Annotated in this window: 59 protein-coding genes (1 of these 59 cut by a window edge); 50 read left to right on the top strand and 9 right to left on the bottom strand. The window is 60.6% G+C overall.

Features of this window, described 5'->3' with window-relative positions; all coding sequences use genetic code 11:
- Positions 1-1,196 carry the 5' portion of an ROK family transcriptional regulator gene (locus tag GTP45_RS19820; protein WP_161015606.1) on the bottom strand. It extends 82 nt beyond the left edge of the window, so the window shows 1,196 of its 1,278 coding nt (coding positions 1-1,196); the start codon lies at positions 1,194-1,196; its stop codon lies beyond the left edge, outside the window.
- Positions 1,197-1,552: 356 nt separating this feature from the next.
- On the opposite strand from GTP45_RS19820, the gene GTP45_RS19815 reads away from it, so the two are divergent.
- From GTP45_RS19815 to GTP45_RS19655, 34 genes are all read left to right on the top strand, one after another.
- Positions 1,553-4,528, top strand: a complete 2,976-nt coding sequence (locus tag GTP45_RS19815; protein WP_166454686.1) for a TonB-dependent receptor — start codon at positions 1,553-1,555, stop codon at positions 4,526-4,528.
- Positions 4,529-4,604: 76 nt separating this feature from the next.
- Entirely contained in the window at positions 4,605-5,642 is a 1,038-nt protein-coding gene (locus GTP45_RS19810) for a cupin-like domain-containing protein (RefSeq protein WP_161015604.1), read from the top strand.
- A gap of 127 nt (positions 5,643-5,769) precedes the next feature.
- Positions 5,770-6,615 (top strand): DUF817 domain-containing protein, encoded by an 846-nt coding sequence (locus GTP45_RS19805; protein ID WP_161015603.1) that lies wholly within the window; start codon positions 5,770-5,772, stop codon positions 6,613-6,615.
- Between the two features lie 78 nt (positions 6,616-6,693).
- Positions 6,694-7,056, top strand: a complete 363-nt coding sequence (locus GTP45_RS28070) for an antitoxin PaaA2 family protein (RefSeq protein WP_166454684.1) — start codon at positions 6,694-6,696, stop codon at positions 7,054-7,056.
- Between the two features lie 286 nt (positions 7,057-7,342).
- Positions 7,343-7,999, top strand: a complete 657-nt coding sequence (gene rplC / locus GTP45_RS19800; protein WP_161015602.1) for a 50S ribosomal protein L3 — start codon at positions 7,343-7,345, stop codon at positions 7,997-7,999.
- Positions 8,000-8,002: 3 nt separating this feature from the next.
- Positions 8,003-8,623: a 50S ribosomal protein L4 gene (rplD, locus tag GTP45_RS19795; RefSeq protein ID WP_072786810.1), complete on the top strand. Its 621-nt coding sequence runs from the start codon at positions 8,003-8,005 to the stop codon at positions 8,621-8,623.
- The gene (rplW, locus tag GTP45_RS19790; RefSeq protein ID WP_161015601.1) at positions 8,620-8,934 is read left to right on the top strand and encodes a 50S ribosomal protein L23; all 315 of its coding nucleotides are present in this window, start codon (positions 8,620-8,622) and stop codon (positions 8,932-8,934) included. Before rplD ends, rplW begins: the two co-directional genes overlap by 4 nt.
- Complete coding sequence (gene rplB, locus GTP45_RS19785; protein WP_161015600.1) at positions 8,934-9,764, top strand: 50S ribosomal protein L2; 831 nt, start codon at positions 8,934-8,936, stop codon at positions 9,762-9,764. The genes rplW and rplB overlap by 1 nt, the downstream gene beginning before the upstream one ends.
- Before the next feature lie 9 nt (positions 9,765-9,773).
- Complete coding sequence (gene rpsS, locus GTP45_RS19780; protein WP_155436392.1) at positions 9,774-10,049, top strand: 30S ribosomal protein S19; 276 nt, start codon at positions 9,774-9,776, stop codon at positions 10,047-10,049.
- A complete protein-coding gene (gene rplV / locus GTP45_RS19775) occupies positions 10,046-10,378 on the top strand; it encodes a 50S ribosomal protein L22 (protein WP_174864456.1) in 333 nt (110 codons plus the stop codon). The genes rpsS and rplV overlap by 4 nt, the downstream gene beginning before the upstream one ends.
- A gap of 9 nt (positions 10,379-10,387) precedes the next feature.
- A complete protein-coding gene (rpsC, locus tag GTP45_RS19770) occupies positions 10,388-11,161 on the top strand; it encodes a 30S ribosomal protein S3 (protein WP_155467995.1) in 774 nt (257 codons plus the stop codon).
- Between the two features lie 2 nt (positions 11,162-11,163).
- The gene (rplP, locus tag GTP45_RS19765) at positions 11,164-11,583 is read left to right on the top strand and encodes a 50S ribosomal protein L16 (RefSeq protein WP_135205161.1); all 420 of its coding nucleotides are present in this window, start codon (positions 11,164-11,166) and stop codon (positions 11,581-11,583) included.
- Positions 11,584-11,595: 12 nt separating this feature from the next.
- Entirely contained in the window at positions 11,596-11,787 is a 192-nt protein-coding gene (rpmC, locus tag GTP45_RS19760) for a 50S ribosomal protein L29 (RefSeq protein WP_090192442.1), read from the top strand.
- Positions 11,784-12,050 carry a 30S ribosomal protein S17 gene (rpsQ, locus tag GTP45_RS19755; protein WP_072786815.1) on the top strand — a complete coding sequence of 89 codons (267 nt, stop codon included), beginning with the start codon at positions 11,784-11,786 and terminating at the stop codon, positions 12,048-12,050. The genes rpmC and rpsQ overlap by 4 nt, the downstream gene beginning before the upstream one ends.
- A gap of 278 nt (positions 12,051-12,328) precedes the next feature.
- Positions 12,329-12,697 carry a 50S ribosomal protein L14 gene (rplN, locus tag GTP45_RS19750; RefSeq protein ID WP_050409761.1) on the top strand — a complete coding sequence of 123 codons (369 nt, stop codon included), beginning with the start codon at positions 12,329-12,331 and terminating at the stop codon, positions 12,695-12,697.
- Positions 12,698-12,707: 10 nt separating this feature from the next.
- A complete protein-coding gene (gene rplX / locus GTP45_RS19745) occupies positions 12,708-13,022 on the top strand; it encodes a 50S ribosomal protein L24 (protein WP_092280168.1) in 315 nt (104 codons plus the stop codon).
- A 6-nt stretch (positions 13,023-13,028) separates the two neighbouring features.
- Positions 13,029-13,568 (top strand): 50S ribosomal protein L5, encoded by a 540-nt coding sequence (gene rplE / locus GTP45_RS19740; protein ID WP_072786817.1) that lies wholly within the window; start codon positions 13,029-13,031, stop codon positions 13,566-13,568.
- 6 nt (positions 13,569-13,574) lie between these two features.
- Positions 13,575-13,880, top strand: a complete 306-nt coding sequence (rpsN, locus tag GTP45_RS19735) for a 30S ribosomal protein S14 (RefSeq protein ID WP_055937643.1) — start codon at positions 13,575-13,577, stop codon at positions 13,878-13,880.
- 14 nt (positions 13,881-13,894) lie between these two features.
- Positions 13,895-14,290, top strand: coding sequence for a 30S ribosomal protein S8 (gene rpsH / locus GTP45_RS19730; RefSeq protein WP_161015599.1), 396 nt, complete (start codon positions 13,895-13,897; stop codon positions 14,288-14,290).
- A 10-nt stretch (positions 14,291-14,300) separates the two neighbouring features.
- On the top strand, positions 14,301-14,834 hold the full coding sequence (rplF, locus tag GTP45_RS19725; RefSeq protein WP_161015598.1) for a 50S ribosomal protein L6: 534 nt from the start codon (positions 14,301-14,303) through the stop codon (positions 14,832-14,834).
- 13 nt (positions 14,835-14,847) lie between these two features.
- On the top strand, positions 14,848-15,210 hold the full coding sequence (gene rplR, locus GTP45_RS19720) for a 50S ribosomal protein L18 (RefSeq protein ID WP_154379308.1): 363 nt from the start codon (positions 14,848-14,850) through the stop codon (positions 15,208-15,210).
- 9 nt (positions 15,211-15,219) lie between these two features.
- On the top strand, positions 15,220-15,738 hold the full coding sequence (gene rpsE, locus GTP45_RS19715) for a 30S ribosomal protein S5 (RefSeq protein WP_072786822.1): 519 nt from the start codon (positions 15,220-15,222) through the stop codon (positions 15,736-15,738).
- 10 nt (positions 15,739-15,748) lie between these two features.
- The gene (rpmD, locus tag GTP45_RS19710) at positions 15,749-15,931 is read left to right on the top strand and encodes a 50S ribosomal protein L30 (protein ID WP_161004841.1); all 183 of its coding nucleotides are present in this window, start codon (positions 15,749-15,751) and stop codon (positions 15,929-15,931) included.
- Between the two features lie 25 nt (positions 15,932-15,956).
- Positions 15,957-16,388, top strand: a complete 432-nt coding sequence (gene rplO / locus GTP45_RS19705; protein WP_092280158.1) for a 50S ribosomal protein L15 — start codon at positions 15,957-15,959, stop codon at positions 16,386-16,388.
- Between the two features lie 31 nt (positions 16,389-16,419).
- The gene (secY, locus tag GTP45_RS19700) at positions 16,420-17,754 is read left to right on the top strand and encodes a preprotein translocase subunit SecY (RefSeq protein WP_092280156.1); all 1,335 of its coding nucleotides are present in this window, start codon (positions 16,420-16,422) and stop codon (positions 17,752-17,754) included.
- A gap of 21 nt (positions 17,755-17,775) precedes the next feature.
- Complete coding sequence (gene infA, locus GTP45_RS19695; protein WP_005663428.1) at positions 17,776-17,994, top strand: translation initiation factor IF-1; 219 nt, start codon at positions 17,776-17,778, stop codon at positions 17,992-17,994.
- 34 nt (positions 17,995-18,028) lie between these two features.
- Positions 18,029-18,142, top strand: coding sequence for a 50S ribosomal protein L36 (rpmJ, locus tag GTP45_RS19690; protein ID WP_005663407.1), 114 nt, complete (start codon positions 18,029-18,031; stop codon positions 18,140-18,142).
- Between the two features lie 27 nt (positions 18,143-18,169).
- Complete coding sequence (gene rpsM, locus GTP45_RS19685; protein ID WP_072786826.1) at positions 18,170-18,535, top strand: 30S ribosomal protein S13; 366 nt, start codon at positions 18,170-18,172, stop codon at positions 18,533-18,535.
- A gap of 14 nt (positions 18,536-18,549) precedes the next feature.
- The gene (rpsK, locus tag GTP45_RS19680; protein ID WP_072786827.1) at positions 18,550-18,954 is read left to right on the top strand and encodes a 30S ribosomal protein S11; all 405 of its coding nucleotides are present in this window, start codon (positions 18,550-18,552) and stop codon (positions 18,952-18,954) included.
- A gap of 192 nt (positions 18,955-19,146) precedes the next feature.
- Positions 19,147-19,770 carry a 30S ribosomal protein S4 gene (gene rpsD, locus GTP45_RS19675; RefSeq protein ID WP_161015597.1) on the top strand — a complete coding sequence of 208 codons (624 nt, stop codon included), beginning with the start codon at positions 19,147-19,149 and terminating at the stop codon, positions 19,768-19,770.
- Between the two features lie 111 nt (positions 19,771-19,881).
- Entirely contained in the window at positions 19,882-20,859 is a 978-nt protein-coding gene (locus GTP45_RS19670) for a DNA-directed RNA polymerase subunit alpha (protein ID WP_026637581.1), read from the top strand.
- A 166-nt stretch (positions 20,860-21,025) separates the two neighbouring features.
- Entirely contained in the window at positions 21,026-21,421 is a 396-nt protein-coding gene (rplQ, locus tag GTP45_RS19665) for a 50S ribosomal protein L17 (RefSeq protein ID WP_110846398.1), read from the top strand.
- A gap of 135 nt (positions 21,422-21,556) precedes the next feature.
- Entirely contained in the window at positions 21,557-23,764 is a 2,208-nt protein-coding gene (locus GTP45_RS19660; protein ID WP_161015596.1) for a TonB-dependent siderophore receptor, read from the top strand.
- Positions 23,765-23,776: 12 nt separating this feature from the next.
- The gene (locus GTP45_RS19655) at positions 23,777-25,006 is read left to right on the top strand and encodes a PepSY-associated TM helix domain-containing protein (protein ID WP_161015595.1); all 1,230 of its coding nucleotides are present in this window, start codon (positions 23,777-23,779) and stop codon (positions 25,004-25,006) included.
- Between the two features lie 34 nt (positions 25,007-25,040).
- Here the strand turns inward: GTP45_RS19655 and GTP45_RS19650 are convergent, their stop codons facing one another.
- Positions 25,041-26,696 carry a M20/M25/M40 family metallo-hydrolase gene (locus GTP45_RS19650; RefSeq protein ID WP_161015594.1) on the bottom strand — a complete coding sequence of 552 codons (1,656 nt, stop codon included), beginning with the start codon at positions 26,694-26,696 and terminating at the stop codon, positions 25,041-25,043.
- A gap of 231 nt (positions 26,697-26,927) precedes the next feature.
- On the opposite strand from GTP45_RS19650, the gene GTP45_RS19645 reads away from it, so the two are divergent.
- Positions 26,928-27,095 carry a Flp family type IVb pilin gene (locus GTP45_RS19645; RefSeq protein ID WP_161015593.1) on the top strand — a complete coding sequence of 56 codons (168 nt, stop codon included), beginning with the start codon at positions 26,928-26,930 and terminating at the stop codon, positions 27,093-27,095.
- A gap of 280 nt (positions 27,096-27,375) precedes the next feature.
- Positions 27,376-29,313, top strand: coding sequence for a protein-disulfide reductase DsbD (dsbD, locus tag GTP45_RS19640; RefSeq protein ID WP_161015592.1), 1,938 nt, complete (start codon positions 27,376-27,378; stop codon positions 29,311-29,313).
- On the opposite strand, the gene GTP45_RS19635 is transcribed toward dsbD, so the two are convergent.
- On the bottom strand, positions 29,314-29,832 hold the full coding sequence (locus GTP45_RS19635) for a Spy/CpxP family protein refolding chaperone (protein ID WP_161015591.1): 519 nt from the start codon (positions 29,830-29,832) through the stop codon (positions 29,314-29,316). It lies immediately after the preceding gene.
- 191 nt (positions 29,833-30,023) lie between these two features.
- Here GTP45_RS19635 and GTP45_RS19630 point away from each other — a divergent pair, with 191 nt between their 5' ends.
- The 6 genes from GTP45_RS19630 (at position 30,024) to GTP45_RS19605 (ending at position 39,486) form a co-directional block, all read left to right on the top strand.
- Positions 30,024-30,752, top strand: a complete 729-nt coding sequence (locus GTP45_RS19630; RefSeq protein ID WP_161015590.1) for a response regulator — start codon at positions 30,024-30,026, stop codon at positions 30,750-30,752.
- Positions 30,749-32,104 (top strand): ATP-binding protein, encoded by a 1,356-nt coding sequence (locus GTP45_RS19625; protein WP_371874484.1) that lies wholly within the window; start codon positions 30,749-30,751, stop codon positions 32,102-32,104. The genes GTP45_RS19630 and GTP45_RS19625 overlap by 4 nt, the downstream gene beginning before the upstream one ends.
- A gap of 126 nt (positions 32,105-32,230) precedes the next feature.
- A complete protein-coding gene (locus GTP45_RS19620) occupies positions 32,231-33,370 on the top strand; it encodes an efflux RND transporter periplasmic adaptor subunit (RefSeq protein WP_161015589.1) in 1,140 nt (379 codons plus the stop codon).
- A gap of 3 nt (positions 33,371-33,373) precedes the next feature.
- Positions 33,374-36,523 (top strand): efflux RND transporter permease subunit, encoded by a 3,150-nt coding sequence (locus GTP45_RS19615; protein WP_161015588.1) that lies wholly within the window; start codon positions 33,374-33,376, stop codon positions 36,521-36,523.
- A 70-nt stretch (positions 36,524-36,593) separates the two neighbouring features.
- Entirely contained in the window at positions 36,594-38,453 is a 1,860-nt protein-coding gene (locus GTP45_RS19610; protein ID WP_161015587.1) for an FAD/NAD(P)-binding protein, read from the top strand.
- Between the two features lie 136 nt (positions 38,454-38,589).
- Positions 38,590-39,486 carry a hypothetical protein gene (locus GTP45_RS19605; RefSeq protein WP_161015586.1) on the top strand — a complete coding sequence of 299 codons (897 nt, stop codon included), beginning with the start codon at positions 38,590-38,592 and terminating at the stop codon, positions 39,484-39,486.
- A gap of 12 nt (positions 39,487-39,498) precedes the next feature.
- Here GTP45_RS19605 and hemB read toward each other — a convergent pair whose 3' ends face one another.
- Together hemB and yihA are read right to left on the bottom strand one after the other, a co-directional pair.
- Positions 39,499-40,500, bottom strand: coding sequence for a porphobilinogen synthase (gene hemB, locus GTP45_RS19600; protein WP_161015585.1), 1,002 nt, complete (start codon positions 40,498-40,500; stop codon positions 39,499-39,501).
- Positions 40,493-41,188 carry a ribosome biogenesis GTP-binding protein YihA/YsxC gene (gene yihA, locus GTP45_RS19595; protein WP_161015584.1) on the bottom strand — a complete coding sequence of 232 codons (696 nt, stop codon included), beginning with the start codon at positions 41,186-41,188 and terminating at the stop codon, positions 40,493-40,495. The genes hemB and yihA overlap by 8 nt, the downstream gene beginning before the upstream one ends.
- Before the next feature lie 149 nt (positions 41,189-41,337).
- On the opposite strand from yihA, the gene GTP45_RS19590 reads away from it, so the two are divergent.
- The 5 genes from GTP45_RS19590 (at position 41,338) to msrQ (ending at position 47,031) form a co-directional block, all read left to right on the top strand.
- On the top strand, positions 41,338-42,012 hold the full coding sequence (locus tag GTP45_RS19590; RefSeq protein ID WP_161015583.1) for a c-type cytochrome: 675 nt from the start codon (positions 41,338-41,340) through the stop codon (positions 42,010-42,012).
- Between the two features lie 113 nt (positions 42,013-42,125).
- Positions 42,126-44,204, top strand: a complete 2,079-nt coding sequence (locus tag GTP45_RS19585; protein ID WP_161015582.1) for a cytochrome c biogenesis protein ResB — start codon at positions 42,126-42,128, stop codon at positions 44,202-44,204.
- 13 nt (positions 44,205-44,217) lie between these two features.
- Positions 44,218-45,381, top strand: a complete 1,164-nt coding sequence (gene ccsB, locus GTP45_RS19580) for a c-type cytochrome biogenesis protein CcsB (protein ID WP_161015581.1) — start codon at positions 44,218-44,220, stop codon at positions 45,379-45,381.
- A 70-nt stretch (positions 45,382-45,451) separates the two neighbouring features.
- Positions 45,452-46,426 carry a protein-methionine-sulfoxide reductase catalytic subunit MsrP gene (gene msrP, locus GTP45_RS19575; protein WP_161015580.1) on the top strand — a complete coding sequence of 325 codons (975 nt, stop codon included), beginning with the start codon at positions 45,452-45,454 and terminating at the stop codon, positions 46,424-46,426.
- Complete coding sequence (gene msrQ, locus GTP45_RS19570) at positions 46,426-47,031, top strand: protein-methionine-sulfoxide reductase heme-binding subunit MsrQ (RefSeq protein ID WP_161015579.1); 606 nt, start codon at positions 46,426-46,428, stop codon at positions 47,029-47,031. The genes msrP and msrQ overlap by 1 nt, the downstream gene beginning before the upstream one ends.
- On the opposite strand, the gene gspK is transcribed toward msrQ, so the two are convergent.
- The 4 genes from gspK to GTP45_RS19550 all read right to left on the bottom strand — a co-directional run bounded on the left by gspK (position 47,028) and on the right by GTP45_RS19550 (position 50,460).
- Positions 47,028-47,957, bottom strand: a complete 930-nt coding sequence (gene gspK / locus GTP45_RS19565) for a type II secretion system minor pseudopilin GspK (protein WP_229258554.1) — start codon at positions 47,955-47,957, stop codon at positions 47,028-47,030. The genes msrQ and gspK overlap by 4 nt on opposite strands.
- A complete protein-coding gene (locus GTP45_RS19560) occupies positions 47,957-48,562 on the bottom strand; it encodes a type II secretion system protein GspJ (protein WP_308494615.1) in 606 nt (201 codons plus the stop codon). Before GTP45_RS19560 ends, gspK begins: the two co-directional genes overlap by 1 nt.
- 8 nt (positions 48,563-48,570) lie before the next feature.
- Positions 48,571-49,020 (bottom strand): DUF2059 domain-containing protein, encoded by a 450-nt coding sequence (locus tag GTP45_RS19555; RefSeq protein ID WP_161015576.1) that lies wholly within the window; start codon positions 49,018-49,020, stop codon positions 48,571-48,573.
- Positions 49,021-49,197: 177 nt separating this feature from the next.
- Entirely contained in the window at positions 49,198-50,460 is a 1,263-nt protein-coding gene (locus tag GTP45_RS19550) for a glycerophosphodiester phosphodiesterase family protein (RefSeq protein ID WP_161015575.1), read from the bottom strand.
- A gap of 309 nt (positions 50,461-50,769) precedes the next feature.
- Between GTP45_RS19550 and GTP45_RS19545 the strand changes: the two genes are divergently transcribed.
- The 3 genes from GTP45_RS19545 to GTP45_RS19535 form a co-directional block, all read left to right on the top strand.
- Positions 50,770-53,532 carry a TonB-dependent receptor gene (locus GTP45_RS19545; protein WP_217363377.1) on the top strand — a complete coding sequence of 921 codons (2,763 nt, stop codon included), beginning with the start codon at positions 50,770-50,772 and terminating at the stop codon, positions 53,530-53,532.
- A gap of 57 nt (positions 53,533-53,589) precedes the next feature.
- Positions 53,590-54,579 carry a glycerophosphodiester phosphodiesterase family protein gene (locus GTP45_RS19540; protein ID WP_161015574.1) on the top strand — a complete coding sequence of 330 codons (990 nt, stop codon included), beginning with the start codon at positions 53,590-53,592 and terminating at the stop codon, positions 54,577-54,579.
- Positions 54,580-54,641: 62 nt separating this feature from the next.
- Positions 54,642-55,258 (top strand): MFS transporter (locus GTP45_RS19535; protein WP_161015573.1); only part of this gene is annotated, 617 nt, incomplete at its 3' end.

Raw genomic sequence — 55,258 nt, 5'->3', positions numbered from 1 at the left:
CTCGGCTCGGTGAAGGGACGCATCAGGTAGTGGCGCGCCATGGCGGCGCCGCCGATGGCAATCGCGTTGTTGCCAAAGTGCGGGGTGCGGATGGTGGGCGCCGCCAGCCCGGTGGCGCTGGCGCAGTCGTGCAGCACGCCGCGGCCGGGCCCGATGAAGCGCTCGCCCAGCCGCAGCGCGGCGCCGCCGACCACGATGCACATCGGGTCGAACGCCACCCACAGATTGTTGAGCAGCACGCCGAGATTGCGCCCGGCCGCTGCCACGGCGCGCGCGGCGCCGTCGTCGCCGGCTTCCGCTTCGGTGAATAATTGTTCCAGCTGCTCGGGCGAGGCCGGCTGCTGCTTGCCGTACACCTCGTCCAGCAGCGCTTGCAAGCCGATCAGCGCGTCGGCGCAGCCGCGCCGGCCGCATGAGCAGGGCGGGCCGCCCTGCTGCAAGATGGTGTGGCCAACCTCGCCGGCAAAGCCGTACAAGCCGGTCAGCAGGCGGCCGTTGACGATGATGCCGGCGCCGACGCCGTAGCCGATACTCAGGTAGATCAGCGGGTCGGCGTCGATCTGGCCGGAGAACTCCAGCTCGGCCAGCGCCGCCACGTTCGCTTCATTCTGGATGAACAGCGGCAGCTCGGCCAGCGGCGTGCCGGCAAACTGCGCGCGCAACTGGCTGGCCACGTCGACGTTGCGCCAGCCCAGGTGGGGCGCGTAGTGCAGCACGCCGGTGGCGTCGTCCACCACGCCGTGCAGGCCGACGCCGATGCCGAGCACGGTGCGCCCGGCCAGCGCCGCGCAGGTGGCCAGCTCGGCCAGGCCTTGCGCCATCAAGCCGATGCAGCCGGCCGTGTCGGCCGCGTCGAGGTAGGGCAGTTCCTGCTCGGCCAGCACTTCACCGAGCAAATTGGTGGCCACGATGCGCGCCATGCCGATGCCCATGTCGGCGCCCAGCAGGGCCAGCCGTTGGCCGTCCAGCTGCAGCGGGGTGGCGCGGCGGCCCAGGGCGCCGGTGGCCAGGATGTCGGCCTCGGTCAGCCAGCCTTCGTCCAGCAGTTCGCGCACCAGCAGGCTGACGGTGGACTTGGTGAGGCCCACGGTCTCGGCCAGCGCCGCGCGCGACAGTCCCGGCGCGCTGCACAACTGGCGCACCAGGGCCATGCGATTGATTTGCTTGAGTAACTGCTGGTCGCCAGCGACGATCATGGTGCGGATTCCAAAATGGGGCGTCTGCGGATCATACACCAAGCTTGTCACAACGACTATCAATCTCCCCGCACGGACATAATGGCCCGCTTTGGTGCGTACTTACAACAGCCGATGCGCAGAATCGGTGCGTAATTTGTTCGATCAATTGACGAATGAGCAGGATTCTCCTATCCTGAACTTGTCTAATAGTCATAAGAACGAGACCGGACAGCTTCCCCAAGGCGGGCATCACACCGCCGTCCGCTGTTCTGCGGCGCCTTACAGAACTACCCAGCAGTCAGTTTGAGTAGGATCAGCCCCGGCAAAGCAGCGCCGGAATAAACATAAAACAAGGAGATGAAGTGCGTACTTCGATGAAAACGTTTTCAAAGGCGCCACGACAGCGCCGCCTGATGAGCTTGGCCGTGGCCGGCGCTTGCGCCGCGTTCAGTGTAGCCCAAGCACAAGATAGCAACCCAGCCGGCGACAGCACCACCGGGCCTTCCGTGGTGGTGACCGGCATCCGCGCCAGTATGCAGTCGACGCTGAACATGAAGCGTAATTCCGATGGTATCGTCGACGGCATCGTGGCCGAAGACATGGGTAAATTCCCGGATACCAACCTGGCCGAATCGCTGCAACGGATTTCCGGCGTCTCGATCGACCGCAACAACGGCGAAGGCCAGAAAGTGACCGTGCGCGGCCTGGGCCCGGACTTCAACCTGGTGCTGCTGAATGGCCGCCAGATGCCGACCTCGGATCTGGGCGACCGCGAAGGCCGCTCGTTCGACTTCTCCAACCTGGCCTCGGAAGCGATCTCGCAGCTGCAGGTGTACAAGACCGGCCGCGCCGACAACCCAAGCGGCGGCATCGGCGCCACCATCAACGTCATCAGCGCCCGGCCGTTCGACAATCCGGGCCTGCACTCGAGCGTTGGCGTCAAGGCGGTGAAAGACACCTCCAACGACCACGTGGTGGACGCCTTCAAGGGCAAGAGCGTGACGCCGGAAGTATCGGGCATCTACTCCAACACCAGCGCCGACGGCCGCTTTGGCGTGGCAGTCAGCGGCAGCTACCAGTCGCGCGACTCGGGCGTCAACCGCGCCGGCCTGTTCAACGGCTACCGCGGCCCTTACCTGGGCTCGGCCGTGGTCGATGGCCAGACGCTGCCGCAGCCAGGCCAGCCAGGCTCGCAGAACATCACCAACCGCCCGGCGCCCGATGCGCTGTACTCGGTTCCGCAAAACTTCGGCTACAACAGCTCGGCGATCCAGCGTCAGCGTACCAACGGCCAGCTGACCTTGCAGTTCCGCCCGGTCAAGGAATTGACCACCACGGTCGACTACACCTATTCCGAACAGAAGATCCAGACCAAGCGTAGCGAGTTGAGCGTGTGGTTCGCGCAGACCCCGACCTCGACCAGCGTGTGGCCGAGCGGCCACGTGGTCAGCCCGATCAGCTACCAGGAAGTCTACCCGACGCCGCAGGATATCTCGGTGGTGGGCGGCGATTTCGCCACCAAGACCAAGAACAAGTCGTTGGGCTTCAACGCCGTGTGGAAAGCCACGCCGGATCTGAAAGTGGAGTTCGACGCCCACCACTCGACCGCCGAGTCGGGTTCCGACAGCCCGTTCGGCTCCGAGAACTCGCTGTCCAACGCCAGCTTCAGCCGCGGCACCACCAAGATCGACTTCAGCACCGAGCTGCCGATTCTGACCATGCCAGCCGCCAACCTGGCCGCCGCGCCGATCCAGGCGGCCGGTTCGTGGTTCCACGAGGCCTACGTGAAGTCGACCGTCAAGCAGGCCCAGGCCAAGGCCAGCCTGAAGCTGATGGAGGCGTCCGACCTGAACTTCGGCGTCAGCTACACCGACAGCACCAACCGCTCGACCTACGCCAACGTGCAGAACAACACCTGGGGCGGCGCCACCAAGCCGTCGGACTACCCGGCCAGCCTGTGGACGGCCAACCCGATGTCGTCGTTCTTCGACAAGCTGGGCGGTTCCGGCTCGCCTAACCTGTTTGCCACCCTGTACAGCTTCGACTTCGCCACCGTGCGCCAGGCCACGGCCAACGCCGTCGGCAACCAGGCCGCCTACCTGCCGAACAAGGGCAAGCCGGACACCGACCGTTCGATCCAGGAAAAAGTCACCTCGGTCTACGCCTCGCTGGGCACCGACTGGGATACCGCGATTCCGGTGCACACCTCGGCCGGCGTGCGCGTGGAACGCACCAAGGTCACCTCGATCGCCCAGGTACTGCCGGGCACGGCCGTGGTGTGGGTGGCGCAAAATGAGCTGCCGCTGACCTTTGGCGGCCAGGCCTTCACCAACACCGACGCCTCGTACACCAACGTGCTGCCGGCGCTGAATATCGACGCCGACATCCGCAGCGACATGAAGCTGCGCGCCAGCGCCGGCGCGACCATCGGCCGCGCCCGCTTCGACCAGCTGCAAGGCGGCCTGACGCTGGGCACCATCGCTGACGTGTTCGCCGGCGGCAGCGCCGCCGTGGGCAATCCGGCGCTGAAACCGGTCAAGGCCAAGAACCTGGATCTGTCGTGGGAATGGTATTACGACAAGCAGAGCGTGCTGTCGCTGGCCTACTTCCGCAAGAAGATGGACAACTACGCGGGCCAGACGCTGGTGTCGCAGTCGCTGTACGACCTGCACACCCCGATCGGCGGCGCCTACTACAAGCAGGCGCTGGCCAGCGGCTGTACCGCCGCCAACACCAACTGCATCCGCAACTACATTCTGAGCAACTTCGACGGCCAGCCGGGCGTGAAGAAGACCGGCGTGAAGGGCGACGGCAATCTGGACGGCACCATCACTGGCCTGGCGAGCGATCCGCTGCTGATGTTCAACACCACCACCTACGCCAACCAGAAGTCGGCCAACGTCAGCGGCGCCGAGGCCAACGTGCAGCATATGTTTGGCCAGAGCGGCTTTGGCGTGCAGGCGAACTACACCTACGTGCACTCGCCGCTGAAGTACAACAACGCCGACGTGAACGACCAGTTCGCGATCCTGGGCCTGAGCAACTCGGCCAACCTGGTTGGTATCTTCGAGAACAAGGACTGGTCGGTGCGCCTGGCTTACAACTGGCGCGATTCCTTCCTGGCCGCCACGGTGGACGGCAATGGCCGCGCCGCACCGGTGTACACCGATGCGTATGGCCAGGTCGACCTCAGCGTGGGCTACAATTTCAACAAGAACCTGAGCTTCCAGGCCGAGGCGATCAACCTCACCGACCGCACTACGCGCCAGCACGGCCGTACCGAGGCGGCCACCCTGAATGTGACGCAAGCTGGTCCGCGTTACATGCTGGGCCTGCGCTACAAGTTCTGAGCCGGGGTTGAAAAGGTAGTTGAGTAAGTCCGCAGGCCGTCGCCCGGTGCGACGGCCTGTTTTCTTGAGAGAATTCATGTCCGCCAGTCTCACCGCTATTGCCGAGATCGATTGCACGCGCAGCGCCGAGCTGTGTGGCGACGGTAGCCGGCCCTTGCCCGATGAGGTGCTGTGCTCGCCTGTGCCGCTGGTGCTGCGCGGGCTGGTGGCGCACTGGCCGCTGGTGCAGGCGGCGCGCCGCTCGGCGCGCGCGGCCGACAGCTATTTGCGCCGTTTTTACCGCGACGCCACGGTGCTGGGCAGCCACCGCCCGCCGGGCAGCGACGGCCGCATTTTTTACAACGATGAACTGAACGGTTTCAATTTCAACAGCCAGATGGTGCGCTTCGACCAGGTGCTCGACGCGCTGGCCGCGCACCTCGATGCGCCGGCGCCGCCGACCATGTATGTCGGCTCGACCACCATCGACACCTGCCTGCCGGGCCTGCGCGCCGAGAACGATGTGAACCTGGGCGCGCGCGACCCGCTGGCCAGCCTGTGGATCGGCAACCGCACCCGCATCCCGGCCCACTATGATGTGCCGGACAACCTGGCCTGCGTGGCGGCCGGCCGCCGCCGCTTCACCCTGTTCCCGCCGGAGCAGCTGAAGAACCTGTATGTCGGGCCGCTCGACGTGACGCCGGCCGGTCAGTCGGTCAGCATGGTCGATCTGCACCAGCCCGATCTGGAACGCTATCCGCGCTTTGCCGAAGCGCTGGCGCAGGCCCAGTCGGCCGAGCTGGAGGCGGGCGACGCGGTGTTCATCCCCAGCATGTGGTGGCACCACGTGGAAGGGCTGGAGCCGTTCAATATCTTGATTAACTACTGGTGGCGGCAGTCGCCGGCGTGGATGGACACGCCGCACAATGCCTTGCTGCTGGGTCTGATGACCATGCGCGATTTGCCGCCGGCGCAGCGCGCGGCGTGGCAGGAAATCTTCCGCCACTACGTGTTCGACAGCGACGGCAGCGAGGCGGCCCATATCCCGCCGGCCGCGCGCGGGGTGCTGGCGCCACTGGACGAAGCGGGCGCGCGCATGCTGCGCGCCCAGTTGCTGAACCGGCTCAACCGCTAGGGGCCGGCGGTAAAGACTCTGCTGTACTGAGAGGGGGAGGGGCGGGTCGTGCCGCCCCGACACTTGCACAGGCCGCGCCGTCCCGGCGGCCTGTTTTTTTTGCCTCGGTAACGGTAGAGTAAGCGCCATGCTTGCCACTTTCGATCACCACCTATTAAATGCCGCCGCCCGCCCGGGCCTGCGCGGTGCGGCCCGCTTTGTTGCGGAATTTTGGTACTTTGGTATCAAGGAAGCGCGCGCCTGCCTGTTTGTTGCGCTGTTCTTTGGCGCCGTGTTCCTGGTACCGCGCACCGGCCTGCTGGGACTGCCGCGCTACGACGTGCTGCTGGTGGCGGCGCTGGGCATACAGGCGTGGATGGTGTGGGCCAAGCTGGAAACATGGGATGAACTGAAGGCGGTGAGCCTGTTCCACGTAGTGGGCTTTGCGCTGGAAGTGTTCAAGACCTCGGGCGCGATCCAGTCGTGGAGCTATCCTGATTTTGGCTACACCAAGCTGTTGGGCGTGCCGCTGTTTTCCGGTTTTATGTACGCGGCGGTGGGCAGCTACATCATCCAGGCGTGGCGGCTGTTTGATTTGCGCATTCGCCACCATCCGCCGCACTGGATGGCGGCGCTGATTGCCATCCTGATCTACGCCAACTTCTTCACCCATCACTATATCGGCGACTATCGCTGGTATCTGGCCGCCTGCGCGCTGGGGCTGTACGCGCGCACCACGGTGGTGTTCCGCCCGCTGGATCGCGACCGTAGCATGCCCTTGCTGCTGGCGTTTGTGCTGATCGGCTTATTCATCTGGCTGGCCGAGAACATCAGCACCTTCTGGGGCATCTGGCGCTACCCGAACCAGCTCGGCGCCTGGTCGGCCGTCCATGTCAGCAAATGGAGCTCATGGTCGCTGCTGGTGATTATGACCTTCACCATAGTGGCAAACCTGAAACACATCAAAGCCCGCATCCACGTGCCGGAAAAATAATCGCATAGCCGTTTGCGCCGCCTCAAACTAGCAGTTTAGGTTCGTGCTAGATTGGTTTTCTTACCCGGTGGAGGCAATATGAAAACGCAAACCATAGAACCTGAAGCGCTGGCTAAATTAGCCCGTGCAAAACACGAGTTCAGCGTATCCGCCCAGCCCGATGACTTGGGCTGGGTTGTGTGCGTACATGACATGCAAGGCGACCGCCTGCTGCTCGACTTGGAAAGCAAGGCTGCGGCAGTATTCGATGCGCTAGAGGCGGTCGAGCAACGCTTGCGGGCCTTGGGAATCGAGCAATTTGATATTAAGCAGATGGAAAAAGAAGAGGGATATGACGAGTGGCTCATAGGTGAAGTGCAGGAAGCGCTCGATGACCCATCGCCGCTGGTGCCGCACGAAGAAGCAATGCGCCGAATTCGGGCGGCTATCAAGGCAAAATAGTGACACACCTCGCGCATCTGCCGCGTCTTGCGCGTTAAGCATTCGGCAAGAAAACGGCCGGCGTGAGCGGCCGCCAGCCCGCATGGCGGCTGGTTTTGGTGCCTTTCTTCCCCCTGCGTCCGCAGACGCGTCAAAAAGCTGACATACCTCGTACTAAGTTGTTGCGTCAAGCCCCAAATCAAGATACACTAGCCGGCTTCGGTATGGATTCGTCTTTTTATTGGTCCGTACTATTTTTGTAGTTCAACATATCCCCGCCCAATCGTAGGTGGGAATTGGAGAAAAAATGAGCCTTGGCCTCCTCGGTCGCAAGGTTGGCATGATGCGTATCTTCACTGATGACGGGGACTCGATCCCAGTCACCGTGGTTGACGTATCGAACAACCGTGTTGCGCAAATCAAAACTCCTGAAACTGACGGCTACACCGCAGTTCAGGTCGCATTCGGTCAACGTCGCGCTTCCCGCGTGACCAAAGCCGTTGCTGGTCACCACGCTAAAGCCGGTGTTGAAGCTGGTACTCTGCTGAAAGAGTTCCGCGTTGACGCTGCTAAAGCTGCCGAACTGAAAGCTGGCGAAGTTGTCGCCGTTTCCCTGTTCGAAGTTGGTCAAAAAGTCGACGTTCAAGGTGTGTCGATCGGTAAAGGCTACGCCGGTACCATCAAGCGTCACAACTTTGCTTCGGGTCGTCAAACCCACGGTAACTCGCGTTCGCACAATGTTCCAGGCTCCATCGGTATGGCGCAGGATCCAGGCCGCGTGTTCCCAGGTAAGCGCATGACCGGTCACATGGGTGATGTCACCACGACCGTGCAGAACCTCGAAATCGCCCGTATCGACGCCGACCGCCAGCTGCTGCTGGTCAAAGGTGCGATCCCTGGCGCCAAAAACGGCCAGGTAGTGGTTTCGCCTGCTGTCAAAGTTAAAGCAAAGAAGGGAGCTTAAACGATGGAACTCAAGCTCTTGAACGCTCAAGGTCAAGCCGCCTCTAACGTTGCTGCCGCCGACACCGTCTTCGGCCGTGACTACAACGAAGCCCTGATCCACCAGATCGTCGTTGCTTACCAAGCCAATGCTCGCAGCGGCAACCGTAAACAAAAAGACCGTGAAGAAGTCCACCACACGACCAAAAAGCCATGGCGCCAAAAAGGTACCGGCCGTGCTCGTGCAGGTATGTCGTCGTCGCCACTGTGGCGCGGCGGTGGTCGCATCTTCCCGAACTCGCCTGACGAGAACTTCACCCACAAAGTGAACAAGAAGATGTACCGCGCTGGTCTGTGCTCGATTCTGTCGCAGCTGGCCCGTGAAGACCGTCTGGTCGTGATCGAAGATCTGTCGATCGAAGCACCAAAAACCAAGCTGCTGTCGCAAAAGCTGACCGGCCTGGGCTTCGACTCCGTGCTGATCATCACCGACACCGCCAACGAAAACCTGGAACTGGCTTCCCGCAACCTGCCAAACGTGCTGGTTGTTGAGCCACGTCACGCCGATCCTATGTCGCTGGTCTTCTACAAAAAGATCCTGGTGACCAAGGCTGCGCTGGCTAAGATTGAGGAGATGCTGGCATGAGCGCATTGAAATTTAGCGAAGAACGCCTGCTGAAAGTACTGGTTGCGCCAGTGATTTCCGAAAAGGCCACCCTGGTCGCGGAAAAGAACGAGCAGATCGTGTTCCGTGTTACCACCGACGCGACCAAGCCAGAGATCAAGGCTGCCGTAGAACTGCTGTTCAAAGTCGAAGTGGCTTCGGTGCAAACCGTAAACCGCGAAGGCAAGCAAAAGCGTTCGGGCGCCCACATCGGCCGCCGCAACCACACCAAGCGTGCTTTCGTGTGCCTGAAACCAGGCCAGGAAATCAATTTCACCGAGGAGGCTAAATAATGGCACTCGTTAAGATGAAGCCAACCTCCCCAGGCCGTCGTGGCATGGTGAAAGTTGTGAACAGCGACCTGTACAAAGGCCGTCCGTTCGCCGCTCTGGTTGAGAAAAAATCGAAAACTGCTGGCCGTAACAACAACGGTCACATCACCACCCGTCACATCGGTGGTGGTCACAAGCAGCACTATCGCGTGATCGACTTCAAGCGTAACAGCAAGGACGGTATCCCAGCGAAAGTGGAACGTATCGAATACGATCCTAACCGTACTGCGCACATCGCTCTGCTGTGCTACGCCGACGGCGCCCGTACCTACATCATCGCCACCAAAGGCATGGCTGTGGGCGACACCATCATGACCGGCTCGGAAGCGCCGATCAAGTCGGGTAACTGCCTGCCGATCCGTAACATTCCAGTCGGTACCATCATGAACTGCGTGGAAATGCTGCCAGGTAAAGGTGCCCAGATGGCCCGTACCGCCGGCGCCGGCGTCGTGCTGATGGCGCGTGAAGGTACCTACGCTCAAGTGCGTCTGCGCTCGGGTGAAGTACGTCGCGTGCACATCGAGTGCCGTGCTACCGTGGGTGAAGTCGGCAATGCCGAACACAGCCTGCGTAAGATCGGTAAAGCTGGTGCCATGCGTTGGCGCGGTGTTCGTCCTACCGTTCGCGGTGTGGTCATGAACCCGATCGACCACCCGCACGGTGGTGGTGAAGGCCGTACCGCAGCTGGTCGTCACCCAGTGTCGCCATGGGGCCAGCAGACCAAGGGTAAGAAGACTCGCAGCAACAAGCGCACTTCTTCGATGATCGTCTCGCGCCGCGGCAAGAAATAAGGATAAATCATGACTCGTTCATTGAAAAAAGGGCCGTTCTGTGACGCCCACCTGGTGAAAAAAGTCGAAGCCGCGCAAGCGTCCAAAGACAAAAAGCCAATCAAAACCTGGTCCCGTCGCTCGACCATCATGCCTGACTTCATCGGCCTGACGATCGCTGTTCACAACGGCAAGCTGCACGTGCCTGTGTACGTTTCCGAGAACATGGTTGGTCACAAGCTCGGCGAATTCGCGCTGACCCGCACGTTCAAAGGCCATGCCGCTGACAAGAAGGCGAAGAAATAATGGAAACCAAAGCTATCCTCAAAGGCGTGCGCCTGTCGGACCAAAAGGGCCGCCTGGTTGCTGACCTGATCCGTGGCAAGAAAGTTGACGCTGCACTCAACATTCTGCAATTCAGCCCGAAAAAAGGCGCCACCATCATCAAGAAAGTGCTCGAGTCGGCAATCGCCAACGCTGAGCACAACGATGGTGCCGACATCGACGAATTGTTCGTGAAAACGATCTACGTTGAAAAGGGCCCGATCCTGAAGCGCTTCACCGCGCGTGCAAAAGGTCGTGGCGATCGCATTTCGAAACAATCGTGTCACATTTATGTGACCGTCGGCAACTAAGGAGCCAAGATGGGTCAGAAAATTCATCCAACTGGTTTCCGCCTGGCGGTAACCCGTAACTGGGCTTCGCGTTGGTACGCTGGCAATGGTAACTTTGCCGACATGCTGAACGAAGACTTGAAAGCACGTACCTACCTGAAGACCAAGCTGAAGAACGCTTCGGTTGGCCGCATCGTCATCGAGCGTCCAGCCAAGAACGCGCGCTTCACCATCTACAGCTCGCGTCCAGGTGTTGTGATCGGCAAAAAAGGCGAAGACATCGAAGTACTGAAGTCGGCGCTGGGCAAGATCATGGGCGTGCCGGTGCACGTGAACATCGAAGAAATCCGCAAGCCAGAAATCGATTCGCAGCTGATCGCTGACTCGATCGCTCAGCAGCTCGAAAAACGTATCATGTTCCGCCGCGCCATGAAGCGCGCGATGCAGAACGCGATGCGCCTGGGCGCCCTGGGCATCAAGATCATGTCGTCGGGTCGTCTGAACGGCATCGAGATCGCCCGTACCGAATGGTACCGCGAAGGCCGTGTGCCACTGCACACCCTGCGCGCTGACATCGACTACGGCACCTCGGAAGCGTCGACCACCTACGGCATCATCGGTGTCAAGGTGTGGGTCTACAAAGGTGACCGTTCGGCCACCGGCGAAGCTCCAGTGATCGATACCCCGGCTGAAGAGAAAAAGCCACGTGGCCCACGTCGTGAAGACGGCAAGCCAGCTGGCCGTCCACGTCCAGCTGGTGGCGCCCGTCGCGCTGCCAAGCCGGCTGAGAAAGCAGGAGAATAATCATGCTGCAACCAGCACGCAGAAAGTATCGTAAAGAGCAGAAAGGCCGTAACACCGGCATTTCGCACACCACCGGCACCAACGTGTCGTTTGGCGAGTTCGGTCTGAAGGCCGTCGCTCGTGGCCGTATCACTGCCCGTCAAATCGAAGCAGCGCGTCGTGCCATGACCCGTCACATCAAGCGTGGCGGCCGTATCTGGATCCGCGTCTTCCCAGACAAGCCGATCTCGAACAAGCCAGCTGAAGTCCGTATGGGTAACGGTAAGGGTAACCCAGAGTACTACGTCGCTGAAATCCGCCCAGGCAAAGTCCTGTACGAGATGGACGGCGTCGCAGAAGAACTGGCGCGCGAAGCATTCCGCCTGGCCGCTGCCAAACTGCCACTGGCGACCACCTTCGTGGTGCGCCAAGTTGGCCAATAACAGGAGTGAAATATGAAAGCATCTGAACTCCGCGGCAAAGACCAGGTAGCTCTGCAAAAAGAGCTGAATGACCTGTTGAAGGCACAGTTCGGCCTGCGTATGCAAATCGCTACGCAACAGCTGAGCAACACCTCGCAGCTCAAGAAGGTACGTCGCGACATCGCACGCGTAAAAACGGTATTGAACACGAAGGAAGCAAAATGACCGAGCAAGTAAAGCTGAAGCGTACGCTGATCGGTAAAGTTGTGTCCGACAAGATGGACAAGACCGTTACCGTTCTGATCGAACGTCACGTGAAACACCCTCTGTATGGCAAGATCATCGTTCGTTCGGCAAAGTATCACGCCCACGACGAGACCAACCAGGTGAAAGCCGGTGATACGGTGGAAATCACCGAAGGTCGCCCGATCTCCAAAACGAAGGCATGGACCGTGACCCGCGTGGTGCAAGCCGCGCAAATCGTTTAATTGAAATAGCCGCCGCTTAACACTGCCCGCAACGGTGGTTTTAGGCGGTATTTTCAATTAGTTCTTGCAAGCCCGCGAGTTGTGTGTAATACTCGTGGGCTTCGTTCATGTAACGCCGCAAAGTGTCTGGCCACAGACGCTGAACCGTGCGGTCAGTATGCAGTACGAAGGTCAAGCACCCAAGCAGCGGGCTCAGCAGAGCCTTCTGGCGGGACCAAGACTGACCGTTAGGTCCGCATTGTGTGGATTCTTCGGCTTAAGTTGGGAAAGAGAATATTATGATTCAAACTGAAAGCCGGCTCGAAGTAGCCGACAACACCGGTGCCAAAGAAGTCATGTGCATCAAGGTGTTGGGCGGTTCCAAGCGCCGTTATGCTGGCATTGGCGACGTGATCAAAGTAACCGTCAAGGTTGCTCAGCCACGCGGCCGTGTCAAAAAAGGTGAAATTTATAACGCCGTGGTAGTGCGCACCGCTAAAGGTGTTCGCCGCCAAGACGGTTCCCTGGTGAAGTTCGACGGCAATGCCGCCGTGCTGCTGAACGCCAAGCTGGAACCGATCGGTACGCGTATCTTCGGACCAGTGACCCGCGAACTGCGCACTGAGAAGTTCATGAAGATCGTGTCCCTGGCACCTGAAGTACTGTAAGGAGTCAGTAATGGATAAGATTCGTAAAAACGACGAAGTCATCGTTCTGGCCGGTAAAGACAAGGGCAAACGCGGTGTCGTTTCGCGTCGCGTAGACGCAGAACACGTTGTGGTTGAAGGCGTCAACGTTGCTAAGAAAGCGACCAAGCCGAACCCAATGACTGGCGTTCAAGGTGGTATCGTCGACAAGACTATGCCGATTCACGTGTCCAACGTTGCATTGTTCAATGCAGCGACTGGCAAGGCAGACCGTGTTGGTTTCAAAGAAGTGGACGGCAAAAAAGTCCGCGTCTTTAAATCGTCCGGCGAAGTAGTGAAGGCTTAAGAAATCATGGCACGTCTCCAAGAATTCTATAAAGAAAAAGTCGTCGCTGACCTGACCGAGAAATTCGGCTACAAGTCGGTGATGGAAGTTCCGCGTCTGACCAAGATCACCCTGAACATGGGTGTGGGTGAGGCCATCGCCGACAAGAAAGTGCTCGAGCACGCTGTTGGCGACCTGACCAAGATCGCCGGCCAGAAGCCAGTGACCACCAAGGCCCGTAAAGCAATCGCCGGTTTCAAAATCCGCGAAGGCTATCCGATCGGCACCATGGTGACCCTGCGCGGCGCCCGTATGTACGAGTTCCTCGACCGCTTCATCACCGTGGCCCTGCCACGCGTGCGTGACTTCCGCGGCGTGAACGGCAAAGCATTCGACGGCCGTGGCAACTACAACATCGGTGTGAAAGAGCAGATCATCTTCCCTGAGATCGAGTACGACAAGATCGATGCGCTGCGTGGTATGAACATTTCGATCACCACCACCGCTAAGACCGACGACGAAGCGAAAGCTCTGCTCGCCGCCTTCAAATTCCCGTTCAGGAACTAAGAGATCATGGCAAAACTCGCACTGATTAACCGTGAACAGAAACGCGCTGACCTGGTAGCCAAGTTCGCTGCCAAGCGCGCCGCTCTGAAGGCCATCATCGATGACCAGACCAAGTCGGAAGAAGAGCGTTACGAAGCGCGCCTGAAACTGCAGGCCCTGCCACGTAACTCGGCCCCGACCCGCCAGCGCAACCGCTGCCAGGTAACCGGTCGTCCACGCGGCACCTTCCGTAAATTCGGTCTGGGCCGTATCAAGCTCCGTGAATTCGCCATGCGTGGTGAAATCCCGGGTATGACTAAAGCTAGCTGGTAATAGGAGAATAAGCAATGAGTATGAGCGATCCTATCGCCGATATGCTGACCCGCATTCGCAACGCCCAAGGCGTTCAAAAAACGACCGTGGCCATGCCATCGTCGAAAGTCAAAGTAGCGATTGCCAACGTCCTCAAGGACGAGGGTTACATTGAAGATTTCGCCGTCGCCGAAACCGGTGGCAAAGCGGAACTGAAAATCGGTTTGAAGTACTACGTAGGCCGTCCTGTTATCGAGCGTCTGGAACGTGTTTCGCGTCCAGGTCTGCGCGTGTACAAAGGCAAGGACGAAATCCCATCGGTCATGAATGGCCTGGGTGTGGCAATCGTGTCGACCCCGCAAGGCGTGATGACCGATCGTAAAGCACGCGCTACCGGTGTCGGCGGCGAAGTGATTTGCTTCGTGGCTTAAGGAGTTAGACATGTCCCGTGTAGCTAAAATGCCAATCGCTGTGCCAGCTGGCGCTGATGTCGCCATCTCCGCGCAAGCGATCACCGTCAAGGGCCCGCTGGGCGTCTTGACCCAGAGCCTGAACGGCCTGGTTAAAGTAGAAAACAATGCAGGCACCCTGAGCTTCGAGCCGTCGAACGACAGCCGTGAAGCCAACGCCATGTCCGGTACGCTGCGCGCACTGGTCAACAACATGGTAACCGGTGTGACCAAGGGCTTCGAGAAAAAGCTGAACCTGGTGGGCGTGGGCTACAAAGCCCAAGCCGCTGGCGACAAGCTGAACCTGTCGCTGGGTTTCTCGCACCCGGTCGTGCACGCCATGCCAGAAGGCGTGACCGTGACCACCGCCACCCCGACCGAGATCGTCATCAAAGGCATCGATCGTCAAAAGGTGGGTCAGGTTGCTGCTGAAGTTCGTGCTTACCGCGCTCCAGAGCCTTACAAAGGCAAAGGCGTCCGTTATTCGGATGAAGTGGTTAAGATCAAAGAAACTAAGAAGAAGTAATTAGGGGCTGACGATGGATAAAAAAGAATCTCGTCTGCGCCGCGGACGTCAAACCCGGATCAAGATTGCACAGCTGAAAGTGAACCGCCTGTCGGTGCACCGCACTAACCTGCACATCTACGCAAACCTGATCTCCCCGGAAGCCAAAGTACTGGTTTCGGCCTCGACCGTGGAAGCGGAAGTGCGTGCTGAACTGGCTGGCAAATCGGGCAAGGGTGGCAACGCCGCTGCCGCCGCACTGGTCGGCAAGCGCGTAGCAGAAAAAGCACTGAAAGCCGGTATCACCGAAGTCGCCTTCGACCGTTCCGGTTTCCGTTATCACGGCCGTGTGAAGGCGCTGGCAGAAGCCGCGCGTGAAGCCGGTCTGAAGTTCTAAGGAACGATCATGGCAAAAATGCAAGCAAAAATGGCAAGCGACAAGCCGGATGATGGCATGCGCGAAAAAATGATCGCGATCAACCGCGTGACCAAAGTGGTCAAGGGTGGTCGTATCATGGGCTTCGCCGCGCTGACCGTAGTGGGTGACGGCGATGGCCGCATCGGCATGGGCAAGGGCAAGTCGAAAGAGGTACCAGTCGGTGTGCAAAAGGCAATGGAAGAAGCCCGTCGCAACCTGATCAAAGTCCCTTTGAAAAACGGCACCCTGCACCACACCGTCCTGGGCCGTCACGGCGCTTCGAAAGTAATGATGTCGCCTGCCAAGCCAGGTACCGGCGTCATCGCTGGTGGCGCCATGCGCGCGATCTTCGAAGTCATGGGCGTGACCGACGTGGTCGCTAAATCGACCGGTTCGAGCAACCCGTACAACCTGGTTCGCGCCACGCTGGACGGCCTGGCGAAACTGAGCACTCCTGCTGACATCGCTGCTAAACGCGGCAAGTCGGTAGAAGAGATCCTGGGCTAAGGTGAACGACATGACTACGAAAACCCTCAAAGTACAACTGGTGAAGGGCCTGATCGGCACTCGTCAAGATCACCGTGCTACCGTCAAAGGCCTGGGCCTGCGTCGCGTAAACTCGATCGCCGAGCTGCAAGACACCCCATCGGTACGCGGCATGATCAACAAAGTGTCGTATCTCGTTAAAGTAGTTGCGTAAGCCTCGGCTTACTCACGGAGAAATCATGGAACTGAATACCATTCAACCAGCCGATGGCGCTAAGCACTACAAGCGTCGCGTCGGCCGCGGTATCGGCTCCGGCCTGGGTAAAACCGCAGGCCGCGGCCACAAGGGTCAGAAATCGCGTTCGGGCGGCTTCCACAAAGTCGGCTTCGAAGGCGGTCAGATGCCTCTGCAACGTCGTCTGCCGAAGCGCGGTTTCAAGTCGCTCAACGCCACCTTCAAAGCTGAAGTGCGTCTGTCCGACCTGAACAACCTGGCAGTTGGCGATGTCGACATCCTGGTGCTGAAACAAGCTGGCGTACTGAGCGTGCTGGCACGCGATGTGCGCGTCATTCTGTCCGGCGAGATCACCAAAGCGGTGAACCTCAAAGGCCTGAAAGTGACCGCTGGCGCGAAAGCCGCCATCGAAGCAGCCGGCGGCTCGGTAGCTTGAGCCACCGCTAACAGCTTGATCGGAGCGAAAATTGGCGACTAATCCACAATTGGCTAAAAGTGCAGCAGCTGGTTTCCCTTGGGGCCGGCTCTGGTTCCTGCTTGGCGCATTGGTGGTTTATCGTATCGGCGCTCACATCCCGGTTCCCGGGATCGATCCGGTACAATTGGCCGCGCTGTTCAAGTCGCAAGAGGGTGGCATCCTGGGCATGTTGAACATGTTCAGCGGTGGCGCTCTCGCGCGCTTCACGGTGTTTGCGCTGGGTATCACGCCGTACATCTCGGCCTCGATCATCATGCAGCTGGTGTCGATCGTTTCGCCGCAGATGGAAGCGTTGAAGAAGGAAGGCGAAGCAGGCCGACGCAAGATCACGCAGTACACCCGTTACTTCACGGTGGTGCTGGCGGCGTTCCAGGCGCTCGGTATTGCAGTTGCTTTGGAGTCGCAGGCAGGCCTGGTGCTGGATCCAGGCTATGCATTCCGTTTCGTGACGGTCGTTACGCTGTTGACCGGCACCATGTTCGTGATGTGGTTGGGCGAGCAAATTACCGAGCGCGGTCTCGGTAACGGCATCTCGATCATCATCTTCGCAGGTATCGCGGCCGGTCTGCCGGGCGCACTGGGTGGCCTCGGCCAGTCGGTGAGCAACGGTTCGATTGGCGCGCTGTCGGCGATCATCATCATGATCCTGGTGGTGGCGGTGACGTTCCTGGTGGTATTTGTGGAACGTGGCCAACGCAAAATTCTGGTCAACTACGCGAAACGCCAGGTGGGTAACAAGATTTACGGTGGCCAAACCTCGCACCTGCCATTGAAGTTGAATATGGCCGGCGTGATTCCACCGATCTTCGCTTCGTCGATTATCTTGTTCCCGGCTACGATCGTGGGCTGGTTTACCACCGGCGCCGATACGGCTAACCCGGCGGTCCGGTTCCTGAAAGATTTGGCAGCATCGATGGGGCCAGGCGAGCCCATCCACGCACTGTTGTATGCCATTGCGATCGTGTTTTTCTGTTTCTTCTATACAGCGCTGGTCTTCAACAGCAAGGAAACAGCAGATAACTTGAAGAAGAGCGGGGCCTTTGTGCCAGGGATTCGTCCCGGTGAGCAGACTGCCCGTTACATCGACAAGATTCTGACGCGATTGACCCTGGCTGGCGCCATCTACATCACTCTGGTGTGTTTGTTGCCGGAATTCATGCAAGCCGAGTGGAAAGTACCGTTCTATTTTGGTGGTACTTCTCTGTTGATTATTGTGGTTGTGACCATGGACTTCATGGCCCAAGTACAAAACTACGTGATGTCGCAGCAATATGAATCGCTGCTGCGCAAAGCAAACTTCAAAGGCGGAATTCCGACGCGATAAGCGCGGTTTCACATACACCGAATGGCAAAAGACGACGTCATACAGATGCAGGGCGAGATCCTAGAAAATCTCCCTAATGCAACATTTCGAGTAAAGCTGGAAAACGGGCACGTGGTGCTGGGACATATTTCAGGTAAAATGCGGATGAACTATATCCGCATCCTGCCTGGCGATAAGGTGACGGTCGAACTGACACCTTACGACCTGTCCCGCGCCCGCATTGTGTTCCGGACCAAGTAAATTTAGATAATCGAACCTTAGAAGAGAGTTCAACATGAAAGTTAACGCCTCAGTCAAGCGGATCTGCCGCAACTGCAAGATCATCAAGCGCAAGGGCGTTGTTCGCGTAATCTGCGTCGAACCACGTCACAAGCAGCGTCAAGGTTAATAACCGTTATTTATCGAGGAATAACGAATGGCACGTATTGCAGGGGTTAATATCCCAAATCATCAGCACACCGTTATCGGCTTGACCGCCATCTACGGTGTAGGCCGTCCACGCGCGAAGTTCATCTGCGCGCAGACCGGTATTGCGACCAATAAAAAGGTCAAAGACCTGGACGACAGCGAACTGGAAAAGCTGCGCGATGAAGTAGCAAAATTCATCGTCGAAGGCGATCTGCGTCGCGAACTGTCCATGAACATCAAGCGTTTGATGGACTTGGGTTGCTACCGCGGTATGCGTCACCGTAAGGGCCTGCCGGTCCGCGGTCAACGCACCCGCACCAATGCACGTACCCGCAAGGGCCCGCGCAAAGCCGCTCAATCGCTCAAGAAATAATCTAGGGAAATCACATGGCTAAGCAACAAAGCAGCGCAGCAGCAGCTCGCGTACGCAAGAAGGTCAAGAAGAACGTTGCCGAAGGTATCGCACACGTTCACGCTTCCTTCAACAACACCATCATCACCATCACCGACCGCCAGGGCAACGCTCTGTCGTGGGCGACCTCCGGTGGTGCTGGCTTCAAGGGTTCGCGTAAATCGACCCCGTTCGCAGCGCAGGTTGCTGCTGAAGCCGCTGGTAAAGTCGCGATCGAATGCGGCGTGAAGAACCTGGAAGTGCGCATCAAGGGCCCAGGCCCAGGCCGTGAATCGGCTGTGCGTGCACTGAACAACCTGGGCATCAAGATCACCGAGATCCAGGACGTCACCCCAGTGCCACACAACGGCTGCCGCCCTCCAAAGCGTCGTCGTATCTAATGGCCTGGCCGGTTCTGCCGGCTATGCTGTTACACAATAAAGCTGGTGCAGGAAGCTGGTAACAGCTATACTGCCCGGCTATTGTCGTCTGTTGGCTTGCCAGCAGACTTTAGCCACGTCTGGCTCATCGCAGACCAGACTAGCGTTCAGCCCATGTGGGTTGGGACGTCATCATTTTAAAAAGGAAGTACCGTGGCACGTTATATCGGACCAAAAGCAAAACTCTCCCGCCGTGAAGGCACCGACCTGTTCCTGAAGAGCGCACGCCGCTCGCTGGACAGCAAATGCAAACTGGACGTAAAACCAGGTCAGCACGGCGTCAAGTCGGGCGCTCGTACCTCGGACTACGGCAACCAGCTGCGCGAAAAGCAAAAAGTGAAACGTATGTACGGCGTGCTGGAACGTCAGTTCCGTCGCTACTTCGCAGAAGCCGACCGCCGCAAAGGCAACACCGGCGAAACCCTGCTGAAGCTGCTGGAAGCCCGTCTGGACAACGTCGCGTACCGCATGGGCTTCGGCTCGACCCGCGCTGAAGCGCGTCAGCTGGTATCGCACAAAGCCTTCACCGTGAACGGCAACGTTGTGAACATCGCTTCGTACTCGGTAAAAGTTGGCGACGTGATCGCTGTGCGCGAAAAGGCCAAGAAGCAAGTGCGTATCGTTGAAGCCCTGTCGCTGGCTGAACAAGTTGGCATGCCAGCTTGGGTGTCGGTTGATGCCAAGAAAATGGAAGGTACCTTCAAGTCCCTGCCAGAGCGCAACGAGATCGCTGCTGACGTCAACGAATCGCTGATCGTCGAACTGTACTCGCGTTAATCTGTAGTCTAAGTAGTATCAAATCCCGCCCGCTCACTTGAGCGGGCGTTTTCACTAATGCCATCAGCCTTATCGGCCTAACGCGCCGAGGGTATTGAAAAGGACATTTACATGCAAAACAGCCTGTTGAAACCACGTATTATCGATGTAGAGGCGCTGGGCGCCGGTCACGCCAAAGTCGTGATGGAACCGTTCGAACGCGGCTACGGCCACACCCTGGGTAACGCGCTGCGCCGCGTACTGCTGTCGTCGATGGTTGGCTACGCGCCTACCGAAGTGACGATCGCCGGTGTTGTGCACGAGTACTCGTCGCTGGACGGCGTGCAAGAAGACGTGGTTGACCTGCTGCTGAATCTGAAGGGCGTTGTGTTCAAAGTACACAACCGTGACTCCGTCACCCTGACCCTGAAAAAAGAAGGCGAAGGCGCTGTCCTGGCTTCGGATATCGATCTGCCACACGACGTGGAACTGATCAACCCGGACCACGTGATCGCTCACCTGACCGCCGGCGGCAAACTGGACATGCAGATCAAGGTCGAAAAAGGCCGCGGCTACGTTCCAGGTAACGTGCGTCGCCTGTCGGAAGACACCAACAAAACCATCGGCCGCATCATTCTGGACGCGTCGTTCTCGCCAGTGCGCCGTGTGTCGTACTTTGTTGAGTCCGCTCGTGTAGAACAGCGTACCGACCTGGACAAACTGATCATCAACATCGAAACCAACGGTGTGATCTCGCCAGAAGAAGCGATCCGTCAATCGGCCCGCGTCCTGGTGGATCAACTGAACGTGTTCGCTGCACTGGAAGGCACCGAAGCTGCTGCTGAAGCGCCTTCGCGCGCGCCGCTGGTCGATCCTATCCTGCTGCGTCCAGTGGACGACCTGGAACTGACCGTGCGTTCGGCCAACTGCCTGAAAGCAGAAAACATCTACTACATCGGCGACCTGATCCAGCGTTCGGAAAACGAACTGCTGAAAACGCCGAACCTGGGCCGCAAGTCCCTGAACGAAATCAAAGAAGTTCTGGCTTCCCGTGGTCTGACCCTGGGCATGAAGCTGGAAAACTGGCCGCCTGCTGGCCTGGAAAAGTAACAAATTGGGTGACAGCGCTGGACATCGCTTCGCGATGTTCTGCTCTGTTACCAACTGATTAGCAGTACCGCCCGTGGCATGTTGCCTCGGGCGTTTATCACTTAAACCGGCCCGCGTCATAGACGATCGAAGAGCTCGGATTTAAACATCATTGAAAGGAAGTACCATGCGTCACCGTCACGGCCTCCGTAAACTGAACCGTACCTCGTCCCACCGTCTGGCTATGCTGCGCAACATGACCGTTTCGCTGCTGCGTCACGAAGCGATCAAAACCACGCTGCCAAAAGCGAAAGAACTGCGCCGCGTTGTTGAGCCTATCCTGACCCTGGGCAAGACCGACACCCTGGCTAACAAGCGTCTGGCATTTGCCCGTCTGCGCGACCGCGAAATCGTAGGCAAACTGTTCTCGGAACTGGGCCCACGCTACGCTGCACGTAACGGCGGCTACCTGCGTATCCTGAAGATGGGTTTCCGCGTTGGCGACAACGCTCCAATGGCTTACGTTGAGCTGCTGGATCGTCCAGAAGTCACCGCAATCGAAGATGCACCAACCGCTGAGTAATTAGCCGTTGTCAGCAGTACTAAAAAGCCAGACCTAGTCTGGCTTTTTTTTCGCCCGCTTGCAGTAGAGGATTGACTTTGTAATGAGAATCGTTATCATTCGTGTTTCGATGTGCAAATAACTACTGGGGAAGCAATGAACAAGCAATTCAAAATGAAACCGCTGGCGGTACTGGTCAGCCTGACTCTGCCGTTGCTGGCGCAGGCCCAGAGCGGCGGCGCCGAGCAGGCCGCCACCGTACTACCGTCGGTGCAAGTGTCGGCGCAAAAGCTGAGCGACACCACCGAAGGCAGCGGTTCCTACACCACCGGCAAGGCACGCACCGCCACGCCGCTCGACATGTCGCTGCGCGACACGCCGCAGTCGGTGTCCGTTATGACCCAGCAGCGCATTGAAGACCAGGGCCTGACTACCGTCACCGACGTGGTCAACAACGTCATCGGCATCTCCGTCAACCAGTACGAAACCAACCGCGCCGGCTTCACCGCGCGCGGCTTCGACATCACCAACCTGATCATCGACGGCATTCCAACCACTTGGGAACAGTCGTGGAGCTCGGGCGAAGTGGCCAGTTCGCTGGCCATCTACGACCGCGTGGAAGTGGTGCGCGGCGCTACCGGCCTGACCACCGGCGCCGGCAACCCGTCGGCCGCCATCAACATGGTGCACAAGCGCGCCACCAGCAAAGTGCTGACCGGCTCGGCCGAGATCGGCATCGGCACCTGGAACGAGCGCCGCGCCCAGATCGACGTCTCGACTCCGCTGAACGCGGCAGGCACGGTACGCGGCCGCGTGGTGGCCGACTACAACCAGCGCGACAGCTGGATCGACCTGGCCGAATCCAAGAACAAAACCATTTTCGCCACCCTGGAAGCGGACCTGACCCCGCAAACCCTGCTGGCAGTCGGCTTCAGCCGCCAGGAAACCGATCCAAAAGCGCCGATGTGGGGCGGCCTGCCGTTCTGGTACACCGACGGCAGCAAAACCAACTGGGACGTCTCGAAAACCACCTCGGCCAGCTGGTCGGACTGGGAAACTTCGTACAACAACGGCTACGTCAATCTGGAGCACACCTTCGACAACGGCTGGAAGGCGCGTGCCTACCTCGCCCGTGGCGACCGCAAGGGCGATTCCCACCTGCTGTACCTGTCGGGCGTGCCTGACCGCGTAACCGGCCTCGGCATGTCCTCGTTTGCCGGCTCCTACGTCACCCGCACCAAGCAAGACGACGTCAACCTGCAACTGAACGGCCCGTTCCAGCTGTTCGGCCGCAAGCATGAGGCGGCTTTTGGCTACATGCACTCCAAGCGCGACTTCAACTCGGACAGCCGCGCCGCCGACTTCGGCAACGCCAGCTCGGACGTAGGCAACTTCAACAACTGGAACGGCGCCACCTTCCCAACGCCGAAGTGGGGCGCGGCGACCTTCTATGAAGAAAGCACGACCAAGCAAGAAGCGCTGTACGGCATGGCCCGTTTCTCGATTATTGACCCGCTGAAAGTCACCTTGGGCGCGCGCGTCACCAACTTTGAGCAAACCGGCCACGGCCTGTGGAGCCCAGCCTACGTTGTGAAGAACAACAACGAAGTAACGCCATATGCCGGCATCGTCTACGATCTGAACGAAACCTACTCGGTCTACGGCAGCTACACCAGCATCTTCCTGCCGCAAAACCTGAAAGATTTTGGCGGCAAGATCCTCGATCCTATCGAAGGTAAGGCCAAAGAAGTCGGCATTAAGAGCGAATATCTGGATGGCCGCGTCAACGCCTCGCTGGCCGTATTCGACATCAAGCAGGACAACCTCGGCCAAGCCGGCGGCCTGGTTGACCGCGACGGCACCGGCCCGCTGCTGCCGGAAGCCTACTACGTTGGTACCAAGGGCTCAACCAGCCGTGGCTTCGAGTTTGAGCTGAACGGCGAACTGGCGCGCGGCTGGAATGCTACCGCCGGCTACAGCCGCTTCCGCGCCAAGGATGCCACCGGCGCAGACTTCAACAGCGTCTATCCTCGCGCATTGTTCCGCGTATTCACCAGCTACCAGCTGCCGGGCGCACTGAGCAAGCTGACCGTGGGCGGCGGCGTCAACTGGGAAAGCCGTACCTACACGGTCGATCCAGCTGCGCCGGCAGCGGCGGTCAAAGCCAACGGCGGCCTGATCGAGCAAGACTCGTTCGCGCTGGTGAACCTGATGGCGCGCTACGAAATCAGCGACAAGCTGTCGGCCCAGCTGAACATCAACAACGTGACCGACAAAACGCACTTCGGCATGTTTGCTGCCTACGGCGCGATCACCTACGCCGCACCGCGTAGCACGTCGCTGAGCCTGAAGTACAAGTTCTAATAAGGACTGGATATGCGCGCCTTCTGGACTTTGGTACACCGCTACCTCGGCCTGCTGACCGCCGGTTTCCTGTTTATCAGCGGCGTGACCGGTGCCATCATTTCTTGGGATCACGAGCTGGACGACCTGCTCAACCCGCACCTGATGGAAGCCCATACGCCGGGCACACCGCAGCCGACCTTGGCATTGGTGCAACAACTGGAGGCGCGCTATCCGCATGTGCAGGTATCGTTTATGCCCCTGCAAGTGCAGCCGGGCGAGGCGATTGCCTTTGGCGTGTCGCCGCGCGTGAACCCGGCTACGCAGAAATTGTATGAGCCGGGCTTCAACCAGGTCTTCGTCGATCCGGTAAGTGGGGCGGAATTGGGCAAGCGGGAATGGGGCGCCGTTTGGCCGATTACCAAGGAGACGTTTGTATCCTTCTTATATCGCCTGCATTACACCCTGCATATTCCAGAAATGTGGGGCATCGACCGCTGGGGATTATGGTTGATGGGCGGGATTGCGATTATCTGGGTAATCGATAGTTTCGTCGGTTTTTATCTCACCCTGCCATTGCGCCGCCAGGGCGCTAGCAAACCATGGCTGCAACGTTGGAAACCGGCTTGGAAAGTCCGCTGGACCAGTGGCAGCAATAAACTGAATTTCGATTTGCATCGCGCATTTAGTTTATGGACGTGGATATTGCTGTTTATTCTGGCCTTCACCGCTTTCTCGCTGAATCTTTACAGCGAAATCTTTTATCCGGTAATGAGCAAGATTTCCAAAGTCACGCCAACGCCGTTTGATACCCGTGCTATGGCCGATATTCATAAGCCATATGCACCAACAGTTGGCTATGCGCAGGTAATTGAAACGGCTGCGAAAGAAGCGGAGCAGCGTAAATGGTCCGAACCGGTCGGCAGCGTGTTTTATACCAGCGCTTTTGACGTTTATGGCGTGAGTTTCTATAAACCCGGCGATGATCATGGTGCTGGTGGCGTTGGCCCGGCATATCTGTATTACGACGGCGCCGGTAAATTACTGGGTCAGCGTTTGCCTTGGAAAGGTACTGCTGCGGATATTTTCGTGCAGGCGCAATTCCCTCTGCATTCCGGCCGCATTCTCGGTTTGCCGGGCCGCATCCTGATTTCCTTCATGGGCGTGGTGGTGGCCATGCTGAGCGTGACCGGGGTCATCATCTGGTGGCGCAAGCGGGCGTCCCGCGTGGTTGCTGCGGAACGCCGTGCCGTAGCATGCTAAAAATTGGCATGTACTAGCTATTTTTGAGTCTGACTTACTTCAATCGGCGGTCGCCTGCGGCCTTGAACTCGGAGCCGGCATTCCACGTTGGCGTCACGCCTTGAGCAATATCCAGTCCGACTTGGAATAGCAGCTGGATATCCTGCACGCCGCCGCTGAAATCCCAATCATTACGGAAACTATCGGTCGGCTGGTGATAATCGTGGGTGAAATAATTATCCACGACTTCACGCGCGTAGTTCTCAGGCTTGTCCAAATAGCGGCTACGGGCTTTGGTATATAAAACCGGCACGCCGGCACGGGCAAATTCCAGCTGGTCGGCGCGGTAGAAACTACCCAATTCGGAGCGCGAATCTTTTTCCATTAATCTGCCCTGCGATTTGGCGTATTTCTCCAGCAAGCCGTCGATGCTGGAATGGCCGGAGGTGACGTTTTCAATTTGCGCGGTTTTTCCCCAGGCGTTAATACCATCGATGTTAATGTTGGCGACGGTTTGTTTAAGCGGGTAGAGCGGATGCGCAGCATAATATTTGGCGCCGAGCAGGCCTTTTTCTTCCGCGGTCGTGGCAATAAACAGAATCGAGCGTTTGGGCGCTTTCGGCAGAGTTTTATAAGCTTTGGCCAATTCCATTAGCGCCGCTACGCCGGACGCGTTATCCAGTGCGCCGTGATAAATGTTTTTGCTGCCCGGGTCGACGCCCAGGTGATCCCAGTGGGCGCTGTAAATCACATATTCATTTTTCAGCTTAGGATCGCTGCCTTCAATCTTCGCCACCACGTTTTTGGAATTCACCGTGCGGGCGATATTCTCGACTTTAAAATCAGCCGTGCCTTTCAGGCTGACCGGACGGAAGTCCTTGGTCAGTGCCTGTTTTTTCAGCGTGTCGAAATCGTAGCCAGCGGCGCTCATCATGGCCTTGGCTTTGTCCAGCTGAATCCAGCCCGGTACGGTCGGCGCATCGGGGTCATCGCCGGAGTGCAGCAGGTCGAAGTGTTCGGCCACGCCGCCGCTGCGCACCACGTCCCACGGGTAGGCGGCCGGTTTCGTTTCATGAATGATAATGGCGGCGGCCGCGCCCAGCTTGGCAGCGATTTCGTATTTGTAAGTCCAGCGGCCGTAGTAGGTCATGGCCTTGCCCTTGAACATGGCCGGATCGAGTTCGGCTGGATTGTTCGGATCGGGAATCGCCGGGTCGTTAATCAGCATCAAAATGGTCTTGCCGCGCACGTCGACGCCCTTGTAATCGTCCCAGCCGTATTCCGGCGCCTGCACGCCGTAGCCGACAAACACGATTTCCGAGCTATTGACGTTGACCGTGGCCGGCTGGCTGGTCGAATGGGCAACGTAGTCGTTAGGGAAATTCAGCGCCACGGTCTGGCCGCCGATGGTGTAGCTGAAGCTTGGCGTCGGTTTCTGGCCGCGCATCGGCACCGCCTGCACCCACGAACCGTCGGGGTTGCCCGGTTTCAGGCCCAGTTTCTTGAATTCCTGCTGAATGTAAGCCACCGACTTGGTCTCGCCGGCGGTGCCGGGCGCGCGGCCTTCAAACTCGTCGGATGCCAGCGTTTTGATGTGTTCCAGCAGATCCTTGGACGAGATTGCGTTCAAAGCCTTGGCCGGCGCTTGCGCCAAGGCGGGCAGGGTGCTGAGCGCGAGGGCGGAAAACAGCAGGGGACGGAAAGAGGACATAGGGGCTTGCTCCAGTGGCGGTGAAAACGCCGAGTGTCGCATAAAACCCCGGCGCCTGGACTGCGCTAGGCATGACAAATGTCACGCGATGAAGTGACGTTTGTCCGATGGCAGGCGGTGCGGCGGTGCGTAGAATGTCTTTCATCGGCAGCAAACGCAGTACCTAAAACCTGAACCCCGTTTTAGTTGAGCAGTAAATCGTCCACTCAATCAACTTAAACGAGGTCTATCATGAACGCAGTCAAAAACTTCATCGCCAACGAAGACGGCATCACCGCTATCGAATATGCCCTGATGGCCGCCGCCATCGCCGCCGCCATCACCGCTGGCCTGGCAATCCTGGGCCCGAAAATTACCGCTTCGCTGACCTACATCTCCGGCCTGATCAAATCGTCGTAATCGAAGTGAGCATGGCGGGGGTGACGCTGCTTATTGCTTTGAAAGCGCGCGGCACCACCCCAACCCGCACACCGCTGCGGCCAGGGTCAGACCCCGTACGGGGTCTGACCCTTTCGTTTTGGGGTGCTGTTTAGGACTGGAGATCAGCGTCAAAGGAAATTCATCTTGCGCACCCCGTGTTTTTGCCATCGCGGTTTAAGCCCTCGCTCAGGCGGGAAAAACGCGCTCGGTGTACTATGCCTGTTGCTCCAATGACCAGTCCCCCTGAGAGAAGATTTTCATGTCCCGATTTGTCCGTTTTATCGCGCCGCTGCTGGCGCTGATCGCGCTCTTGTCGCAGCCCGCCCGCGCGGAGGATTTCCTTGATCCGTCCGAGGCATTCAAGTTTTCGGCGCGCATGGTGGATGGACATACCGCGGCCGTGACCTTCCAGATTGCCGACGGCTACTATATGTACCGCGAGCGCTTCAAATTCAGCGCGCAGGGCGCCAAGCTGGGTGCGCCGCAAATCCCGCCGGGCAAAGTGCATTACGACGAAACCTTTGCCAAGGACGTGGAGACGTATCGCAAGGGCGTGACCATTACGATTCCGGTGGAAGTGAACGGTGCGTTCACGCTGTTGGTGAGCGGGCAGGGCTGCTCGGAGAAAGGCCTGTGCTACGCACCACAAGATTACAAGGCATCGCTGACCGGTAGCGGCGCGGTGCCGGTGCCTGCCGCAGCCGCGCCAACGGCGCCCGCAGCGGGCTCGGGCGGCGCAACTGTTGCGGCGGCAGGCAGCGTGGCGGCTGCCGCGCCAGCGGCCGCAGCCGGCCAAGGCGCAGTCAGCTTTGGCGTCGACGGCGGCAAGGCAGCACCAGCCGCGCCCGGCGTGAAAATCTACACGGTGCCGAATCCAACCGCAACCGACATCGCCCCGCCGGCCCCAGCCGTGACCACGGCTCCCGCACCAGCCAACGAATCCGGCCGCCTGGAAGCCGCCTTAAAAAGCGGCAAACTCCTGGTCATCCTGCCGTTGTTCGCCTTGCTGGGCTTGGGCCTCTCCTTCACGCCCTGCGTGCTGCCGATGGTGCCCATCCTGTCCTCGATCATCGTTGGCGAAGGCGCGCAGAGCAGCCGCAGCCGAGGCCTGATCCTGTCCGTCACCTACGCACTCGGCATGGCCCTGGTCTACACTGCGCTTGGCGTAGCGGCCGGTCTGGCCGGCGAAGGCTTGGCCAGCGCCCTGCAAAACCCATGGGTACTGGGCGCCTTCGCCCTGTTGATGGCGCTGTTGTCCCTGTCCATGTTCGGCTTCTACGAGCTGCAAGTCCCAGCCGCTCTGCAAAACAAACTGAGTACCGTCTCCAACCAGCAAGCCTCCGGCAAACTGGCCGGCGTGTTTGTCATGGGCGCCATCTCCGCGCTGATCGTCGGCCCATGCGTGGCGGCGCCGCTGGCTGCCGCGCTGGTCTACATCAGCCAATCGCGCGACATCGTCATCGGTGGCAGCGCGCTGTTTGCAATGGCGGTCGGCATGAGCGTGCCGTTGATTCTGGTCGGCGTCTCGGCCGGCGCACTGCTGCCGAAAGCCGGCATGTGGATGGATTCCGTGAAGCGCTTCTTCGGCGTGCTGATGCTGGCCGTCGGCTGGTGGCTGGTCTCGCCAGTGCTGCCGGGCGCCGTGCAGATGATGGGCTGGGCCGCGCTGTTCGTCGGCTACGGCATGTATCTGCTGATGAATTCCGGCCAGTGGGTGGCCAAATCGGTTGGCGTGATCGTCGCCGTGCTGGGCGTAGCGCAACTGGTGGGCGTGGTCAGCGGTGGCCGCGATCCGCTGGCGCCGCTGGCGCATTTGACCGGCAAGGCAGCACACGAAGCACCGCTGGCCTTCCAGCGCATCAAAACCGTCGAACAACTGGATGCCGTGCTGGCCCAAACCGGCGGCAAAACCGCCATGCTCGACTTCTACGCCGATTGGTGCGTGTCCTGCAAGGAAATGGAAAAGCTGACCTTTGTCGATCCGCAAGTCCGCGCCAAGTTGGCCAACAGCGTGCTGCTGCAAGTCGACGTCACCGCCAACGATGCCGACGACAAGGCCATGCTGAAACGTTTCGGCCTGTTCGGCCCGCCGGGCATCATCCTGTTCGACAAGCAAGGCAAGGAAATCGCCAACGCCCGCGTGATCGGCTTCCAGGATGCGGCGAAATTCACCGCATCCCTGTCCGCGCTGAACTAATCAGCCTTCGTGGCGCGGGCTGCCTTCGTGGCCCCAGCCGCCGCGATGGCCGCGATGTTGCCAGCGGGCGCGCATGGCGCCACGCTCGCCGCCGAAGCTGTGCTCATCGAACAGCGTCTGCTGCGCTGGATTTAGCTGCGCGTAGAACGTGGTGACAGCTTTCAGGCGGGTTTCCAGCATCGCTTCGCGCTTCTTGGTCATCTCTAGCGCCAAGGTCAGGCGTTCTGGCGAACTCAGCTTGTTGAATGGCTTGTGCTCAGGGCGCTTGCCGTCAAATGCCGCCGGCTTGATCGCGGCTTGATAGCTGGCCCATGCCGATTCCTGCTGCGCGGTCAGCTTCAGCAAATCATGCAGGCGCGCCTGGCGCTTGGCGTACATCTCAGCCATCTTGGCCTGCATTTGCTCCTTGGTCGGATGCGCATCGTGCTGCTTGGCCATCGGCTTGGCTTCTTGGGCGTGCGCGGCTGCCATGCCCAGTACCGTAAAACCGATCAGGATGCTTTTGCGTAAGGTGTTCATGGTCGTTCCTCCATCATTGAGAGTTTAGTCATCGCAGCGTTCTGCGCTTGGAACCATATTGGCGGCCCAAGGTTGCTCTTACGTTGCTCTCACCGATGTTTTTGTATCCAGATGTTTCGCCCGCGATAAGCCCCAACAGCCATATACAAGAAGATACAATAGGTTCATGGTCTTGCATGGATAATGAGCGCATGGAACCGACATCTACAATTCTGATCGTTGACGACGATCGCGACATCCGCACCCTGCTGGCTGACTACCTCGAATCCAACGGCTACCGCGCCCTGTGCGCCGCCGACGGCGCCGCCATGTGGAAAATGCTGGACGAAGGGCGCCCGGAACTGGTGGTGCTCGATCTCAACCTGCCCGGCGACGACGGCCTGACCCTGTGCCGCAAGCTGCGCGCCCACTCGACCCTGCCGGTGATCATGCTGACCGCCCGCAACGAGCCGCTGGATCGCATCCTCGGCCTGGAAATGGGCGCTGACGACTACCTGCCGAAGCCATTCGAGCCGCGCGAGCTGCTGGCCCGCATCCGCAGCGTTCTGCGCCGCAGCAACGCCATGCCGGTCGGCGTCGGCGCCGACAAGGCGCAGCAGATGAAATTCTCCGGCTGGACGCTGGATCTGACCGCGCGCCACCTGCTCAACCCGGACGGCATCGTGATCATGCTGTCGGGCGCGGAATTCCGCCTGCTCAAGGTCTTCCTTGAGCATCCGAACCGCGTGCTGAACCGCGACCAATTGCTGAACCTGACCCAAGGCCGCGATGCTGATCCGTTCGACCGCTCGATCGACATCCAGATCAGCCGCCTGCGCCAGAAGCTCGGCGAAGACGCGCGCATGCCGCAAATCATCAAGACAGTCCGTAACGGCGGCTACGTGCTGGCCGGCCAAGTGACGGTGGAGCCGCAAGCGTGAGAGCTTTCCTCGGTTCGATGACCGGACGTGTGTTCCTGGTTCTGCTGCTTGGCATCGTCGCTTCGGCGGCGCTGACCCAGTGGCTGGCCGTCAACGAGCGCACGCGCGCGCTGGAACGCTACCGCGACTTCCACGCGCTGGAACGGGCCGAGCAATTAATCACCACCGCCGACGTCATGCCGGAAAGCGCGCGCCCGACCTTCCTGGTCGCCGCCAGCCGCGGCACCGTGCGCCTCGAAATGAGCGACATGCCGCAAGCGCAAGTCTTGCCGCCGACTGAATTCTCGACCTCGCTGCAACAGCGCCTGGGCGAGCGCTACAAGCTGGGCCCGCTGGCCGAGCACCCGATCGCCTGCGACCAGCCGCGCCAGACCACCAGCATGTTCGCGCCGACCCAATGGCGCGGCACGTGCGAGACCATGAACGTCACGCTGCACGACGGGCACATCCTCAAGCTGTCCGTCCTGCCACCGCGCCAGCCGCCAGCGTCCACGCACAGCGAACTGCTGTCGCTGCTGCCGTTCCTGCTCAGCATTGCCTTCCTTGCCTACCTGGTGGCGCGCATGACCATCAACCCGCTGAAGCGCCTCGCGCAGGCAGCCAAGGACTTGGGCAACGACATCAACCATCCGCCGGTGGCCCTGAGCGGCGCGTCGGAAATCCGCCAGGCCAGCGCTGCGTTCAATGCGATGCAGGCGCGCATCCGCCAGCACATCACCCAGCGCACGCAAATGCTGGCCGCGATTACCCACGACTTGCAAACGCCGCTGACGCGCCTGCGCCTGCGGCTGGAAAAAGTCGGCGATCCCGAATTGCAGCAGCGCCTGATCGACGACCTGTCGGCCATGCAGCAAATGGTCAAGGAAGGCCTGGATCTGGCGCGCAGCATGGACTCCACCGAGACCATGCAGGCGCTGGATCTGGACGCGCTGCTCGACAGCGTGTGCAGCGACGCCACCGACGTTGGCCAGCAAGTCGAACTGCGTGGCCGCGCGGCAATGGCGCTGATGGGCCGGCCAATGGCGATTCGCCGCTGCCTGGTCAACCTGATCGACAACGCCGTCAAGTACGGCCACTTCGCCCACGTCACGGTGGAGCGTCTGGCCGGCGCGGCGCGTATCCGCATTCGCGACGGCGGGCCCGGCATAGCGCCAGACCAGATGGCGCGCGTGTTCGAACCGTTTTACCGCATCGAGACGTCGCGTTCGCGCGAGTCCGGCGGCACCGGCCTGGGGCTGACCATCGCCCGCAATATCGCCGAACAGCATGGCGCCAACGTCACCCTGTCCAACCACAAAGACGGCGGACTGGAAGTGACGCTGGTCGTGCCGGAGTATTACGCAGGCAAATAACCGAGACTCAATGAGAAAAAATGCTGCGGCTGGTCATACTGCCGCAGTTTTTCTCATAGATACTATGCGACAATATTTCGCCTTATCAAGGCGACGATATTTTTCGACATCAAAAATATTATTAAAATGAAAAAATCTTCCTTAGCATTTGTGGTCGGTGCAATCGTTGTCTTGGGTGGTGGCGCCTGGTTCATGACGCACGACGGCGCCAAGCCGGCCGCCGGCAACAAGCCCATGAATGGCGGCCAGCAAGGCCCGACCACCGTGCGCATCGTGGCGCCAGTGCGCCAGGACGTGCCGGTTGTGCTGCAAGCCAATGGCACCGTGACGCCGATCAGCACCGTGGATCTGCACCCGCAAACCACCAGCACCATCGCCAAAGTGCACATCAAGGAAGGGCAGTTTGTTAAATCTGGTGAGCTGATGTTCACACTGGACGACCGCAGCGAGCGCGCCAATGTCGACAAGGCCCAGGCGCAAGTCGAGCGCGACCGCGCTTCGCTGGCCGACTACGAGCGCCAGTACCAGCGCGCGCTGGAACTGCTGGAGAAAAAATTCATCGCCCAAGGCGCAGTCGATACCCTGAAAAGCCAGGTCGACTCGGCCCGCGCACTGCTGAACGCCGACATCGCCGCCGCCCGCTCGGCCGGTGTGGATGCCAGCTACACCGCGATCCGCGCGCCGATGACCGGCCGCGTCGGCGCCATCAACGTTTATCCGGGCAGCCTGGTGCAAATGACCACCTTGTTGGCCACCGTTACCCAGCTCGATCCGATCACGGTCGCTTTCACTCTGCCTGAGACTGCCCTGGCCGGCCTGATGGCGGCCCAGCAGCAGGGCGCGGTGCCGGTCTCCGTCAAACTGGAGAGCATCGCCAAGGAAGTCAACGGCAAGCTCAGCTTCATCGACAACACCGTCGATCCAGTCGCCGGCGTGATCCGCGTCAAAGCCCAGTTCGACAACAAGGACACCACCCTGTGGCCGGGCCAGTACGTCAACACCAAGCTGGTCTCGCACGTGATAAAAGACGCGACGGTGATTCCGCAAAACGCTATCATTAGCAACACCCGAGGCACCTTCATCTACGCAGTGGACAAAGACCAATCGGCCAAGGTGGTCAATATCAAGCGCCTGTATGCGTTTGGCGAAAGCGCCGCCGTGACCGGACTGGATGGCAGCGAGCAAGTGATTGTCGACGGCAAGCAAAATCTGCGGCCGGGCGGCAAGGTACGTATCGCATCCGATAGTGTCAAGCAGAAAGGCTAAGCGATGAACCTTTCCGAGTTGTGCATCCGCCGTCCCGTGATGGTGGTGCTGCTGTCGGCCACCTTGATCCTGGCCGGCGTGCTGTCCTATTTCTACATCCCGGTAGCGGCCCTGCCGAGCTACAACACGCCGGTGATCAACGTCTCGGCCGACTTGCCGGGCGCCTCGCCGGAAACCATGGCGTCCTCGGTGGCGCTGCCGCTGGAGAAGCAGTTCTCCACGATTGCCGGCCTCAGCCTGATTACCTCCACCAACACGCTGGGCAATTCCTCGCTCACGCTGGAGTTTGATCCGAGCATCAACGTCAACGAAGCAGCGGTTGATGTGCAAGCGGCGCTGCTGCGCGCGCAACGCCAGTTGCCGATCGAAATGACCGATCTGCCGTCCTACCGCAAGGTCAATCCGGCCGATGCGCCGGTGCTGTTCATGACCATGAACTCGCCATCGCTGACGCTGTCCGAGCTAAACGATTACGCTGAAAACCTGATCGCACCGTCGCTGTCCACCTTGCCCGGCGTGGCGCAGGTTTCGGTCAACGGCCAGAAGCGTTTTGCCGTGCGCATCCGCGCCAAGTCCGACCTGATGAACGCGCGCAACCTGACCTTGGACGAGTTGCAGCAAGCAATCAAATCGGCCAACGCCAACACGCCGCTCGGTATCCTCGACGGCCCGGCGCAAACGCTGACCATCACCGGCAACGCCCAGCTGATGAAAGCGTCCGACTACGCCAACCTGATCATCGCCATGCGCAATGGCGAGCCGGTGCGCCTGAAGGACGTGGCCGACGTGCAGGACAGCTTCCAGTCGACCAAGGCTGCCGGTAGCTACAACGGCGAGCGCTCCATCGTGCTGCTGGTGCAGCGCCAGCCGGACGCCAACACCGTGCAAGTGGTGGACGGCGTGCGCCGCCTGCTGCCGCAGTTCAAAGCGCAATTGCCGGCCTCGATCAACATCAACCTCGTGAATGACCGCTCGGTGTCGATCCGCGAAGCGATTCACGACGTCAACTTGACCCTGCTGCTGACCGTGGGCCTGGTGGTGATGGTGATCTTCCTGTTCCTGCGCCGCGCTGCTGCGACCTTCATCCCGGCGATCACCATGCCGATCTCGCTGCTCGGTGCGCTGGCGCTGCTGTACGCGTTTGGCTACTCGCTGGACAACGTGTCGCTGTTGGGGATTACCTTGGCCGTCGGCCTGGTGGTCGATGATGCGATCGTGGTGCTGGAAAACATCGTGCGCCACATCGAGATGGGCAAGCGGCCGCTGGAAGCGTCGCTGGTGGGCGCGAAGGAAATGGGCTTCACCATTATTTCGATCTCCGTCTCGCTGGTGGCGGTGTTCATTCCGATCTTCTTCATGCCGGGCGTGATCGGCTTGATGTTCCATGAATTCGCCGTGGTGGTGGCGCTGTCCGTGCTGGTGTCGGCCGCGGTGTCGCTGATGCTGGTGCCAATGCTGGCCAGCCGCCTGCTGCCGGCCGACGCCATCGATCCAGAACACGACAAGAGCAACTTTATCGGCCGCTGGTTCGAAGCCGGTTTCGGCGCGCTGCGCAACTTCTACGCCCGCACCCTGGACACGGCGCTGCACCACCGCTACATCGTGCTGCTGGCTGCGCTGGGCACGTTTGCGCTGACGGCGGTGCTGTACGTCAGCATCCCGAAAGGCTTCTTCCCCGAGGAAGACCTCGGCCAGATTCGCGTGAATACGGAAGCCTCTGAGGATATTTCCTCGTCCGCGCTGATGGAGCTGCAAGAGAAAGTGGCCGCCGTCATCAAGGCCGATCCGAACGTACAGGACGTGACCTCCTTTGTCGGCGGCGGCAACACCGGCCGTATGTTCCTGGTGCTCAAGCCGCGCGACCAGCGCGCCAAGATGCCGCAAGTGCTGGACAGCCTGCGCAAGGCCACCAAGCAAGTGCCGGGCATCGCCGTTTATCTGAGTCCAGTGCAGAACTTGCAGCTGGGCGGACGCCAGTCCAAATCGCGCTACCAGTACACGCTGCAATCGGTGAGCCCCGGCGCGCTGAACGAGTGGGCCGACAAGTACATGGATCGCATGCGCGCCGACCCCGACTTCCGCGACGTCACCAGCGATTCGCAGAACAAGGGCTTGCAAGCCTCGCTCAAGATTGACCGCGACAAGGCCAACAACCTTGGCGTGGCAATCGGCGATATCCGCACCGCGCTGTATCTGGCCTTTGGTGAGCGCCAGGTCTCGACCATCTATTCGCCAGCCGCCAGCTACTACGTGATCCTGGAAGCGGCTGACGCCGACCGCCAGTTCGACAGCGCCTTGACCAAAATCTCGGTACGCAACAAGACCGGCCAGCTGGTGCAGCTGTCCAGCTTTGCCACGGTTGAACGCACCATCGGCCCAACCGCCGTCAACCACCAGGGCCAGCTGCAAGCGATCACGCTGTCGTTCAACCTGGCGCCGGATGTGCCGCTGGGCGTGGCCACCGCCAAGATCGACCAGTGGGCCGCCGACATGCACCTGCCGCCATCCATTATCACCAACTACGGCGGCGATGCGGCTGTGTTCCAGAGCTCGCAAGGTAGCCAGCTGATCCTGATCATCGCCGCGCTGGGCGTGATCTACGTGCTGCTGGGCGTGCTGTACGAGAGCTACATCCACCCGCTGACGATTCTGGCCGGCCTGCCGTCCGCCGCCGTGGGGGCGTTGATTACGCTGCGCCTGTTCAACATGGATCTGACCATGATCGCCATCATCGGCATCCTGATGCTGATCGGTATCGTCAAGAAAAACGCCATCATGATGATCGACTTCGCGCTGGACGCCCAGCGCAACCAGGGCATGACGCCGGAGAAGGCGATCCGCGAAGCCTGTATCCTGCGCTTCCGCCCGATCATGATGACCACCATGGCGGCGCTGATGGGCGCCTTGCCGATCGCGCTGGGCCTGGGCGCGGGCGCCGAACTGCGCCAGCCGCTGGGCTTGGCCGTGGTCGGCGGCTTGATCTTCTCGCAAGTGATCACCCTGTACATCACCCCGGTGATCTACCTGTTCCTCGACAAGTACAGCGGCACCGGCCCGATGCTGGACGCCGAAATCGAAGCCGACAAGGCGATTCCTGTTGTGCCGCATGAGCACGTTCAGCCGGTTCCGCTGAAAGCCGTGAACAAGCATTGAGCCGTAACAAGCCGGCCTGAAGATCGTCTCTTTATCATGGACAAGTTGTCCACGATAAAGAGGCGATCAGATGAAACGCACCAGCATCACCATCATCGGCATGGGCCCACGCGGCCTCAGCGTGCTTGAGCGCTTAGCTGCCGTGGCGACAGCCCGCCAACTCCTGCTCGACATCATCCTGATCGATCCCGGCGAATGCGGGGCCGGTGTGCACGCGGCGCGCCAGCCGCAGCATTTGCTGATCAACACGCTGGCCAGCCAGGTCACCATGTTTCCGGCAGCGCGCGCCGTAGAGCACGCCCCGGTGTGCGCCACGCCTTCGCTGACCGAGTGGGCGCGGCAAGAGGGCTATCGCCGCGTGGGCGAGCGCTACTACCGGCTGGGCGGCAATGGTGGCTATGACATCACCGACAGCGATTACCTGCCGCGCAGCCTGCTCGGTGAATATCTGGGCTGGGTCTACCAGCAAGTGGCGGCGGCCATGCCGGCTGGCGTCTCGCTGACCCATCACCGGCTGCGCGCGGCCGATCTGCGCCAGCAGCCGGACGGCAGCTTCGTGATCGAGCTGGACAGCGGCTACATCGTGCTCAGCGATTTCGTATTCCTGACCACCGGCCACGGCAGCAACCTGCCGAGCGACCTCGATGCATGGCTGGCCAAGTTCGCCCAAGACCACGCGCGCTACAACAGCAAGCTGGCCTTGGTGCGCCACGTCTACCCGGTCGAGCAGTTGTCGCGCATCAGCGCCGACGCGCGGGTGGCGATCCAGGGACTGGGCCTCAGCGCCCACGACGTGATTGCCGAACTAACGGCAGGGCGGGGCGGCGCCTTCATCGACAGCGAAGACGGCTTGCGCTACCAGCCCTCCGGCCGCGAACCGAAGCTGACGCTGTGCTCGCGCAACTGCCTGCCCTACGCGGCGCGCGGCATCAATCAGAAAGGCCTGAACGGCCGCCACCAGCCGCGCTACTTCACGCCGGACGCGGTGGACGCGCTACGCCGCCAGGCCCTGATCGCGCGCGGCACCAGCCAGCTCGATTTCGACCGCGAACTGCTGCCCCTGCTCAAGCGGGAAATGGGCGAGGTCTACCGCGCCACACCGGGCGCAACCAGCATTGATGACGACACGCTTTTCGCCGAACTGCTGTTCCCGCTGCAAGCCCGCCAATTCGCCTCGTTGCACGACTTCCGCCGCTACTTCCGCGACTGGCTGCAAGCCGACCTGGCCGAAGCCCGCAAAGGCAACCTTGCCAGCCCGGCCAAGGCCGCCACCGACGTGCTGCGCGACGTGCGCGCCACCCTGCAGGCGGCCATCGAGCACGGCGGGCTGACGCCGGCCTCGCACCGCAAATTTTTGAACGTCTACCACCCGGCCATCAACCGCGCCGCCTTCGGCCCGCCGCTACGCCGCAACGAGGAATTGCTGGCGCTGCTGGACGCCGGCGTGATCGCACTCCAGTCCGGCCCCGGCAGCCGCATCGAGATCGACGAAAACGACTCGATCTACCTGCTCAACACCAAATTTGCCGGCGGCATGGAAAAACAGCCGGTCGATGTAGTCGTCATAGCAAGATTGGACGCATTTTTCCCCGAAACCGACACATCCTTACTCATCCGTAATATGTTAAAACGCGGCCTGTTCCGGCCGTATTACAACGGCGTTTTCCACCCCGGCGGCATCGACATCAACCGCGCCGGCCAGCCGCTGAACGGGCAGGGCGACGTGGTCGCCAACATATGGGCCTTGGGCTACCCGGCCGAGGGGCCGCACTACTACACGCACGCCCTGCCACGGCCGCAGATGCGCTCCCGGCAGGTGCTCGACGCCGACCGTTGCGTGGCCATGCTGGTAGCGCAAATCGCCGGTAATCCGCGTCGCGGGGCGCGCCGCCGGAGTGTGACATCGGCCACAAGTCATAGCACTTTGTAAAGCGATTGATACATACAGTAACACCCGTCAAGGGCCGGAACTTGTAAAGTGGCTATCCTGCGCGGTTCCCAAAAGAGCGGGACTCTGGCACTATGGCTCCATTTTGACGACTTCTGCGTTCCCCAAGGTTTGCATCTTGCACCACGATTCCCATATCCTCTCCGCGCATTCCGAATATTGCGAGACTTGCGGCCAGCGCCTGCCTTCAGCACAGGAAGGCTACGCCACGTGGGAACGTAAGTCCAAGAACCAGCGCATCGGCATCGGCATTTCGATCGCCTTGCACTTGCTGGGCGTGCTGTACTACCTGCTGGCGCCGTCGCACAAGCCGGTCAAGCCGGCCACCGCCAAGCGCGGCGAAATGGTCTACATCGCGCCGCTGAACGAGCCGAAGAAACCGGTCAAGCCGGTAGTCAAGCCGGAAAAGCCGAAAGCCGTCAAACCTGCGCCGCAGAAGCCGACCGTGAGCCGCAGCGCGCCTGCGCCGGCCCAGCCGAAGCTGGAAACCTACGTGCCGCCGGTACAAGCGACCATGACGCCGCCGCCGGAACAAGACATGTCGGAAATGATCGCCAAGCGCCGCGCCGCGCGCGAAGCGCAGAATCCGCAGCCAACGCCGCAGCAGCCAGCCGAGACCGAAGCCGAACGCGGCAAGCGCATCGCCATGGCCAACATCATGGGCGCGCAAGGCCGTTCGGCCAGTGGCGAGCGGGAGCAGAAGGGTGGTTTGCTGGAGATTGTCGACCTGCGCCTGACCTCGGCCGACATCAAATTCCGCCACTGGAATTCGAACTTCAAGCGTGAGTGGCTGCAAGCGGTGCACGTCGAGCGTGGCGCCGAGGTGGACATTGAAACCGCGATCATCCACCGCGTGATGGAACTGATCCGCAAAGACTGGCCGGAAGAAGTGCCGTTCCAGTCGCAGCGCCAGGGCCGCACCGTCACCCTGAGCACCCGTCCAGCGGACGAGGCCCAGATGTTCTCCTTCTTGATGAAGGAATTCTTCCCCGACTACAAGCGGCCGTACCGTTAAAATCCCCGACTTTTATTTGAGCTTGCGGGCGGCGTCGAGCGCGAAGTAGGTGAGGATGCCGTCGGCGCCGGCGCGCTTGAAAGCCAGCAGCGATTCCATCATCACCTTGTCGTGATCGAGCCAGCCGTTTTGCGCGGCGGCCTTGATCATGGCGTACTCGCCGCTGACCTGGTAGGCAAAGGTCGGCACCTTGAATTCTTCTTTCACGCGGCGCACGATGTCCAGGTAGGGCATGCCCGGCTTGACCATCACCATGTCCGCACCTTCGGCCAGATCGAGGCCGACTTCGCGCAGCGCTTCGTCGCTGTTGGCCGGATCCATCTGGTACTGGTTCTTGTCGCCCTTGCCGAGATTGGCCGCCGAGCCGACCGCATCGCGGAACGGGCCGTAGAAGGCCGATGCATACTTCGCTGAGTACGCCATGATGCGCGTATGAATATGGCCCGCCGCTTCCAGCGCCGCGCGGATCGCACCGATGCGGCCATCCATCATGTCCGACGGCGCCACCACATCCACGCCCGCGTCCGCATGGCACAGCGCTTGGCGAATCAGCATATCGGTGGTGATGTCGTTGATGACGTAGCCGTTCTCATCGATCAAGCCGTCCTGGCCGTGGCTGGTGTACGGATCGAGCGCGATGTCGGTCAGCACGCCCAGCTCCGGGAACGCTTGCTTCAGCGTGCGCACGGCGCGCGGCACCAGACCATCCGGGTTGGTAGCTTCAATGCCGTCCGGCGTTTTCTTCGATACATCGATCACCGGGAACAGCGCCAGCACCGGGATGCCCAGCGCCACGCATTCCTCCGCCACCTTCAACAGCAGATCCACCGACACGCGCTCCACGCCCGGCATCGACGCCACCGCTTCGCGCTGGTGTGTGCCTTCGAGGATGAACACCGGGTAGATCAGATCCGACGGCGTCAACACGTTCTCGCGCATCAGCGCGCGGGAGAACGGGTCGCGGCGCATGCGGCGCATGCGGATGGCGGGGAATTGCGCTGCTGCTTTACTCATCACTATCGCTTTCTTCTAAATCATTGTCTAAAAGGCCGGCCAGTTCCAGAATCTTGTCGTTAGCTTCGTCGATGCCGACGCGCTTCACGGCCGAGAACAACTGCACGGTGAACGGAAAACCTTCGCCATCTTCATCGACATAGCTGTCCAGCTTGGCTTTCGCCTGGCGCAGCACAGTGATCGATTCTTCGCGGTTCAGCTTGTCAACCTTGGTCAGAATGCAATGGATCGGCTTGCCGGTTGGCGCGAACCATTCCAGCATCTGGATATCCAGCTCGGTAAATGGACGGCGCGAGTCCATAATCAAGATCAGCGCGGCCAGTTGGTCGCGGCGCTGCACGTAGTCGCCCAGCAGGCGCTGCCAGTGCAGCTTGGCCGAGCCGGACACTTCCGCATAGCCGTAGCCGGGCAAGTCGACCAGCAGGGCTTGAATCTCCTCGACGATGGTTGGATCCTTGCGGTGCTGCGCTACGTGCGCGCCGCCGATCGAGAAGAAGTTGATGTGCTGGGTGCGGCCCGGCGTCTTGGACGCGAAGGCCAAGCCTTTCTGATTACACAAAATATTGATGGCGGTCGATTTACCGGCATTGGAACGACCTGCAAAAGCGATCTCCGGCACGTGGGTGTCGGGGAGTTCGCGTAGTTGGTTTACGGTCGTGAAGAAACGGGCTTGCCAGAGTTTGGACATGGGGATTGGGGAAAAAGCAACAGTTTAAAGCAGGAATTTTTTTAAGCTATTGTACAATGAGTGGTTACCAAGTGCTTCTATGCACGGTTTGGTGCTTGCAGCGAGACACTTTGGTGCATAACTTTTTAGACTCCTACTAGGGTGCTTTAATGAATAGTGTGTTTTCACCGTTTGTAAAATCGCTGCTCGTCGCCGTGCTGGCCGTCTCGGCCACCGCCTCCGCTTCCGCCGAGGACAAGAAGCCCGCCCAGCCCGCTGCTCCCAAGATCGATCCCGCCAAGGGCGCTACCCTGTACACCGACGGCGACGCCGCGCGCGGCCTGCCGGCTTGCGTGTCCTGCCACGGCGCCGGCGGCAATTCCACCATCGTTGCCAATCCCAAGCTGGCTGGCCAGCACGAAGGCTATCTGTACAAGCAGTTAGTGAACTTTACGACGCCTGACCGGAATCAACCGGTCATGACCACCTACGCCAAGATGCTGACCGACGAGGAAAAGCACAACGTCGCGGCATGGCTGGTGACGCAAGCGGCCAAACCGGGCGCGGCCAAGAACAAGGACACCATCGAGCTGGGCAAGAAGATTTACCGTGGCGGCATCGCCGAGAAAAACGTTCCGGCCTGCGCCAGCTGTCACGGCGCCTCGGGCGCCGGCATCCCGGTGCAGTACCCGCGTCTGTCGGGCCAGCATCAGGACTACACCGTGGCACAGCTGGGCTTGTTCAAGGCCGGCACCCGCAAGAGCCTGGAGATGGCTGCCATCGCCAAGCGCATGTCGGATGAGGAAATGAAGGCCGTCGCCGATTACGTAGCAGGCTTGAAATAATGTTGGCGTAACTGCATCGGAGCGGTAAAAAAGAAGGGGCGGCGGCGTGAGCATGCTGCCCTTTTTGTTGGTATGCTGCGGCTGCTAACTATTTTTAAAGAACCTGAACACGCATGAGTAGCCCAAGCACCACCGGCATCCAGCTGAAAACCCGCCGCCCCATTGTCGGTGAAATCGTTGAACTGATTTCCTCCATGCGTTTCGCGATCGCCTTGCTGGCGATGATCGCGATTGCCGCTGTGATCGGCACCGTGATGAAGCAGGGCGAGGCGAGTTCCAACTACATCAATCAATTCGGCCCGTTCTGGTACGAAGTGTTCCGCAAGATCGGCCTTTACACCGTGTACTCGGCGTGGTGGTTCTTGCTGCTGATGGCCGTGCTGGTGATTTCGACCACGCTGTGCATCGTGCGCAATGCACCGAAGATGCTGAAAGATATGCGCAGCTGGCGCGAAAATGTGCGCGAGAATTCTCTGCTGAATTTCCATCACAAGATGCAGTGGCAGTCGCCGCTGGGCCGCAGCGCGCTGGCGCAGCAAAGCGCAGCGCGCCTTGCCGATGCTGGCTACAAGGTCAAGCTGGTCGAGAAAGAAAACGGCACGCTGGTAGCGGCCAAGCAGGGCGCGGCCAACAAGTTCGGCTACATCTTTGCGCACAGCGCGATTGTGATTATTTGCCTCGGCGGCTTGCTCGATTCCGATGTGCCGATCCGCATGCAGGAATGGTTCCTCGCTAAGACGCCGTTCAACGGCAGCGGCCTGATTTCGCAAGTGCCGCCCGAGCACCGCCTCAGCACCAGCAACCCTACCTTCCGCGGCAACACCATGATCCCGGAAGGGCAGAACAGCAGCACCGCCATCCTCGCGCGCCCGGACGGCGTGTTGATCCAGGAGCTGCCGTTCACCATCAACCTGAAAAAATTCACCATCGATTTCTACAGCACCGGCATGCCCAAGCTGTTTGCCAGCGACGTGGAAGTGCGCGACAACCAGACCGGCGAAACGGCCAAAGCCACCATCGAAGTCAACAAGCCGCTGATCTTCAAAGGCGTGGCGATCTACCAGTCCAGCTTTGAAGACGGCGGCAGCAAACTGAAGCTCACCGGCTTCCCAATGACCGGCAACGACAGCAAGCGTTTCGACATCGCCGGCGAAGTTGGCGCGACCACGCCGCTCGGCGATGCCTACACCGTCGAGTGGTCGGGCTTCCGTCCATTCAACGTGGAAAACGTCGGCCCGACCGACGACCCGCGCGCCGTCAAAAAAGGCAAGAGCTTGCAGGAAGAACTGGGCGAGCACATGGGCTCCGCAGGCAAAAACGCTAACAACAAAAACCTGAAAAACGTCGGCCCAAGCGTCAGCTACAAACTGCGCGACAAAACCGGCCAGGCGCGCGAATACCAGAACTACATGCAGCCCGTGACCGTGGACGGCGCCACCGTCTTCCTCGCCGGCATGCGCGCCAACCCATCGGACAATTTCAGCTACCTGCGCATCCCGGCCGACGACGCCCACAGCGTCACCGAATGGATGCGCCTGCGCGCCGCGCTGCACGATCCGGCAATGCGCGCCGCTGCCGCCCAGCGCTACGCCGAGCGCGCCACGCCGAAATCCTCGGCAGGCGATGCGCTGCGCACCCAGCTGCAAGCGTCGGCCGAGAAAAGCCTGAGCATTTTCGCCGGTGACGATAAGGCCGCAGGCTTCATGGGCATCTCGCAATTCCTCGAAAAAATCCCGGCCGGCGAGCAAGAGAAAGCCGCCGACGTGGTCATGAAAATCCTCAACGGCAGCTTGTGGGACTTGTGGCAAGCCGCGCGCGCCAAGGACGGCTTGCCGGCCGTCGCCGAGGACGAAACGCATGCACGCTTCCTGCAACTGGCCACCAACGCCTTGTCGGACGCCTTCTTCTACGGCGCGCCGGTCTACCTGCAACTGGAAGACTTCACCCACATCCAGGCCTCGGTGTTCCAGGTGACGCGCTCGCCGGGCAAGAACGTGGTCTACCTTGGCTGCCTGTTCCTGGTGCTGGGCGTGTTTGCCATGTTCTACATCCGCGAGCGCCGCCTGTGGATTTGGATCAAGGACGACGCCAACGGTACTGAGGCCCTGATGGCCATGAGCACCCAGCGCAAAACACTGGACTTTGAACGCGAATTTGAAACACTGAAGCAAAAGCTGCCACAAGCAGCATAAGCCGGAGAAGAAAATGGAACTGACCCAATCCCAGCAAACCTCGCAAACCTACCAGCAGGCGCCCGGCTACTTCAAGCGCCTGACCGTGATCGACTGGCTGTACGCGCTGGCCTTGTTAGCTGGCGCGGTGTTCGCGCTGAACCGCTACGGCCACTTCATGGACGTCTACGAGCAAGCCATCCTGATCGCCGCCGTGCCGACCTTTGCCGCACTGGGCTGGCACTGGAAACCGGTGCGCTGGCTGATGCCGCTGGTGGCGCTGCTGTCGCTGTGGGCGATCTTCATGTACGCGGGCGTGCTCGACAACGGCACCAAGAAATTCTGGCTGCGCATGATGCTGTCCAGCCAATCGGCGGTGCTGTGGATGAGCGTGATGTTCGTGATCTCCACCGTGTTCTACTGGCTCGGCTTTGCCGGCCGTTCGGGCGCGGCGTCGAGCATCGGCTCCAAGCTGTGCTGGGCCGCCGTGGTGCTGGGCTGGACTGCCATGATGGTGCGCTGGTTCGAGTCCTACCTGATCGGCGCCGACGTCGGCCACATCCCGGTCTCCAACCTGTACGAAGTATTCATCCTGTTCTCGCTGATCACCGCGATGTTCTACCTGTACTTCGAGCAGCGCTACGCCACCCGTCAAATGGGCCCGTTCGTGCTGCTGGTGATCTCGGCCGCGATCGGCTTCCTGATGTGGTACACCACCTCGCGCAACGCCGCCGACATCCAGCCGCTGCTGCCGGCGCTGCAAAGCTGGTGGATGAAAATCCACGTGCCGGCCAACTTTATCGGTTACGGCAACTTTGCCTTGGCGGCAATGGTGGCTTCGGCCTACCTGCTGAAAACCTCGGGCTACCTGAAAGACCGCCTGCCGTCGGAAGAAGTGCTGGACGACGTGATGTACAAGGCCATCTCGGCCGGTTTCGCGTTCTTTACGATTGCGACCATCCTGGGCGCGCTGTGGGCGGCGGAAGCGTGGGGCGGCTACTGGTCGTGGGACCCGAAAGAAACCTGGGCGCTGATCGTCTGGCTCAACTACGCGGCGTGGCTGCACATGCGCTTGATGAACGGCCTGCGCGGCCGTCCGGCGGCATGGTGGGCGCTGGTGGGCCTGCTGGTGACCACCTTTGCTTTCCTTGGCGTCAACATGTTCCTGTCCGGCTTGCACTCCTATGGCAAGTTGTAAACGGAAGTTTAATATTTGCTTCGGCGGATTGGTGTAAGGTTGAGCCCTACACGAATCTACCGGAGCCATCATGCTGATCAAGCGCAGTCCCAACGGTATCGACCTGCCGTTTTCCTCTGAAATCACGCCGCGCGAAATATACGAATCGCGCCGCAAATTCATGAAACAGATCGCCATGGGCGCGGTCGGCAGCGCCGCGCTGCTGGAGATGGCCAACCGCGAGGCGTTCGCGCAGACCGGCGCCAAGCTGCCGGCCAAGCTCAATCCCGCCTACTCGGCGATGGACAAGCAAACCGCGTTCAAAGACGCCACCACCTACAACAACTACTACGAATTCGGCACCGACAAGAGCGAGCCTGCCATGTACGCCGGCACGCTGAAAACCCGTCCGTGGACGGTCAGCATCGAAGGCGAAGTCAAGAAGCCGATGACGCTCGACCTGGATGCGCTGCTCAAGCTGGCGCCGCTGGAAGAGCGCGTGTACCGCCTGCGCTGCGTGGAAGGCTGGTCGATGGTGATTCCGTGGATCGGCTACTCGTTCTCCGAGATCATCAAAAAGGTCGAGCCAACCGGCAACGCCAAGTACGTTGAATTCGTCACGCTGGCCGACAAAAAGCAAATGCCGGGCGTGGGCAGCCGCGTGCTGCAATGGCCGTACACCGAGGGCCTGCGCATCGACGAAGCCAACCATCCGCTGGCGCTGCTGACCTTCGGCATGTACGGCGAAGTGCTGCCGAACCAGAACGGCGCGCCGGTGCGCATGGTGCTGCCGTGGAAATACGGCTTCAAGTCGGCCAAGTCCATCGTCAAGATTCGCTTCGTGAAAGACCAGCCGCGCACCTCGTGGAACCTGTCTGCGCCGAATGAATACGGCTTCTACTCGAATGTGAATCCCGACGTGGATCACCCGCGCTGGTCGCAAGCGTCCGAGCGCCGCATTGGCGAAGACGGCTTCCTCGCCCGCAAGCGCAAGACCCTGATGTTCAACGGCTACGCCGATGTCGCGCCGCTGTACGCTGGCATGGACTTGAAAAAGTTCTACTGATGCTGACCACCAAGCAAGTCAGCTGGATCAAGGGCGCCGTGTTCGTGCTGGCGCTCGCGCCCTTGGCGCGCATGGTCTACCTGACCGTGACCGGGCAACTGGTCGATCCATTGGAATTCATCACGCGCGGCACCGGCGACTGGACTTTGTACTTCCTGTGCATGGTGCTGGCGGTGACGCCGCTGCGCAAGCTGAGCGGCCAGAACTGGCTGATCAAACTGCGCCGCATGCTGGGGCTGTACGTCTTCTTCTACGGCTTCCTGCACTTCATGACCTTCCTCTGGTTCGACCACTTCTTCGACGTGCAGGAAATGTGGAAAGACGTGCTCAAGCGGCCGTTCATCACAGTAGGCTTCATCGCCTTCGTGCTGCTGATACCGTTGGCCGTGACCAGCACCAACGGCATGATCAAGCGCCTGGGCGGCAAGCGCTGGCAGTGGCTGCACCGCCTGGTGTATGTAATCGCGCCGCTGGCGATATTGCACTTCTGGTGGATGAAAGCGGGCAAGCACAACTTCACCGAGCCGATCATCTTCGGCACCATCATCGGCATCCTGCTGCTAATGCGCGTGTGGTGGGCTATCCGTAGCGCTCGCAAGGCTTAGTTATCCTGCATGCGCAGGATGGTGATCGCGCCATCCACTCGGCGCCATAACAAGGCCTGGGTATCGAGCGCAGTGCGATCCAGCCGCACTTGGCCGAGCGCCAGAAAAAAGTCGCTCTTGACGCCAGCATCAACCGCGCGCGCCCGGTGTGCGCCAGCGATCTGCGGCAGGGCGTCGAATTCATTGAGCGTGCGGTAATAGATGCGCTGGCGGTTTTTGACGATAGCAGCAGCCTCTTCAAGCGGCAGATTGTCCACCAGCGCCGCTAACAATTCCGCCGGCGCGGTGTTGACGTTAAGCGGTGTCGGCTGCGGCAGCGCTACGAGGAAGGCGCGCAGTTTGTCAATCGCTGCCGGCGTAAAACCGCTGACGGCGAGCAAATCTTCCACTTCCAGCAGCGCCAGGGCCTGGGGCGGCAAGCCCATGCCGCCGGCCGCCATCGCTCTTTGCCCGCTAGCGACCTGAGCCGCCACCGCGAGCGCAAGAGCGGGATCGACGCGCAAGGTGGCTAGCAGGCGTTCCAGCATACGCACCTGTTGCTGGTCGATGACGGTGTGCTGCGCCAGGTTGGCCAGGTTGAAGCGCGATTGCGCATCCAGTATGCGGCCCGATGCGCTGGCGGGGAAGCCATCGCCTTCGCTGCGTGGGCGGTCGATGTAGCTGTCTAGGGGGATGCCCCGCAGCGGCTGTGCCCATATACCGTTCAGCTGCGTGTAGTTGGGCGAGGCGGCTAGATCCTGGGCCAGCAGCGCGCGGCCCATGTCGAGCAGGCCGCGCATGATCCACAAACTTTGCAGTTGCTGGCGCTGGTTTTCAGTGGCGCGCATTTGCACCTGCTGCAGCCAGAACAGGCTGGTAACGCTGGTGACGGCCAGCGTAGTCACCAGCAGCGCGGTGACCACGGCGATACCGCGTTGGCGCCGCATTACCATGCCCCCAGCAGAAATTGTCTGGTAATGCGCGACGGTTGATCCTGTAGCGTCAACTCCACGGCCAGGCCCAGCGGCGTATTATTGCTGGCGCTAGAGTTGGCGGTCGGCTGCCAGCGCTGATCTATCCAGTAGCGCGTGGTCATCTGACGCACGTCGGTTTGCAGCGTGACTATGGCAAGCGCGCCCTGATCACTCAGTGCGGCCTGCCACAACGCCTGAAGCTGCGGCAGGCTGCGGGTGGCGGCGGATTCGCGCCGTACCAGGCTGCCATCCTGAACCCGGTAAGACACCACCAGCAGTTGCGTGGCCGCGTTTTCAGCACTGCTTATGCGTACCAGCGTAACGCGGTCGTCGTCGGTCTGCAGATTGCTCTGGCCCTGTAGCAGGCTGGTGGGCGCTAGATGATCGCAGTCGCGCTGCATCTGGGCGAAGGCCAGTTGCAGGTTGCGGGCCTGTTCGGTCTGCGTGGTCAGCCTGGCGCGCGCGCGTAGGATGCCGTCCAGGCCGCGCCAGCTCAGCACCGCCACCATGGCCAGTATCGTGATTGCCATGAGCAGCTCGACCAGGGTGAAACCGGCGTTAGCGGTGTGCCGGCGCATAGCAAACGTCATGGCGACGCGGTCTGCGCACCGTGCTCGTGCAGCGCCTTCACCTGGGCTTGGAATTTGGCGGTTGCCTCCAGCGTGCGCGGAAAGATCTGCTGTTCCAGCTCATGCATGCTGGCGCCGGCGGCCTGATTCAGCGTGTTCTGCTTGTCGCGCAGCACGCGGCCGGCGGGACTGTTGAAAAACGACGTGATGGCGTCGAGTTGTGCGTCGGTGTAGTTGTCGGCACAGAAGCGTATCAGCGACGGCTTGACCGCTTCCCAGCTAATCTGCGGCGCCATCGCGTCGATTTCCGCGATATAGGCGGACGCTAATTCCTGCTGCGCAGCCTGGAGCGGTGCAGGGGCGGGCGCGACGATGCCCGTTTCGCGTCGGGCATATTTTTTAAGGCTGGCCTGTCCTTGTTCGTTGGACGCAGTCACCTGGGCTTGAATACCTGTGGCGTCCAGCATGCGTTCTATCTTTGCCTGGCGCGTAGGCGGAATGGGAGCGGGCTCCGACCACGCGCTCGTCGGGGCGAACCCCAGCAGCAGGGCGGCGCCCAGGAGCAGTAACTTAAATAGCATGGTATGCACTTTCGAAATAGGCAAAATGCCGCTCGCGCCAGCAGGCGAACGGGCGGCACGGTCTTAGTCGGTGATGCGGCTCATGTTGCGTACGCCCAGCCGTTTCAACTCATCGTTCAGCCATAGCACGTTATCGGTGGTAATCATGTTGAACGTCTGTGTATGCAGGAACAGGTTCCAGTCGGTACGGTTATCGGCGGTGTCGCTCTGCAGGCCATACGGCGCGCCATTGAATAGATAGGCGGTCAGCTCGGAGCAGCAGCGGCCATCGCTGTTGTAGAACAGCGCTTTTCCGCCCGACTCGTATTCGCGGGTAGGATTGAAGAAGGCGCGGCTGCCGGAGCTGTAGGAAGCGACGGTATCGTTCTGGGTCGCTTGCAGAATGCCGTTATCTTGCTTGATGTTGACTTCCTGCCCCATGTACCACGGCTTGTTGCCGGCATAGAAGCTGTAAGCCGACTGGCGTACCTTGTCTTCTCCGCCGCCGGCGCCGAGTGCATTGTTCGGTTGGATATTGGCGGTGTTATACACCGGCATGATCTTTACATAATTGCTATCAGGGGAGTTGGGATTGCCCGTGACGTAATGCAGGTTGCCAAAGAAATTGTCGACTTCCCAGGCGTTGGGCAGCATGTTCACGTCGACCTTAAAGAACGCGCGATTGTAGAAGCCGGTCTTGGCCACGACGTACCAGGCGTTTTGCAGCGCCGCCCTATCCTTGACGTCGATCGCCAGCACGGCCGGATTTTGCCGATTCCGCATGTCATTGATCACTTCTTCCAGCGTGGGCGGATTCTCGTTCCACTTGGACCATTCCCAGTTGCCGCCATTGGCGGTGCTAGGCTGGGCGTTGGTGCGTAGCAGCAGGCCATTGTCCGTTGAACTTTTCTTCACCGATTTCAAGCTCCACGAATTCACCAGCGGATTCGGTCCCACGCCGGTCATGGCGTTATATAAGGCCGAGCCCCAGTTGTAGCCAACATTGGTTTCGCGTCCCCACGAGGCGTCATGGCTCAGGATAGGTACGCCATCCTGGGTTTGGCGGATATCGACCTCGATGATTTCCATGCATGCGTTGGCCGCGTTCCAGATCGCTTCCAGCGAATTTTCCGGGGTGTTGATGTATTGGTTGTAGCGCGGGTCATTCCAACGCGCGTGCAGGCCGCGATGTGCGACCAGTAGTTTCAGATCCCAGATCGGATTGCGGATCTGGTTCATCACCTTGGCAGTGTTGATGCGGCAGGGATTCTGCGCCTGGCTTGGTGCTGCGGCGACCAAGGCCAGCAGGAACAGGGCCACCCCGGATAAAACGCGTTTCTTTAACATGATTATCCTTTGTTACGTGGGTTTGTGACTGCCGGTAGTTATCGGCAAGGGAGGTGACAGAATTCCGCATGCGTAAAGAAAGAATTTCCATATAAAACAGGCTCCCTTCCTTGCTGCGCGAATTCTATTCACATCGAATAGTAAGTGGCCAATGTGTCATCTTTGTGACAACTCCCGGGAAATTTTTTATGCCCTTCCGGGCGGGGCGGTCATCAAATCGTCATATTATCCAAATAGAATTCATTGTGAATTATATTTTTGAGTCCGGCGTCGAGACTTCCTGTCGAGACCGGGTTCAAGGGGAAACGCATGACGTATTCAGTTCCGTATCGCTACCGCTTGCTGGTTTCATCCACCATGGCGCTCGCTTGCGCGGTGGATGCCGCCGCCCAGGACAACACCGATGCCGCCGTTCAAGAGAACCCGGCCGTGGTCACCATTACCGGCATCAAGCGCTCTTACTTGAAAGCCATCGATAGCAAGCTTGAGCATGCCGGCGTGGCCGACGTGGTCAGCGCCAACGAGGTGCAGGGCCTGCCCGATGTCACCGCCGTGGAGACCCTGCGCCGCGTGCCTGGCCTGGCGGTGCTGCCGACCATGGACAATGAACACCCGCGCGACGAGGCCGCCACGCCGGTGATCCGCGGCCTCGGCGCCGCCTATAACAACGTCACCATCGACGGTTCGCCGCTGGCCTCGCCCGGCACGCCGAACGGCAACCTGGGCTCGATCGGGCGCGGCGTGCGCCTCGACATCCTGCCGTCGTCGATGATCAGCGAGCTGGTGGTCGCGAAAACCTTCAGCGCCGACCAGGAACCGAACGCCATCGGCGGCGCCATCGACCTGAAGACCCGCAGTGCGTTCGAGCGCAACGGCCAACCCTTCTTCACCATCGAGGGCGCGGCGGGCCGTGCCAGCGGCGGCGGCAAGCCGCGCAGCCAGGACAAGCTGGGCGACCGTTTGCTGACCACCGGCAGCTTCACCTTCGGCCCCGAGCAGCGCTACGGCATGGTGGTCTCCGCCAACTACCAAAAGCTCGATACCACCACCAATACCCACATGACCACCGACACGGTGTTCGAGAACTTCTACGACAGCAAGGGCAACCGCCTGAGCGGCAACGACCTCGGCAACGGCTTTGCCGTGCCGCAGCAGGACAAGTACTGGTACGTGCAGGACTCGCGCTCGCGCCTGGGCCTGACGGTGAAAGGCGAGGCCCGCCCCACCGACGAGATCAGCGCCTTCGTCACGGCCGGCTATTACAAGTTCCGCGACCAGATGCAGCGCAACGAGAACCTGATCGACCCGCGCAACACCGCCGTGGTCTACAACCAGACCGCCACCTCGGGCACCTACCCCGGCGGCGACGTCGAGGTCGGCTATGCGCAGCAGGACATGACCAGCATCACCCGCATGCTGCAAACCGGGCTGGATTGGAAACTGGCCGAGGATCAGGTGCTGGCGCTGCGCGCCAACGCCTCGCGCGCTACCTACCGCGAGCCGATCCAGATGATCAAGTTCATCACCAACGCCGCCTACGGCGCGCCGGGCAAGGGCGGCGCCTCGGTGGTGGCCACGCCGGAGTACGGCTTCAGCTACGACACCAGCGGCCTGAATCATTCCTTCAACGTGTCGCCGGCGGCCTGGAACAACCTGGCCAACTACAAGCTGTTCTACTACCGCCCGGACTACGCGCGCGCGGCCACCGACCACATCGCCAACGTCCGCGCCGACTACCGCCACCACTTTGACCGCCCCGGCCTGGGCTTCGCGGTGGGCGCCAGCTACACGCGCGATAAGCCGAGCTACAACATCTACCGCAACGACCTCGAGCCGAACAACAGCCAGCCGGCGCTGACCTTGGCCAGTGTGATCGGCCCGAGCGCACCGCTGATGTACCACCAGAACGGCCTCGGCCTGCTGACCATTGACCCGCAAAAAGCTATTGCCCAGATCGCCGCGCTGCGCGCAGCCGGCGGCCTGAATACCACCGACCAGGCCAACTTCAGCAACCAGGACAACTTCGAGCACCGTGAGCGTACCGTGGGCGCTTACGCGCAGGTAAGCTATAACACCGAGCAATGGCGCACCCAGTTCGGCGTGCACCAGGACAGCACCCGGCAGGACACCACCGGCCGCGCGCTGGTGGCGGGAACGTGGCGTGCGCTGCCGACCAGCTCGCGCTACCACTTCCTGCTGCCATCGGCCTCGGCCACTTACCAGGCCAGCGCGGCGCTCGACCTGCGCGCCGCCGCCAGCCAGACCATCGGCCGCCCGACCTACGACTCGTATGCCGCGCGCAGCTCGGTGAACTTCGTCAACCCGGCCGACCTGGGCAATCCGAATGCCAGCGGCGTCACAGTCACGGTGGGCAACCCGGACATCAAGCCGCGCCTGTCGACCAACCTGGATCTGGCCGCCAACTACAAGCTGCCGCAATCGGTGGGCGGCCTGCTGTCGCTGGCCGTGTTCGACAAGGACATCAAGGATGAAATCTTCAATACCTCCTCGCTGGGCTACACCTACCAGGGCGTGACTTACCCGAACGCGGTGGTGAGCAAGCCGGTCAACGCGGCGCGCGCGGATGTCAAGGGCGTGGAACTGGGCGTCACCGTTAATTCGCTGGGCTGGCTGCATCCGGTCGTCAAGGACATCGGCTTCAGCGCCAACTGGACGGTATTGGACGGCAGCATGAACGTGCTGAAGTCGGACAAGTCGACCCGCAAGCTGGATCGCCTGGTCGGGCAACCGGATCAGGCCGCCAACTTCACGCTGTTCTACAGCAGCGGCGGACTGGAACTGCGCGGTGCCTATAACTATCAGGGCAAGGCGCTGCGTTCCATCGTGCCGGACGTGGCCTGGCAAGACCTGTACTGGGCCGCGCGCTCGCAGGTCGACCTGCACGCCAGCTACAAGATCGCCAAGGGGATCACGCTGTTCGGCCAGATCCAAAACGTGGGTGCACGCCGCCTCACCAGCTACGCCGGCCCGGCGCAGAACCTGCTGAAGGACACCTACTCGGTGCCGACCGTGGTGTGGCTCGGTCTGCGTTTCACGCCCGACCTGCGCTGATTTGCCGCTTTTTCCACCTGCCCGGTGCATCCGCGCCGGGCGTCACCCTTTCTATCCATGAACCTGAAACACAGTTATATGCTATTGGCACTGCTGGCAGGCCTCGCCGCCAGCGCAGCGGCCTGCCACGCCGCTACCAGGGCCGACCTGATCCGCAAAAAATTCGACAATCCCGCTGCCGGCGTGTTCGTCGTCGCCCACCGCGGCTGCCACAATGCCTCGCCCGCCCAAGGGCTGGGCGAGGCGCCGGAAAATTCGCGGCTGGCGCTGGAGCAGTGCGTCCTGCTGGGCGTCGACATGATGGAGCTCGACGTGCGCCGCGCCGCCGACGGCGCGCTGGTCGTCATGCACGATGACACCATTGACCGCACCACCAATGGCAGCGGCAGGCTCGACCAGTTCACGCTGGCGCAACTGAAAACCCTGCGACTCAAGCAGAACCTCGGCGCCGCCATGTCGCCGATCCTGACCGCCGAGACGGTGCAGACGCTGGAGGAGATGCTGGCGCTGGCCAAGGGCCGCATCATGCTCAACCTTGACATCAAGGAAGCGATTTACCCGGCCGTCATCGCCGCCGTCAAGGCGCAGGGCATGGAGCGCCACGTGCTGGTCAAGAGCGTGGTGACGGGCGGCGCGCCACCGGCGGCGGATCAACCCGGCTTTGACACGGTGCCCTACATGCCCATCGTCGGTAACTGGGCAGGCGCGCCCCTCGTTGCCAGCCCCGCCGAGATCAGCCGCAGCGAGCTGGCGGCCAGGCACAAGCCGGCCGGCGTCGAGATGGTCTACCTGTCCAGCGACGACTACGCGCAACTGCGCAAGACCACGGCGGCGGCCAAGGTTCGGCTGTGGGCCAATACCTTGACCTCGGTGGGCGTGATCAGCGTGATCGGCATGGGCGGCGACCTGGACGGCTTGCGCACGCAGGGGCAGGCCTGGGGCGCGCTGCTGGCATCCGGCGTCGACACCATCCAAACGGACGAACCCGGCCCGCTGCTCGACTACCTGGAGCGCGCCCGCATCCCGCATTGGGCGGGGCAACAATAGTGCTATAGTGCCCGCCGTCGAGGCCGGTTGCTAGCGAGGAGGGGGGAGTGCTTGGGACACGCATGGACAGGGCGACGCTGGCTTACGGCTGCGCGCACTTTGGGAAAATCTCTTTCTGGTACGCCAGCGAGGTGCTGTTCGCCTATTACCTGAGCGAGGTGTGCGGCCTCAGCCCGGCCCGCATGGGCATGGTGCTGGCGCTGAGTTTCCTGCTGGGCGCGGCGGCGGATCTGCTGGTCAGCCAGTTGCTGCGCAATTACCTGCAGCGGGTCGACAACGCGGTGCAACTTCAGCTGGGCGGCGCGCTGGCCAGCGCTACCACGCTGTCGGCGCTATTCATGGGCACCTATGTACCGGCCGATTACCGGCTCGGGTTCGCGCTGCTATTCGCCGGTGCCTTCCGGCTCAGCTATGTGTTGTTCGACTTGCCGCAGAATGTCTTGCTGAGCATTGCCACCACCGACGAGCACAGCCGCGCGCGGCTGGCCTCGCTGCGCATTTTCTTCAGCTCGGTGGGGTCGATGCTGGTCGCGCTGTCGGTGGCGCCGCTGATGTCGGACGCCGCGGCGCTGCCGCCCGCGCACCGGTTCATGCTGTTGGCCGGCGCGCTGTCGGTGGTGGCAATCGCCGGCGCGCTGTGGCTGGTGCGCGCGGCAACGCCGGCGCGGCGCCCACGGCC

The organism is Duganella rivi, from assembly GCF_009857435.1.
GTDB classification, from domain to species: Bacteria; Pseudomonadota; Gammaproteobacteria; order Burkholderiales; family Burkholderiaceae_D; genus Rugamonas; species Rugamonas rivi.
Note: the sequence above shows the minus strand (reverse complement) of the source record. Positions and strands in the feature narration are given on the sequence as shown.

Excerpts from the sequence above, each read along its gene's own strand:
- yihA (WP_161015584.1), bottom strand. The coding sequence starts at position 41,188 with ATGTCCAAACTCTGGCAAGCCCGTTTCTTCACGACCGTAAACCAACTA.
- rplO (WP_092280158.1), top strand. The coding sequence starts at position 15,957 with ATGGAACTGAATACCATTCAACCAGCCGATGGCGCTAAGCACTACAAG.
- GTP45_RS19620 (WP_161015589.1), top strand. The coding sequence starts at position 32,231 with ATGAAAAAATCTTCCTTAGCATTTGTGGTCGGTGCAATCGTTGTCTTG.
- rplE (WP_072786817.1), top strand. The coding sequence starts at position 13,029 with ATGGCACGTCTCCAAGAATTCTATAAAGAAAAAGTCGTCGCTGACCTG.
- hemB (WP_161015585.1), bottom strand. The coding sequence starts at position 40,500 with ATGAGTAAAGCAGCAGCGCAATTCCCCGCCATCCGCATGCGCCGCATG.
- GTP45_RS28070 (WP_166454684.1), top strand. The coding sequence starts at position 6,694 with ATGAAAACGCAAACCATAGAACCTGAAGCGCTGGCTAAATTAGCCCGT.
- GTP45_RS19670 (WP_026637581.1), top strand. The coding sequence starts at position 19,882 with ATGCAAAACAGCCTGTTGAAACCACGTATTATCGATGTAGAGGCGCTG.
- rplN (WP_050409761.1), top strand. The coding sequence starts at position 12,329 with ATGATTCAAACTGAAAGCCGGCTCGAAGTAGCCGACAACACCGGTGCC.
- GTP45_RS19555 (WP_161015576.1), bottom strand. The coding sequence starts at position 49,020 with ATGCTGGACGCCACAGGTATTCAAGCCCAGGTGACTGCGTCCAACGAA.
- rplF (WP_161015598.1), top strand. The coding sequence starts at position 14,301 with ATGTCCCGTGTAGCTAAAATGCCAATCGCTGTGCCAGCTGGCGCTGAT.
- GTP45_RS19590 (WP_161015583.1), top strand. The coding sequence starts at position 41,338 with ATGAATAGTGTGTTTTCACCGTTTGTAAAATCGCTGCTCGTCGCCGTG.
- gspK (WP_229258554.1), bottom strand. The coding sequence starts at position 47,957 with ATGCGGCGCCAACGCGGTATCGCCGTGGTCACCGCGCTGCTGGTGACT.
- rpsK (WP_072786827.1), top strand. The coding sequence starts at position 18,550 with ATGGCTAAGCAACAAAGCAGCGCAGCAGCAGCTCGCGTACGCAAGAAG.
- rplW (WP_161015601.1), top strand. The coding sequence starts at position 8,620 with ATGAGCGCATTGAAATTTAGCGAAGAACGCCTGCTGAAAGTACTGGTT.
- GTP45_RS19545 (WP_217363377.1), top strand. The coding sequence starts at position 50,770 with ATGACGTATTCAGTTCCGTATCGCTACCGCTTGCTGGTTTCATCCACC.
- GTP45_RS19585 (WP_161015582.1), top strand. The coding sequence starts at position 42,126 with ATGAGTAGCCCAAGCACCACCGGCATCCAGCTGAAAACCCGCCGCCCC.
- infA (WP_005663428.1), top strand. The coding sequence starts at position 17,776 with ATGGCAAAAGACGACGTCATACAGATGCAGGGCGAGATCCTAGAAAAT.
- GTP45_RS19550 (WP_161015575.1), bottom strand. The coding sequence starts at position 50,460 with ATGTTAAAGAAACGCGTTTTATCCGGGGTGGCCCTGTTCCTGCTGGCC.
- GTP45_RS19615 (WP_161015588.1), top strand. The coding sequence starts at position 33,374 with ATGAACCTTTCCGAGTTGTGCATCCGCCGTCCCGTGATGGTGGTGCTG.
- rplD (WP_072786810.1), top strand. The coding sequence starts at position 8,003 with ATGGAACTCAAGCTCTTGAACGCTCAAGGTCAAGCCGCCTCTAACGTT.
- msrP (WP_161015580.1), top strand. The coding sequence starts at position 45,452 with ATGCTGATCAAGCGCAGTCCCAACGGTATCGACCTGCCGTTTTCCTCT.
- rpmC (WP_090192442.1), top strand. The coding sequence starts at position 11,596 with ATGAAAGCATCTGAACTCCGCGGCAAAGACCAGGTAGCTCTGCAAAAA.
- rpsS (WP_155436392.1), top strand. The coding sequence starts at position 9,774 with ATGACTCGTTCATTGAAAAAAGGGCCGTTCTGTGACGCCCACCTGGTG.
- rpsE (WP_072786822.1), top strand. The coding sequence starts at position 15,220 with ATGGCAAAAATGCAAGCAAAAATGGCAAGCGACAAGCCGGATGATGGC.
- rplB (WP_161015600.1), top strand. The coding sequence starts at position 8,934 with ATGGCACTCGTTAAGATGAAGCCAACCTCCCCAGGCCGTCGTGGCATG.
- rpsH (WP_161015599.1), top strand. The coding sequence starts at position 13,895 with ATGAGTATGAGCGATCCTATCGCCGATATGCTGACCCGCATTCGCAAC.
- GTP45_RS19540 (WP_161015574.1), top strand. The coding sequence starts at position 53,590 with ATGAACCTGAAACACAGTTATATGCTATTGGCACTGCTGGCAGGCCTC.
- GTP45_RS19815 (WP_166454686.1), top strand. The coding sequence starts at position 1,553 with ATGAAAACGTTTTCAAAGGCGCCACGACAGCGCCGCCTGATGAGCTTG.
- rplP (WP_135205161.1), top strand. The coding sequence starts at position 11,164 with ATGCTGCAACCAGCACGCAGAAAGTATCGTAAAGAGCAGAAAGGCCGT.
- GTP45_RS19810 (WP_161015604.1), top strand. The coding sequence starts at position 4,605 with ATGTCCGCCAGTCTCACCGCTATTGCCGAGATCGATTGCACGCGCAGC.
- msrQ (WP_161015579.1), top strand. The coding sequence starts at position 46,426 with ATGCTGACCACCAAGCAAGTCAGCTGGATCAAGGGCGCCGTGTTCGTG.
- GTP45_RS19805 (WP_161015603.1), top strand. The coding sequence starts at position 5,770 with ATGCTTGCCACTTTCGATCACCACCTATTAAATGCCGCCGCCCGCCCG.
- rplX (WP_092280168.1), top strand. The coding sequence starts at position 12,708 with ATGGATAAGATTCGTAAAAACGACGAAGTCATCGTTCTGGCCGGTAAA.
- GTP45_RS19645 (WP_161015593.1), top strand. The coding sequence starts at position 26,928 with ATGAACGCAGTCAAAAACTTCATCGCCAACGAAGACGGCATCACCGCT.
- GTP45_RS19560 (WP_308494615.1), bottom strand. The coding sequence starts at position 48,562 with ATGCGCCGGCACACCGCTAACGCCGGTTTCACCCTGGTCGAGCTGCTC.
- GTP45_RS19660 (WP_161015596.1), top strand. The coding sequence starts at position 21,557 with ATGAACAAGCAATTCAAAATGAAACCGCTGGCGGTACTGGTCAGCCTG.
- GTP45_RS19650 (WP_161015594.1), bottom strand. The coding sequence starts at position 26,696 with ATGTCCTCTTTCCGTCCCCTGCTGTTTTCCGCCCTCGCGCTCAGCACC.
- rpsM (WP_072786826.1), top strand. The coding sequence starts at position 18,170 with ATGGCACGTATTGCAGGGGTTAATATCCCAAATCATCAGCACACCGTT.
- rplR (WP_154379308.1), top strand. The coding sequence starts at position 14,848 with ATGGATAAAAAAGAATCTCGTCTGCGCCGCGGACGTCAAACCCGGATC.
- rplQ (WP_110846398.1), top strand. The coding sequence starts at position 21,026 with ATGCGTCACCGTCACGGCCTCCGTAAACTGAACCGTACCTCGTCCCAC.
- rpmJ (WP_005663407.1), top strand. The coding sequence starts at position 18,029 with ATGAAAGTTAACGCCTCAGTCAAGCGGATCTGCCGCAACTGCAAGATC.
- rpsC (WP_155467995.1), top strand. The coding sequence starts at position 10,388 with ATGGGTCAGAAAATTCATCCAACTGGTTTCCGCCTGGCGGTAACCCGT.
- rpsQ (WP_072786815.1), top strand. The coding sequence starts at position 11,784 with ATGACCGAGCAAGTAAAGCTGAAGCGTACGCTGATCGGTAAAGTTGTG.
- GTP45_RS19635 (WP_161015591.1), bottom strand. The coding sequence starts at position 29,832 with ATGAACACCTTACGCAAAAGCATCCTGATCGGTTTTACGGTACTGGGC.
- GTP45_RS19655 (WP_161015595.1), top strand. The coding sequence starts at position 23,777 with ATGCGCGCCTTCTGGACTTTGGTACACCGCTACCTCGGCCTGCTGACC.
- rpsN (WP_055937643.1), top strand. The coding sequence starts at position 13,575 with ATGGCAAAACTCGCACTGATTAACCGTGAACAGAAACGCGCTGACCTG.
- GTP45_RS19610 (WP_161015587.1), top strand. The coding sequence starts at position 36,594 with ATGAAACGCACCAGCATCACCATCATCGGCATGGGCCCACGCGGCCTC.
- ccsB (WP_161015581.1), top strand. The coding sequence starts at position 44,218 with ATGGAACTGACCCAATCCCAGCAAACCTCGCAAACCTACCAGCAGGCG.
- dsbD (WP_161015592.1), top strand. The coding sequence starts at position 27,376 with ATGTCCCGATTTGTCCGTTTTATCGCGCCGCTGCTGGCGCTGATCGCG.
- GTP45_RS19630 (WP_161015590.1), top strand. The coding sequence starts at position 30,024 with ATGGAACCGACATCTACAATTCTGATCGTTGACGACGATCGCGACATC.
- rpmD (WP_161004841.1), top strand. The coding sequence starts at position 15,749 with ATGACTACGAAAACCCTCAAAGTACAACTGGTGAAGGGCCTGATCGGC.
- rplC (WP_161015602.1), top strand. The coding sequence starts at position 7,343 with ATGAGCCTTGGCCTCCTCGGTCGCAAGGTTGGCATGATGCGTATCTTC.